Source organism: Enterobacter cloacae complex sp. IR5418 (assembly GCF_049238105.1).
Taxonomy (GTDB): Bacteria; Pseudomonadota; Gammaproteobacteria; order Enterobacterales; family Enterobacteriaceae; genus Enterobacter; species Enterobacter hormaechei.
Genome location: NZ_JBMKHS010000002.1, coordinates 230185 through 286715, shown reverse-complemented (window position 1 = coordinate 286715; position 56531 = coordinate 230185). Strand labels below are relative to the sequence as shown.

Annotated in this window: 54 protein-coding genes (2 of these 54 only partly in view); 22 read left to right on the top strand and 32 right to left on the bottom strand. The window is 58.6% G+C overall.

Annotated features, from left to right (window positions below; all coding sequences use genetic code 11):
• On the bottom strand, window positions 1–6 hold the beginning of the coding sequence (tatE, locus tag ACOTX7_RS03025) for a twin-arginine translocase subunit TatE (RefSeq protein WP_003858723.1). It extends 198 nt beyond the left edge of the window; the window shows 6 of its 204 coding nt (coding positions 1–6); the start codon lies at window positions 4–6; its stop codon lies beyond the left edge, outside the window.
• A gap of 125 nt (window positions 7–131) precedes the next feature.
• Entirely contained in the window at window positions 132–920 is a 789-nt protein-coding gene (locus ACOTX7_RS03020; protein ID WP_221257071.1) for a deaminated glutathione amidase, read from the bottom strand.
• Window positions 921–986: 66 nt separating this feature from the next.
• On the opposite strand from ACOTX7_RS03020, the gene crcB reads away from it, so the two are divergent.
• Window positions 987–1370, top strand: a complete 384-nt coding sequence (gene crcB / locus ACOTX7_RS03015) for a fluoride efflux transporter CrcB (RefSeq protein WP_205921255.1) — start codon at window positions 987–989, stop codon at window positions 1368–1370.
• A gap of 219 nt (window positions 1371–1589) precedes the next feature.
• On the opposite strand, the gene cspE is transcribed toward crcB, so the two are convergent.
• The 7 genes from cspE to ACOTX7_RS02980 all read right to left on the bottom strand — a co-directional run bounded on the left by cspE (window position 1590) and on the right by ACOTX7_RS02980 (window position 9057).
• On the bottom strand, window positions 1590–1799 hold the full coding sequence (gene cspE, locus ACOTX7_RS03010) for a transcription antiterminator/RNA stability regulator CspE (protein ID WP_002439184.1): 210 nt from the start codon (window positions 1797–1799) through the stop codon (window positions 1590–1592).
• Between the two features lie 190 nt (window positions 1800–1989).
• A complete protein-coding gene (gene pagP / locus ACOTX7_RS03005; protein WP_125358290.1) occupies window positions 1990–2607 on the bottom strand; it encodes a lipid IV(A) palmitoyltransferase PagP in 618 nt (205 codons plus the stop codon).
• Window positions 2608–2727: 120 nt separating this feature from the next.
• Entirely contained in the window at window positions 2728–5844 is a 3117-nt protein-coding gene (locus tag ACOTX7_RS03000; protein ID WP_221813064.1) for an efflux RND transporter permease subunit, read from the bottom strand.
• Complete coding sequence (locus ACOTX7_RS02995) at window positions 5841–7046, bottom strand: efflux RND transporter periplasmic adaptor subunit (RefSeq protein WP_221813062.1); 1206 nt, start codon at window positions 7044–7046, stop codon at window positions 5841–5843. The genes ACOTX7_RS03000 and ACOTX7_RS02995 overlap by 4 nt, the downstream gene beginning before the upstream one ends.
• Entirely contained in the window at window positions 7043–8299 is a 1257-nt protein-coding gene (locus ACOTX7_RS02990) for a TolC family protein (RefSeq protein ID WP_221257067.1), read from the bottom strand. The genes ACOTX7_RS02995 and ACOTX7_RS02990 overlap by 4 nt, the downstream gene beginning before the upstream one ends.
• Window positions 8300–8311: 12 nt before the next feature.
• On the bottom strand, window positions 8312–8605 hold the full coding sequence (locus tag ACOTX7_RS02985; RefSeq protein ID WP_221257066.1) for a copper-binding protein: 294 nt from the start codon (window positions 8603–8605) through the stop codon (window positions 8312–8314).
• A 53-nt stretch (window positions 8606–8658) separates the two neighbouring features.
• The gene (locus ACOTX7_RS02980) at window positions 8659–9057 is read right to left on the bottom strand and encodes a hypothetical protein (RefSeq protein WP_221813060.1); all 399 of its coding nucleotides are present in this window, start codon (window positions 9055–9057) and stop codon (window positions 8659–8661) included.
• A gap of 341 nt (window positions 9058–9398) precedes the next feature.
• Here ACOTX7_RS02980 and dcuC point away from each other — a divergent pair, with 341 nt between their 5' ends.
• Together dcuC and rna are read left to right on the top strand one after the other, a co-directional pair.
• On the top strand, window positions 9399–10766 hold the full coding sequence (dcuC, locus tag ACOTX7_RS02975; RefSeq protein ID WP_017382481.1) for an anaerobic C4-dicarboxylate transporter DcuC: 1368 nt from the start codon (window positions 9399–9401) through the stop codon (window positions 10764–10766).
• 94 nt (window positions 10767–10860) lie between these two features.
• A complete protein-coding gene (gene rna, locus ACOTX7_RS02970; RefSeq protein WP_221813058.1) occupies window positions 10861–11670 on the top strand; it encodes a ribonuclease I in 810 nt (269 codons plus the stop codon).
• 29 nt (window positions 11671–11699) lie between these two features.
• On the opposite strand, the gene ACOTX7_RS02965 is transcribed toward rna, so the two are convergent.
• On the bottom strand, window positions 11700–12320 hold the full coding sequence (locus ACOTX7_RS02965; protein WP_205924252.1) for a flavin reductase family protein: 621 nt from the start codon (window positions 12318–12320) through the stop codon (window positions 11700–11702).
• 262 nt (window positions 12321–12582) lie between these two features.
• Here ACOTX7_RS02965 and rnk point away from each other — a divergent pair, with 262 nt between their 5' ends.
• Window positions 12583–12993 carry a nucleoside diphosphate kinase regulator gene (gene rnk, locus ACOTX7_RS02960; protein ID WP_221257063.1) on the top strand — a complete coding sequence of 137 codons (411 nt, stop codon included), beginning with the start codon at window positions 12583–12585 and terminating at the stop codon, window positions 12991–12993.
• An 89-nt stretch (window positions 12994–13082) separates the two neighbouring features.
• On the opposite strand, the gene ACOTX7_RS02955 is transcribed toward rnk, so the two are convergent.
• Window positions 13083–14321 carry a zinc-dependent alcohol dehydrogenase gene (locus tag ACOTX7_RS02955; protein ID WP_221257062.1) on the bottom strand — a complete coding sequence of 413 codons (1239 nt, stop codon included), beginning with the start codon at window positions 14319–14321 and terminating at the stop codon, window positions 13083–13085.
• 180 nt (window positions 14322–14501) lie between these two features.
• On the opposite strand from ACOTX7_RS02955, the gene uspG reads away from it, so the two are divergent.
• A complete protein-coding gene (gene uspG / locus ACOTX7_RS02950) occupies window positions 14502–14930 on the top strand; it encodes a universal stress protein UspG (RefSeq protein ID WP_006809652.1) in 429 nt (142 codons plus the stop codon).
• 59 nt (window positions 14931–14989) lie between these two features.
• On the opposite strand, the gene ahpF is transcribed toward uspG, so the two are convergent.
• Window positions 14990–16555 (bottom strand): alkyl hydroperoxide reductase subunit F, encoded by a 1566-nt coding sequence (gene ahpF / locus ACOTX7_RS02945; RefSeq protein WP_006809653.1) that lies wholly within the window; start codon window positions 16553–16555, stop codon window positions 14990–14992.
• Window positions 16556–16741: 186 nt separating this feature from the next.
• On the bottom strand, window positions 16742–17305 hold the full coding sequence (ahpC, locus tag ACOTX7_RS02940; RefSeq protein WP_421626043.1) for an alkyl hydroperoxide reductase subunit C: 564 nt from the start codon (window positions 17303–17305) through the stop codon (window positions 16742–16744).
• Window positions 17306–17932: 627 nt separating this feature from the next.
• Between ahpC and citR the strand changes: the two genes are divergently transcribed.
• The 3 genes from citR to ACOTX7_RS02925 all read left to right on the top strand — a co-directional run bounded on the left by citR (window position 17933) and on the right by ACOTX7_RS02925 (window position 20841).
• Complete coding sequence (gene citR, locus ACOTX7_RS02935; RefSeq protein WP_221813055.1) at window positions 17933–18838, top strand: DNA-binding transcriptional repressor CitR; 906 nt, start codon at window positions 17933–17935, stop codon at window positions 18836–18838.
• A gap of 168 nt (window positions 18839–19006) precedes the next feature.
• Window positions 19007–20230, top strand: coding sequence for a phosphoadenosine phosphosulfate reductase (locus ACOTX7_RS02930; RefSeq protein WP_221813052.1), 1224 nt, complete (start codon window positions 19007–19009; stop codon window positions 20228–20230).
• Window positions 20215–20841 carry an IbrB-like domain-containing protein gene (locus tag ACOTX7_RS02925; RefSeq protein ID WP_205921265.1) on the top strand — a complete coding sequence of 209 codons (627 nt, stop codon included), beginning with the start codon at window positions 20215–20217 and terminating at the stop codon, window positions 20839–20841. Before ACOTX7_RS02930 ends, ACOTX7_RS02925 begins: the two co-directional genes overlap by 16 nt.
• On the opposite strand, the gene ACOTX7_RS02920 is transcribed toward ACOTX7_RS02925, so the two are convergent.
• Window positions 20842–22002 carry a pyridoxal phosphate-dependent aminotransferase gene (locus tag ACOTX7_RS02920; RefSeq protein ID WP_221257060.1) on the bottom strand — a complete coding sequence of 387 codons (1161 nt, stop codon included), beginning with the start codon at window positions 22000–22002 and terminating at the stop codon, window positions 20842–20844. It abuts the gene before it with no gap.
• 122 nt (window positions 22003–22124) lie between these two features.
• Between ACOTX7_RS02920 and ACOTX7_RS02915 the strand changes: the two genes are divergently transcribed.
• From ACOTX7_RS02915 to ACOTX7_RS02905, 3 genes are read left to right on the top strand one after another with little or no spacing between them, the layout of a single operon-like run.
• Window positions 22125–22739, top strand: a complete 615-nt coding sequence (locus ACOTX7_RS02915; RefSeq protein WP_221257059.1) for a methylthioribulose 1-phosphate dehydratase — start codon at window positions 22125–22127, stop codon at window positions 22737–22739.
• Window positions 22736–23425, top strand: a complete 690-nt coding sequence (mtnC, locus tag ACOTX7_RS02910) for an acireductone synthase (RefSeq protein ID WP_006809660.1) — start codon at window positions 22736–22738, stop codon at window positions 23423–23425. Before ACOTX7_RS02915 ends, mtnC begins: the two co-directional genes overlap by 4 nt.
• Window positions 23422–23964, top strand: a complete 543-nt coding sequence (locus ACOTX7_RS02905) for a 1,2-dihydroxy-3-keto-5-methylthiopentene dioxygenase (protein WP_047355433.1) — start codon at window positions 23422–23424, stop codon at window positions 23962–23964. Before mtnC ends, ACOTX7_RS02905 begins: the two co-directional genes overlap by 4 nt.
• A 270-nt stretch (window positions 23965–24234) precedes the next feature.
• Here the strand turns inward: ACOTX7_RS02905 and mtnA are convergent, their stop codons facing one another.
• Window positions 24235–25251 carry an S-methyl-5-thioribose-1-phosphate isomerase gene (gene mtnA / locus ACOTX7_RS02900; RefSeq protein ID WP_221257058.1) on the bottom strand — a complete coding sequence of 339 codons (1017 nt, stop codon included), beginning with the start codon at window positions 25249–25251 and terminating at the stop codon, window positions 24235–24237.
• 102 nt (window positions 25252–25353) lie between these two features.
• Between mtnA and mtnK the strand changes: the two genes are divergently transcribed.
• Window positions 25354–26553, top strand: coding sequence for an S-methyl-5-thioribose kinase (gene mtnK, locus ACOTX7_RS02895; RefSeq protein WP_221813049.1), 1200 nt, complete (start codon window positions 25354–25356; stop codon window positions 26551–26553).
• A gap of 52 nt (window positions 26554–26605) precedes the next feature.
• On the opposite strand, the gene ACOTX7_RS02890 is transcribed toward mtnK, so the two are convergent.
• The 4 genes from ACOTX7_RS02890 to ACOTX7_RS02875 form a co-directional block, all read right to left on the bottom strand.
• Window positions 26606–27847, bottom strand: coding sequence for an LVIVD repeat-containing protein (locus tag ACOTX7_RS02890; protein WP_221924931.1), 1242 nt, complete (start codon window positions 27845–27847; stop codon window positions 26606–26608).
• 83 nt (window positions 27848–27930) lie between these two features.
• A complete protein-coding gene (locus ACOTX7_RS02885; protein ID WP_221813041.1) occupies window positions 27931–28995 on the bottom strand; it encodes a sugar ABC transporter substrate-binding protein in 1065 nt (354 codons plus the stop codon).
• A gap of 19 nt (window positions 28996–29014) precedes the next feature.
• On the bottom strand, window positions 29015–30010 hold the full coding sequence (locus tag ACOTX7_RS02880) for an ABC transporter permease (RefSeq protein ID WP_221257055.1): 996 nt from the start codon (window positions 30008–30010) through the stop codon (window positions 29015–29017).
• A complete protein-coding gene (locus ACOTX7_RS02875) occupies window positions 30007–31509 on the bottom strand; it encodes a sugar ABC transporter ATP-binding protein (RefSeq protein ID WP_221257054.1) in 1503 nt (500 codons plus the stop codon). The genes ACOTX7_RS02880 and ACOTX7_RS02875 overlap by 4 nt, the downstream gene beginning before the upstream one ends.
• 159 nt (window positions 31510–31668) lie before the next feature.
• On the opposite strand from ACOTX7_RS02875, the gene ACOTX7_RS02870 reads away from it, so the two are divergent.
• From ACOTX7_RS02870 to ACOTX7_RS02855, 4 genes are all read left to right on the top strand, one after another.
• A complete protein-coding gene (locus tag ACOTX7_RS02870) occupies window positions 31669–32757 on the top strand; it encodes an oxidoreductase (RefSeq protein WP_221257053.1) in 1089 nt (362 codons plus the stop codon).
• A gap of 57 nt (window positions 32758–32814) precedes the next feature.
• On the top strand, window positions 32815–33558 hold the full coding sequence (locus ACOTX7_RS02865; protein WP_221257052.1) for an SDR family NAD(P)-dependent oxidoreductase: 744 nt from the start codon (window positions 32815–32817) through the stop codon (window positions 33556–33558).
• 183 nt (window positions 33559–33741) lie between these two features.
• Window positions 33742–34038, top strand: coding sequence for a type II toxin-antitoxin system RelE family toxin (locus ACOTX7_RS02860; protein WP_023303272.1), 297 nt, complete (start codon window positions 33742–33744; stop codon window positions 34036–34038).
• Window positions 34019–34423, top strand: coding sequence for a helix-turn-helix domain-containing protein (locus tag ACOTX7_RS02855; RefSeq protein ID WP_221257051.1), 405 nt, complete (start codon window positions 34019–34021; stop codon window positions 34421–34423). The genes ACOTX7_RS02860 and ACOTX7_RS02855 overlap by 20 nt, the downstream gene beginning before the upstream one ends.
• On the opposite strand, the gene ACOTX7_RS02850 is transcribed toward ACOTX7_RS02855, so the two are convergent.
• The 7 genes from ACOTX7_RS02850 to entC all read right to left on the bottom strand — a co-directional run bounded on the left by ACOTX7_RS02850 (window position 34420) and on the right by entC (window position 41814).
• Window positions 34420–34617: a YbdD/YjiX family protein gene (locus ACOTX7_RS02850; RefSeq protein ID WP_006809671.1), complete on the bottom strand. Its 198-nt coding sequence runs from the start codon at window positions 34615–34617 to the stop codon at window positions 34420–34422. The two genes, ACOTX7_RS02855 and ACOTX7_RS02850, sit on opposite strands and share 4 nt — an antisense overlap.
• Window positions 34618–34730: 113 nt before the next feature.
• Window positions 34731–36836, bottom strand: a complete 2106-nt coding sequence (gene cstA / locus ACOTX7_RS02845) for a pyruvate/proton symporter CstA (RefSeq protein WP_006809672.1) — start codon at window positions 36834–36836, stop codon at window positions 34731–34733.
• 149 nt (window positions 36837–36985) lie between these two features.
• Window positions 36986–37399, bottom strand: a complete 414-nt coding sequence (entH, locus tag ACOTX7_RS02840; RefSeq protein WP_006809673.1) for a proofreading thioesterase EntH — start codon at window positions 37397–37399, stop codon at window positions 36986–36988.
• Complete coding sequence (entA, locus tag ACOTX7_RS02835; RefSeq protein ID WP_221813038.1) at window positions 37399–38154, bottom strand: 2,3-dihydro-2,3-dihydroxybenzoate dehydrogenase; 756 nt, start codon at window positions 38152–38154, stop codon at window positions 37399–37401. Before entA ends, entH begins: the two co-directional genes overlap by 1 nt.
• Window positions 38154–39008, bottom strand: coding sequence for an isochorismatase (locus tag ACOTX7_RS02830; protein WP_221257049.1), 855 nt, complete (start codon window positions 39006–39008; stop codon window positions 38154–38156). The genes entA and ACOTX7_RS02830 overlap by 1 nt, the downstream gene beginning before the upstream one ends.
• Before the next feature lie 10 nt (window positions 39009–39018).
• Window positions 39019–40629, bottom strand: coding sequence for a (2,3-dihydroxybenzoyl)adenylate synthase (gene entE, locus ACOTX7_RS02825; RefSeq protein WP_221257048.1), 1611 nt, complete (start codon window positions 40627–40629; stop codon window positions 39019–39021).
• Window positions 40630–40638: 9 nt separating this feature from the next.
• Window positions 40639–41814, bottom strand: coding sequence for an isochorismate synthase EntC (gene entC / locus ACOTX7_RS02820; protein ID WP_221257047.1), 1176 nt, complete (start codon window positions 41812–41814; stop codon window positions 40639–40641).
• 188 nt (window positions 41815–42002) lie between these two features.
• On the opposite strand from entC, the gene fepB reads away from it, so the two are divergent.
• Complete coding sequence (gene fepB / locus ACOTX7_RS02815; RefSeq protein ID WP_221257046.1) at window positions 42003–42962, top strand: Fe2+-enterobactin ABC transporter substrate-binding protein; 960 nt, start codon at window positions 42003–42005, stop codon at window positions 42960–42962.
• A gap of 77 nt (window positions 42963–43039) precedes the next feature.
• Here fepB and entS read toward each other — a convergent pair whose 3' ends face one another.
• Window positions 43040–44266 (bottom strand): enterobactin transporter EntS, encoded by a 1227-nt coding sequence (gene entS, locus ACOTX7_RS02810; protein ID WP_221257045.1) that lies wholly within the window; start codon window positions 44264–44266, stop codon window positions 43040–43042.
• A gap of 108 nt (window positions 44267–44374) precedes the next feature.
• Between entS and fepD the strand changes: the two genes are divergently transcribed.
• Genes fepD through fepC form a run of 3 tightly spaced genes read left to right on the top strand, consistent with a single transcriptional unit; the run spans window position 44375 to window position 47159 of the window.
• The gene (gene fepD / locus ACOTX7_RS02805; protein ID WP_221257044.1) at window positions 44375–45379 is read left to right on the top strand and encodes a Fe(3+)-siderophore ABC transporter permease; all 1005 of its coding nucleotides are present in this window, start codon (window positions 44375–44377) and stop codon (window positions 45377–45379) included.
• Entirely contained in the window at window positions 45379–46368 is a 990-nt protein-coding gene (gene fepG / locus ACOTX7_RS02800) for an iron-enterobactin ABC transporter permease (RefSeq protein WP_221257217.1), read from the top strand. Before fepD ends, fepG begins: the two co-directional genes overlap by 1 nt.
• Window positions 46365–47159 carry an iron-enterobactin ABC transporter ATP-binding protein gene (fepC, locus tag ACOTX7_RS02795; RefSeq protein ID WP_221257043.1) on the top strand — a complete coding sequence of 265 codons (795 nt, stop codon included), beginning with the start codon at window positions 46365–46367 and terminating at the stop codon, window positions 47157–47159. Before fepG ends, fepC begins: the two co-directional genes overlap by 4 nt.
• A gap of 82 nt (window positions 47160–47241) precedes the next feature.
• Here fepC and entF read toward each other — a convergent pair whose 3' ends face one another.
• Genes entF through fes form a run of 3 tightly spaced genes read right to left on the bottom strand, consistent with a single transcriptional unit; the run spans window position 47242 to window position 52518 of the window.
• Window positions 47242–51099 (bottom strand): enterobactin non-ribosomal peptide synthetase EntF, encoded by a 3858-nt coding sequence (gene entF, locus ACOTX7_RS02790; RefSeq protein WP_221813035.1) that lies wholly within the window; start codon window positions 51097–51099, stop codon window positions 47242–47244.
• Window positions 51096–51308 (bottom strand): MbtH family protein, encoded by a 213-nt coding sequence (locus ACOTX7_RS02785; protein ID WP_047355409.1) that lies wholly within the window; start codon window positions 51306–51308, stop codon window positions 51096–51098. The genes entF and ACOTX7_RS02785 overlap by 4 nt, the downstream gene beginning before the upstream one ends.
• Window positions 51309–51318: 10 nt before the next feature.
• On the bottom strand, window positions 51319–52518 hold the full coding sequence (gene fes, locus ACOTX7_RS02780; protein WP_221257041.1) for an enterochelin esterase: 1200 nt from the start codon (window positions 52516–52518) through the stop codon (window positions 51319–51321).
• Window positions 52519–52663: 145 nt separating this feature from the next.
• On the opposite strand from fes, the gene ACOTX7_RS02775 reads away from it, so the two are divergent.
• Both ACOTX7_RS02775 and entD read left to right on the top strand, forming a co-directional pair.
• Window positions 52664–54904 (top strand): TonB-dependent siderophore receptor, encoded by a 2241-nt coding sequence (locus tag ACOTX7_RS02775; protein ID WP_221813033.1) that lies wholly within the window; start codon window positions 52664–52666, stop codon window positions 54902–54904.
• A 61-nt stretch (window positions 54905–54965) separates the two neighbouring features.
• On the top strand, window positions 54966–55640 hold the full coding sequence (entD, locus tag ACOTX7_RS02770) for an enterobactin synthase subunit EntD (RefSeq protein WP_221813032.1): 675 nt from the start codon (window positions 54966–54968) through the stop codon (window positions 55638–55640).
• Here the strand turns inward: entD and ACOTX7_RS02765 are convergent.
• Both ACOTX7_RS02765 and sitC read right to left on the bottom strand, forming a co-directional pair.
• Window positions 55594–56433 (bottom strand): metal ABC transporter permease, encoded by an 840-nt coding sequence (locus tag ACOTX7_RS02765; RefSeq protein WP_221257039.1) that lies wholly within the window; start codon window positions 56431–56433, stop codon window positions 55594–55596. The genes entD and ACOTX7_RS02765 overlap by 47 nt on opposite strands.
• Window positions 56430–56531, bottom strand: partial view of a metal ABC transporter permease gene (gene sitC / locus ACOTX7_RS02760; RefSeq protein WP_221257038.1) — the 3' end only. 747 nt of this gene lie beyond the right edge of the window; only the last 102 of its 849 coding nucleotides appear in the window; its start codon lies off the right edge, out of view; the stop codon is at window positions 56430–56432. Before sitC ends, ACOTX7_RS02765 begins: the two co-directional genes overlap by 4 nt.

Genomic DNA, 56531 nt, shown 5'->3' with positions numbered 1-56531 from the left:
ACCCATAAATACCTTCTTTACATGAAACAGGCTGCATTCCGCCAAAAAACCTGAATGTATTAACGGTCATTTGGCGCGTGCACACAATAGCAATCTGTAACAAGGTGAATCAAGCATTGTTGAAAAAAACATCAGATTAATTGCGGTGGCGCAAACCTGCGGTTGCGCAGAACGGGTAATTGCTCACGAGCAAGCGCGATTCGCGCTGAAATTATCTCCGTCAGCAGTAACGCAGGTGCCTCTGCTGCTGCCGCAACCGTAACCCCCAGCGGATCGACAACCCTGCTCTGCCCGATATTCCTGTTACCACACTCCCCCGCGGCCACCACATAACAGGTGGTATCCAGCGCGCGTGCTGCCAGCAGCGTCGCCCAGTGATGCTCCTTTAGCGGTCCTTTGACCCACGCGGCGGGCAGAACCAGCACCTTAGCCCCCTGCAATGCCAGGTTGAGCGCCAGCTCCGGAAAACGAATGTCGTAGCAGGTCATCAGGCCCACTTTAAAACCTTCCACCTCAATCAGCGGCGGAATTACGCTCCCCGGATCAACCCGTCGCGACTCCTGAATGCTGAACGCATCATACAGATGAAGTTTGGCGTAGCTTGCGATAATCGCGCCTTCACGTATCGCCACCAGCGTGTTCACCGCGCGCCCCGGCGTGGAGGGAACATGAATAGTCAATATGGTGGTGAGCGTGCTACCGACGCTCTCGGCCAGGAGGCGTTTTAGAAACGCCCCTTCGAGCGTTTGCGCTGATTTTACCGACAGGTCCGGATCAGCGTCATCGCGCGCCAGTAACGCTTCAGGAAGCACCAGCAGCGCCGCCCCCTTTTGCTTCGCCTGGTGCATCAGGGAGACGCATTTTTCCGCGTTTTCACTCCAGTCCGGCGTCACCGCGAACTGCCCTACTGCAACATACATAATTGTCTCCCGGTTAAAAACAGCGTTACACTCGACGCACTCACACAGCTAATGCAGGTATTGACAGTGTTACAACTACTTATAGCCGTTTTTATTGGTGGAGGCACGGGTAGCGTTGCGCGGTGGCTCTTAAGCATGCGGTTTAACCCTCTGCATCAGGCCATTCCGATGGGAACACTGGCGGCAAATCTGATGGGGGCGTTTATTATTGGGATGGGGCTGGCCTGGTTTAATCGCATGACCCACATCGACCCTATGTGGAAGGTTCTGATTACGACCGGTTTCTGTGGCGGCTTAACGACGTTTTCGACCTTCTCTGCGGAGGTGGTGTTTCTGTTTCAGGAAGGCCGGATGGGCTGGGCGCTGACGAACATTGCCGTTAACATGCTTGGCTCGTTTGCGATGACCGCGATCGCATTCTGGTTATTTTCCTCCGCCAGCGGGCATTAAGCGCGACAACCTTAATGTTGGCTTAATTTTTCTCTGTCACTCTTGGTTCAATATTGAACGAGGGTGATAGCATGAAAGAAAATCTGTTGGGCGCGGGAATGGTATTGTTAAGCGTCGCGATCGTCGCCAGCTTTCTGAAGATCTATCTTATTGGTTGATTCAGAACGAAAAAAACCCGCTCAAAGAGCGGGTTTTGAAATTCTTGCTGACGCGTCTGAATTACAGAGCGATTACGTTAGCAGCAGAAGGGCCTTTGGCACCGTTAGTGATTTCGAACTCTACGCGCTGACCTTCAGCCAGAGTTTTGAAACCATTAGACTGGATTGCAGAGAAGTGTACGAACACGTCTTTGCTGCCATCTTCAGGAGTAATGAAACCGAATCCTTTGGACTCATTAAACCACTTAACGTTACCTTTAATCTTAGACATCAAAATTACCTTTACATTAAAAAACGACACAAATGCTGTGTCGGGTATCAGTACAACAATTGTGAGGCGTTTTGTCCAGCGGATCTTTGATAAAAAGTGACAAAAGTCGCGTTAATTTTCACTGTCCGATTTTTATCCTTTACAATTCAATGCCTGTGCATTTTTTGGCCGAATTACCGCCAGGATTCAGTTAAAACTGAAACCGCATCCATGCAAAGTAAACGTTACCGTTGTTGTACGTACCCGGTATGTAGGTCATCTGAAACGTCGCCGGGCCATAACCGACAGAGGCAAGCGGCAACAGCACCGGAACAGGAATGTATTTCCAGTTATCACGCGCCGTAAACCCTGCCGTATAGCCCAGCCCCAGACGGAAGTTATCGTCTGATAACGGACGCCAGGTTTTTTCCCAACCGTAGCCGCCAATAGGCTCCCATTTGTTGTAAGAGTCTTTAAACGCCATCAGGTACAGGCCATGCCAGTTACCTTTTTCATCCCAGCGAGACTGACCGAAACCGGCCCCCCACGGACGCTCGTTATAACGGTCTGTTTTTTCTTTATCGTAGGCAAAACGTGCATGCCACGTAATAGCCGGAATATAGAGATCGTAATGCTCGGGTTCGCTCCAGGTTTGCGCGACGTTATCCGTAAAGGTGGTGAACCAGCCTTTATCTGTTGCGCTGTCTTCTGCATGCGCAACCGAAGCAATCGTTAACTGCCCAAAGATAATCAAAAATAGCAGGATAAATTTATTTCGTAACATCACAATGCAATAACCATTCTTAGTATTCAAAGCAAAGTTTACCATAGGATAGTTGAATGAAGTCTTAACAACATCCGTGTTATTCCTAAACCTCTATTATTAATCTGGGAATATTCTTAAGCGGAATGCCTGCATACGTAAATAAACGTATGCAGGCCCAGAAAATTAACGTTGATGTAACAATTTATACAACGCGGGAATAACCAGCATCGACAACAGCGGCGCGGTAACCATGCCTCCAATCATCGGCGCGGCGATACGCTGCATGACCTCCGATCCGCTTCCCCCACCCCACATGATGGGCAGCAACCCCGCCATAATAGTGGCTACCGTCATCACCTTCGGACGCACGCGCAGCACCGCACCTTCGTGGATCGCCCGCATAAGCAGCGCATTTCCCCCTTCGGGTTCGCGAGCACGATATTTATCAAGGGCATGATTCAAATAAAGAACCATAATTACGCCGAACTCTGCTGCCACCCCGGAAAGGGCAATAAAGCCCACTGCCCCCGCCACTGACAAATTATATTCAAGCAACCACAAAAACCATACGCCACCAATAAGCGCGAAAGGCAATGTCCCCATTATTATCAGGACATCTGATATCCGCTTAAAGGTTAACCATAAAAGAATGAATATAATCATCAGCGTGACAGGTAAGACTATTTTGAGCGAGGCCGTCGCACGCTCCAGATATTCAAACTGCCCGGACCAGGCGAGAGAGACGCCCTGCGGCAATGCCACCTTCTCCGCCACGCGCTTTTGCATCTCATCCACGGCTGACTTCAAATCTCGCCCGCGTAAATCCACATAGACCCAGCTTGAGAGCCGCGCGTTTTCGCTTTTCAACATCGGCGGGCCTTCCGACACGACGATATCGGCCAGCTCCCCGAGCGCCACCTGGCTTCCATTTGCGGTCACTACCGGCAAAACCCGCAGCTTGTCGATATTGTCTCGCAGATCGCGCGGATAACGCAGATTGATGGGATACCGCTCTCGCCCCTGAATCACTTCACCGACGTTCTCCCCGCCCACCAGAGTGGAAACCAGGCTTTGCAGTTCATCCACGGAAACACCGTAGCGCGCAGCCTTTTGCCTGTCGATACGAATATCCACGTAGCGCCCGCCTTTGAGACGCTCCGCCAGCGCAGAGGTGACGCCAGGAACGTGCTTCACCACCTGTTCAATCTGCCGGGCGACACGTTCAATGTCGGCAATATTATTGCCGTTCACCTTAATGCCGACCGGGCTTTTGATCCCGGTTGCCAGCATATCCAGACGGTTGCGGACAGGGGACACCCACACATTGGCAATGCCCGGCAGCGACACGGTCTTATCCAGCTCGTCCACCAGCTTTTGCGGCGTCATTCCCGGGCGCCACTCACTGCGGGGCTTAAAGTGGATGGTCGTTTCCAGCATGGTTAAGGGCGCGGGATCGGTTGCCGATTCTGCCCGGCCCGCTTTACCAAACACGCTCGCCACTTCCGGTACGCTCTTGATTAACCGGTCCGTCTGCTGAAGCAGCCGCGATGCCTCCCGGGCAGAGATCCCCGGCAGCGTGGACGGCATATAGAGCAGATCCCCCTCATCCAGCGGCGGCATAAACTCGCTGCCCAGACGGCTCAGGGGCCAGAGCGTGGCGAACAGCAGCAAACAGGCCAGCGCCAGCGTCGTTTTCGGGAAGGTCAACACCTTGTCCAGCAGCGGCTCATACAGGCGGATCAGCACACGGTTGATCGGGTTTGCTTTCTCATCCGGGATCTTCCCGCGAATGAAATAGCCCATCAACACCGGGACCAGGGTGATCCCCAGCCCTGCCGCGACCGCCATCGACCAGGTTTTCGTGAACGCCAGCGGCGAGAACATCCGCCCTTCCTGTGCTTCCAGCGAAAACACCGGAATAAACGACAGCGTAATGATTAACAGGCTGCAAAACAGCGCGGGCCCCACTTCAACGGCAGCCCGTTCCGCCAGACGCCAGTAATCTCCCGAAGTCGGCTCTTTACCCGGATTATCATGCCGCCACTGTTCCAGCACCTTGTGCATATTCTCAATCATCACAATTGCCGCATCCACCATCGCCCCGATGGCAATCGCGATCCCGCCGAGCGACATAATGTTCGCGTTAATGCCCTGATAGTGCATCACCACAAAAGCACCGAGGATCCCCAGCGGCAGTGAGACTATCGCCACCAGCGCGGAACGCAGATGGAACAGGAACAGCGCACACACCACCACCACCACGGCAAACTCTTCAAGTAGCTTATGCGTCAGCGTTTTGACCGACTCCTCAATCAGCGTGGCGCGATCGTAGACCGGGACAATCTCAACGCCTTTTGGCAGCGTTTTTTGCAGTTCGCTCAGCTTCGCTTTTACCGCACGAATGGTTTCCAGCGCGTTCTTCCCGTAGCGCATGACCACCACGCCACCCGCTACCTCCCCTTCACCGTTAAGCTCCGCTACCCCCCGGCGGATCTCCGGGCCGATGCCCACGGTGGCAACGTCTTTCAACAGAACGGGCACGCCATTCCGGCTGGCGATCACCACCTGGCGAAAATCCTCCAGCGTGTGCAAATAGCCTGTCGTGCGAACCATATATTCCGCTTCGCCCATCTCCAGCAGCGCACCGCCGCTCTCTTTATTCGCGGCCTGCACCGCGCTGAAAAGCTGGCTGTGGGTGATGTTCAACGCGCGCATTTTCGCCGGGTCCGCCACGATCTGATACTGACGCACCATTCCGCCAATGCTTGCCACTTCAGACACATTCGGAACCGTCTTAAGCTCGTACTTTAGCGTCCAGTCTTGCAGGGCACGCAGATCCGCCAGGCTGTGTTTCCCACTGCGGTCGATAAGCGCATATTCATAGATCCAGCCCACGCCCGTCGCATCCGGCCCCAGCGACACCTTCACGCCGGGGGGAAATTGCGTCTGGACCTGACTTAAATACTCCAGCACCCGGGACCGCGCCCAGTAGAGATCGGTCCCGTCCTCAAACAGCACATACACATAAGCATCGCCAAACATTGAAAAGCCGCGCACGGTTTTGGCACCCGGTACGGACAACATGGACGTTGTCAGCGGCCAGGTTACCTGGTCCTCAATGACCTGCGGCGCTTTTCCGGGGTAACTTGCTTTGATAATGACCTGCACATCCGACAGATCGGGCAACGCATCCAGCGGTGCGCGCTGCACCGCCCACCCGCCCCATCCGGCTATCATCAACGCGGCCAGGATCACCAGCAGGCGGTTACGCAGCGAGGCGCGAATCACAGCGGCAATCATGGCGTCACCTCCGGCATTACGCTGCGCAGGCTGGCTTCAGAATCGATCAGGAATTGCCCGGAGGTCACCACGGCATCGCCCTCTTTCACGCCGGACAGGATCGCCGTCCAGCCCTGCGCCGTCAGCCCGGTTTTCACCGTCACGGGGCGGAAATAACCGTCTCCGGTCGCCAGCAGCAGACGCGAAGATTCGCCGCTGTTGATGACCGCCTCCTCCGGCACCGCCAGCACCGGCGGGCGTTGCGTTTCTTCCGCCCGCGTGACGGATAAATACATTCCCGGCTTCAGTTTATGCGCAGGATTCTCCAGCACGATGCGCGCTTTCAGGGTACGCGTGGACGCTTCCATCTGCGGCAGCAGCTCGCTGACCACGCCGTGGAACGACTCTCCCGGCCAGCTCTCTGACGTTGCCACCATTTTGCTACCCACAGCCAGAGACTGCGCCTGCGTTTGCGGGTAATCGACCACCAGCCAGACCGGATCGAGGCTGGCGATTTCAAACAGCGGTGCCGTTGCGCTGATTTGCTCCCCTTCCCGCACGTCCAGTTTCACCACGTAGCCCGCCCGGGCAGCGCGCAGGGTGAGCGTGGTCTGCGGCTTACCGCTGCGTTCCAGCAGGCGAATGACCTCTTCCGGCATAAACTGCAACGCCAGCCGATCCCGCGCCGCGCGGGTTAGCGCGGCATCACCAAGCTGACGAACGGCGAGATACTCCTGCTGGGCGGCCGTCCACTGCGGGATCCAGAGCTGCGCCAGCGCCTCTCCGGCTTTCACCTGCTGCTGCGGCGCATTAACAAATAATTTCGACACCACGCCAGTGGCCGGGGCGGATACCACCGAGACGTTACGTTCATCCGTTGACACCGTGGCAAAAGCCGAGAACGGCGAAACCAGATGGCGCATCTCTACTTTGGCGGTTTTCATTCCCAGATTTTGCTGCTGTTGCATGCTAATAGCCACGCCTGACGCCGCCTGCTCTTCATCGGCATAGCGCGGGACCAGGTCCATATCCATGAAGGGGGATTTACCCGGCTTATCAAAGCGCTGTCCGGGCATCATGGGGTCGTACCAGTAAAGCACCTTACGCTCCGTGGCGTGTGGCGCGCTGACTGGCTGATGCGTCTGTTTCTGTCCGGCCATATAACCGCCAGCGGCAGCCGCCGCGATGGCAATGGCCACCGCCGTTAAGGTTGTTTTTTTCATTGCGCCAGCTCCTGTGGGATCAACCAGTTCACGGCAGCCCAGGTCCGCGCCATATCGCGTTCCGCCTGGTTGACCGCCAGTTCCGTATCCAGCACGTCACGACGCGCCTCCAGCAGCGCACCAGGCGCAGACTGCCCGGAGCGATACTGCGCCGTCAGCACCGCCAGCCGCTGACGCTGTAACGGCAGGACCTCGTCCCGCTGACGCTGCCACAGCGTTTGCGCAGCCTGATACTGCGCCACCAGCGCCTGCACCTGAGCGACGTGTTCGCGTTTGAGCAGCGTCAGTTCGTCCGCCGCCTGCATGGAGCGGGAGACATCGGCGGCATACTCCTTGTCCTGACGTTTTGACTGGAACAGAGGCAGATCGACGCTGAACATCACGCCAGCCATGTCGTCATAGCCTTCGGCGCGATGCGCGTAATAGACCTCCACGTCAACATCGGGTATCGCCGCCACGGCAGATTGCGCTGAACGCGCTTTCGCGGTTTCCGCTTCACGTCTCGCCGCTTCCACTTCCGGGTGCTTTACAATGCCCTCCTGCAACGTCATTTCATCGGCAGGAAGACGCTGATAGCGTGGCAGTGGCCCGCGTACATCCGTTATAGCGTGTCCGGTCAGCTGTAGCAGACGGCTTTGCGCCAGCTGCACGTCCCGCTGTGCCAACGTCTCTTTGTCGCGCATGGCAATCAGGATCGTCCGGAGTGCCAGCACGCTGTCCGGCGTAGCACTTCCCGATCCGACGCTCGCCTTCTGCACCCCGCGCTGGCGTTCCGTTTCCCTGACCAGCGCTCTGGCTATTTTCAGCGCCTGCTGCGCCAGCGCGAGATCCAGCCAGGCCTGGGCGGTATCGCGCTGAAGCGCGGCGCGGACGGCCTCTGATTTTGCCAGCACGCCTCGCGCCTGTGCCTGGAAGGTCTGCGCTTTGCGTTCCCGCTTCTCAGCGCTGACGTAGCTTTGCATGATGCCAATCTTCTGCATGGTCATCCCTTCGCGCGTCAGCCGCCTGTCATTGCTGCCCTGTACCGGCACGTTTTCAATGCCGAATTTCAGTTTCGGGTCGGGTAATTGCGTGGCGGAATCTGCCATCGCATCCAGCGCCTGCGCTTCGTTACGGCTGGCGGAAAGTTCCGCTGAATAGCGCTCGGCTTCGGTCAGGGTGTGTTCGAGCGTCCACGGCTCCGCCTGGGCGGCGGAGCTTAACAGGCCGAACAACACCCCACCGAGCCACTGGCTCAATGTGTGTCGTGTCATGGGGAACCTCGCTTAGCGCGCTGGCGTCAGCGAGACAATCTGAAAACCGTCACCCGCACGCTCCAGCGTGAAGGTCACCTCATCTCCCGGTTTCGCGCCATTCAGAGTGGCGCCCGCAGATAAGGTAAACGGCATGGTCATGGCGGGCCATTTCAGTTCCGGAATCGCGTCGTGCTGAAGCATAACGGTGTTGTCAGCGATCGACTGAACCACCCCATGGCCCTGCCATGTCTGGTTTGCCTGAACGGTGTAAGACGTGAAAGAGACGGCCGCGCCAACCAGCGCGGAAAGGAATAAAGTACGCATGATAAAACTCCTGTTAAACTTTAAATGAAGAAAATCAACTAATTAACAGGTTTTTATTCTCGAAACCGGCAATAGCGGATCGTTGCCGGTGGCCCCACTGCGGGAGGGGTAACGGACCACGCAGAATGGTCCGCAGAGGTGGATTCTGGCGTGGTTAAGGTCAGCGTCATGACGGCAGGCAGAGCCACCAGATGCGGCTGCGCAGGGTCTTTTTGCACCTGATCCGGCACACAATGCTTTTCACACAACGGTGAGGCGCCGGTCGCATGCTGCGGCCCCGGCGCCATCATATCCATATGCTGAATAGTGGCCACCTCGCCGCGTACATCCATTGAACAGGCATGGGACGCGACGGCGACCTGACTCTGGATCAACAGCCAGCCAAACGCCACCAAAAACATCAGCAGATGTTTTTTGAAAAAGCGCAGGCGATAGGTCCAGCTGGCATGCATAGTCGGATTGTCGGCGGTGAAAACGTGGCCCGAGTATAAGCAGGCAAAAGAATGAAAGAGAAATGGTTTTAAAGAGATTTACGTTTTAAATCCGTTTCCGGCAAGTAACACCCAAAACCTTAACACTTCAACATCAATTTAATGACATACAATATCTATTCATCAGGTCAATAACGACTTAATATAAATGACGCAGGTTTAGCAAAAATATTGTCATCATTGCCTTTAGTCGTCTCTTTCTTGATTTTAATCAGCAAGAACAGGCCATTTATTCGGCACATTTCAGGCCTCTTTTTTATTGATTATTTGTGCTCTCGGGTAGCAAGGATACAGGGGAAATCATGCTTACTTTTCTCGAACTCCTCATTGGAGTCGTGGTTATTGTCGGTGTAGCACGCTACATCATTAAAGGTTATTCAGCCACCGGCGTGCTGTTTGTCGGCGGCCTTACGCTGCTGATTATTAGCGCGCTAATGGGCCATCAGGTTTTACCCGCCAGCGAAGCCAGCACCGGATATACCGCTACCGATATTGTGGAATATATCAAAATTCTGCTGATGAGCCGCGGCGGCGACCTGGGCATGATGATCATGATGCTCTGCGGTTTTGCTGCCTATATGACCCATATCGGCGCGAATGATATGGTGGTGAAGCTGGCCTCTAAGCCGCTGCAATATATTAACTCTCCCTATCTGCTGATGGTCGCAGCCTATTTCCTGGCCTGCCTCATGTCATTAGCCGTTTCCTCCGCGACGGGCCTGGGCGTACTGTTAATGGCCACGCTGTTCCCGGTGATGGTTAACGTCGGGATCAGCCGTGGCGCAGCGGCGGCTATTTGTGCCTCTCCGGCGGCGATTATCCTTTCCCCTACCTCCGGTGACGTGGTCCTGGCCGCGAAAGCCGCGGAAATGTCCCTGATTGACTTCGCCTTCAAAACCACACTGCCGATCTCCATCACCGCTATTCTCGGCATGGGCGTGGCGCATTTCTTCTGGCAGCGCTATCTCGATAAGAAAGAGAACGTCAGCCATGAAATGATGGACGTCAGTGAAATCACCACTACCGCCCCGGCGTTTTATTCCATCCTGCCCTTCACGCCGATTATTGGTGTGCTTATTTTTGACGGCAAATGGGGTCCGCAGCTGCACATCATTACCATCCTGGTGATCTGTATGCTGCTGGCGGCCATCCTGGAATTTGTTCGTGGCTTTAATACCCAGAAAGTATTCACTGGTCTGGAAGTTGCCTTCCGCGGTATGGCGGATGCCTTCGCGGGCGTGGTAATGCTGTTGGTTGCCGCTGGCGTGTTTGCTCAGGGCTTAAGCACAATCGGCTTTATCCAGAGCCTGATCTCCATCGCCACCTCGTTCGGCTCGGCCAGCATTATCCTGATGCTGGTGCTGGTGGTGCTGACCATGCTGGCGGCGATGACCACCGGCTCCGGTAACGCGCCGTTCTACGCCTTTGTTGAGATGATCCCGAAGCTGGCACACTCCTCCGGCATCAACCCGGCTTACCTGTCCATTCCGATGCTTCAGGCCTCCAACCTGGGTCGTACCATCTCTCCGGTATCGGGCGTGGTGGTTGCGGTTGCGGGGATGGCAAAAATCTCTCCGTTTGAAGTGGTAAAACGCACGTCAGTGCCGGTGCTGGTTGGCCTGATTATCGTGATTATCGCCACCGAAGTGCTGGTTCCCGGCGCTGCCTAAGCCAAATTTCTGATTTCCAGAAAGCGCCTGCGGGCGCTTTTTGTGCTTTAATAACCCCCAGAAATTAATCGCGCCCAACCAATCAGGAAAGCAAATGTTCAGGAAGGATATCGTTATCCCGTCTGGCGCAGTAGCGCTTGCACTCTGTGTCTTCTCAATACAGGCAGATCCGCTTAAGGCAACCCAGTACGGTGATTTCGATCGCTACGTTCTGGCTCTTTCATGGCAAACCGGATTTTGCCAGAGCATGGTCGAACGTAACCGCAACGAACCGGAAGAGTGTCGACTGCAAAAAGAGAGCAACAACAAAACCGATTTTCTGACCGTCCACGGCTTATGGCCAGGTCTGCCGAAATCCATTGCCGCTCGCGGTGTGGATGAACGCCGCTGGATGCGCTTCGGCTGTGCCACTCGTCCGGTTCCGAACATGCCGGAAGCAAAAACCAGCCGCAAATGCGACGCCGCCGAGACCGGGCTATCGCTCTCGGGCGCCGCGAAGCTGAACAGCGTGATGCCCGGCGCGGGCGGCAACTCCTGCCTTGAACGTTATGAGTACGCCAAACACGGCGTGTGCTTTGGTTTTGATCCCGACGCTTACTTCGGCACCATGGTGCGCATGAATCAGGAAGTGAAGAGGAGCGCGGTAGGGCAATTTCTGGCGGAGAACTACGGCAAAACCGTCCACCGTAGCGACTTCGATGCAGCCGTGGCTAAAAGCTGGGGGAAACAGAGCGTGAAAGCGTTCAAACTCACCTGCCATGGCAATCCGGCTTATCTGACAGAGATGCAGATCTCGCTGAAATCCAGCACCATCAACACCCCCCTCTCTGCCAACGCCTTTGCGCCACAGCCGCATCCGGGCAACTGCGGCAAACAGTTCGTCATTCATAAAGCCGGTTACTGACGGCCTTCCGGCCGGATGTGCGCAGCAACTTAGCCCCTGCGCGCATCCGGGCGTACCAGATCGAACCGATGGCTGTCGCTAATGGCGTAGTAGGCCGTCGGTCCACCCGCACGCAGAATGGGCTGCGCTTTTGCGGTCTGGTAAATCCCCTCTTCCAGCAGTATTTCGGCGATATGGACACCCACGACTTCACCGAGCACCAGCCAGGTGTCAATCGGCGTCCCATCCGCGCCGGTAAGCTGAATGCACTGTGACAAGCGACACTCGAAATTCACCGGACTTTCCGCCACGCGCGGCGCGCTCACAAGCTGGCTGGCTACGGGCGTCAGGCCGGCAAAGGTAAATTCATCCTCGTCATGCGGGAGCGTGGCGGAGGTTTCATTCATCGCCTCGGCCAAATCGCGCGTGGCGAGGTTCCAGACAAACTCACCCGTTTCGGAAATATTCCGCACGCTATCCTTCCAGCCGTTGCTGGAAAAACCGATGATCGGCGGGCGATAGTTAAAGCAGTTAAAGAAGCTGTACGGGGCCAGGTTCAGTTGACCGGCCTTATCACAGGATGAGATCCAGCCAATCGGACGCGGACCAATAATGGCGTTCAGCGGGTCGTGCGGCAGGCCGTGCCCCTGAGAAGGTTGGTAAAAGTACATATCGCTCTCTCTACGGTGGGGCTGCAACGCGCATTGCCCGAATTCAGTTTTCCCAGCGTAACGAAATTTCCGTTCAGCGTGAATCGGGATGCCGGGTTTATTGCCAAAAATTCATATGGCCTATGATTGTGACCTTCATCACTTCAAACTTAGGGATTCAGACAGTATCATCAGATACGTTAAACCCTCGCTGCCAGACGGCGAGGGTTTTCTTTTGGATTGGTTTCTGCGTTACACGCAGCATTAACGACATGGAGTAAAAATGTCCAGACCTACGATTATCATCAATGAACTCGACGCAGAACGTATTGACCGCCTGTTGGAAAAACCAGAATTTGCCTCACTGCCGGTAGCCGATGCGCTGAACGAGGAGCTAGACCGGGCGCAGATGTGCACGCCTGAGACCATGCCGCATGATGTGGTCACCATGAACAGCCAGGTGAAGTTCCGCAATCTGACTACCGGGGAGGAGCTAACCCGTACGCTGGTCTATCCGGCACAGATGACCGACAGCAGCGCTCAGCTGTCAGTGCTGGCACCCGTGGGGGCGGCGCTGCTTGGACTGCGCACGGGGGATACCATCCACTGGGAACTCCCTGGCGGTGCCTCAGCCCATCTGGAAGTGCTTGAGCTGCTCTACCAGCCCGAAGCCGCTGGCGATTACCTGCGTTAATCCCTTCTGAACAAGCGCCCCCGCTTTGCACAGAGGATGCATCTGCATCCTCTTTCCGCACCTTCACCCGAGGGTGTGAATGGACGACCTCACACAACGCCGCCCGGGAAGGCATTGACCAATCCCTTCACTTTCTGCTGCGCTGCTTCCGGAGTGTCTGCCCCAGGCACCAGGATCACCTTGCGGCACTCCTCCTCCCGTTTTTCGAAAATCTTATAGGCGCGCTCCGCATCGGCCAGCGGAAGATAATGGGTCACAATATCTTCCGGGGTAAGCAGCCCCTTTTCGATGAGCGGCAGCAGCTCTCCCAGCCAGGCATGGACGTGCGTCTGGCCCATCTTAAAGCTCAGCCCCTTATCAAACGCATCGCCAAACAGGAAGCCGTGAATAAAACCGGCATACACGCCCGGTACGCTGACCACGCCACCGCGTCGCACCGCTGCGATACACTGGCGCAGCGCCTTACCGCTGCTGCCCTCAATTTTCAGGTTACTGAGGATGGTTTCCGTCGTGCTGCCTTTGGCCTCAAACCCGACGGCATCAATCACCGCATCCACCCCGCGCTGCCCGGCCGTTTGCTCAATGATTTTCTCCGCCGCGTCGTTATCGTCATCAAAGTTAATCGGGATCGCGCCGTAGCGCTCCTGGGCGTACCGCAGTCGATAGGGATGATGGTCAATCACGAAAATCTGCTCGGCGCCGAGAAGCCGCGCGCAGGCAATGGTCAGTAACCCCACCGGCCCGGCCCCGAATACGGCGACGCTGGAGCCTTTCTGGATCTGCGCATTTTTCGCCGCCTGCCAGGCGGTAGGCAGAATATCTGACAGGAAAAGCGCTTTGTCGTCAGACAGCAGCTGCGGCACTTTAAACGGCCCCACGTTGCCTTTTGGCACGCGCACATACTCCGCCTGTCCGCCCGGCACGCCACCGTAAAGATGGCTATAGCCAAACAGCGCGGCAGGGGCGGGAATTTGCTTTTTGTTCAGCGCCGCGCCCTGCCCGCGGTTCGTGTTTTCGCAGGCCGCGTACTGTTGCATCTGGCAAAAGAAGCAGTCACCGCAGGCAATCACAAACGGGATCACCACCCGGTCGCCCTTCTGCACATTTTTCACCTCGCTCCCGCACTCCACCACCTCGCCCATAAATTCATGACCAAAGATATCGCCGTGCTGGACCTTGGGGATTTTTCCGCGATAAAGATGCAAATCAGAGCCACAGATCGCCGTGGCGGTTACGCGCAGGATAATATCGTCAGGCTGTTCGATACCCGGATCAGGCACATTATCGACACGAACATGGTGTGGACCGTGATAGGTGAGAGCTTTCATGCAACCTCCGAAAGGGTGTGGGTAAGCTTATAAAAGGGTAGCTACCTCTCGGGATCTGCCCCGGAATCCGGCTGTTTTGAGATTTATCCTGGCGATATAAAAAGTGCTGTCGGGATTACAGAAACCACTTATATTTTGTGGTTAAATGATTTCAGCGTTTATAAACAAGGAGAAACGGTTATGTATCAAACAATCATTATGCCGGTTGATGTTTTCGAAATGGAACTGAGTGATAAGGCAGTACGTCACGCGGAATTTCTCGCGCAGCAGGACGGAGTTATTCATCTTCTGCATGTTTTACCAGGCTCGGCCAGCCTGAGCCTGCATCGCTTTGCCGCCGACGTGCGTCGTTTTGAAGAGCATTTACAGCATGAAGCCGAGACGCGGCTGCAAACCATGGTCGGGCATTTCAGCATCGATCCTTCCCGCATCAAAACCCACGTCCGCTTCGGTAGCGTACGCGATGCCGTTAACGAGCTTGCCGGGGAGCTGAACGCAGACGTCGTGGTCATCGGTTCGCGCAACCCGTCTATCACCACTCACCTGCTGGGGTCGAACGCCTCCAGCGTGATCCGCCACACCCACATTCCGGTGATGGTTGTCAGATAAAAAAAGAGGCCACCGTCTGGTGGCCTCTTACATTGCAGATGTCGTCTTACTTTCTTTTATTATGCGGTTTTGGTGCGAATCAGGTAATCAAACGAACTCAGTGACGCTTTCGCACCTTCGCCAGTCGCGATGATGATCTGCTTGTACGGCACGGTGGTGCAGTCGCCCGCGGCAAACACGCCCTTCACGCTGGTTTCGCATTTCGCATCGATGATGATCTCGCCCATGCGGTTGCGCTCAATCGCGCCTTCCAGCCAGGTGGTGTTAGGCAACAGGCCAATCTGCACAAAGATCCCCGCCAGCGCTACGCTGTGGATATCGCCACTCACGCGGTCACGGTATTCCAGACCGGTCACTTTGCTGCCGTCGCCTTTCACTTCTGTCGTCTGGGCATTGAGCACAATGTCGACGTTAGTCAGGCTACGCACTTTATCCTGCAACACCTGGTCCGCTTTCATCTCCGGGGCGAACTCCAGCAGGGTAACGTGTTCAACAATTCCCGCCAGATCGATAGCCGCTTCCACGCCGGAGTTACCGCCGCCGATCACCGCTACGCGTTTACCTTTGAACAGCGGGCCGTCACAGTGCGGGCAATAGGTCACGCCTTTGGTGCGATACTGATCTTCGCCCGGAACGTTCATGTTGCGCCATTTTGCACCGGTGGCAATGATCACGCTGCGCGCTTTCAGCACCGCGCCAGAAGCGGTTTCAATCTGGTGTAAGCCACCTTCCACCGCCGCCGGAACCAGTTTGCTGGCGCTCTGGCTGTCAATCACATCCACGTCGTAATCGCTGACGTGCGCTTTCAACGCCCCGGCCAGTTTCTGACCTTCAGTCTTCGGCACGGAAATGTAGTTCTCGATGTCCACGGTATCCAGTACCTGACCACCAAAACGTTCGCCCATCAGACCGGTACGGATCCCTTTACGTGCGGAGTAGACCGCCGCTGCCGCGCCCGCCGGGCCGGAGCCGACAATCAGCACATCGTACGCATCGCGTTGGTTAAGCTCTTCTGCCGCGCGTTTTTCTGCGCCGGTATCCACTTTGGCGACGATTTCAGTCAGCGTCATACGGCCCTGACCGAACTCCTGACCATTCAGGTAAACCGCCGGAACGCCCATCACGTTGCGCTCGGTGATTTCGTTCTGGAACGTACCGCCGTCAATCGCCGTATGCTTAATGCGCGGGTTGAGGACTGACATCAGGTTCAGCGCCTGCACCACGTCCGGGCAGTTGTGGCAGGAGAGTGAGTAATAGGTTTCAAACTCAAAATCACCGTCGATATCGCGGATCTGCTCCAGCAACGCCTGCGCTTCTTTTGAAGGATGACCACCGGTCCACAGCAGCGCCAGCACCAGGGAGGTAAATTCGTGACCCAGCGGAGAACCCGCGAAACGCGGCCCCTGGTCAGACCCCGGGTTGGCAATCAGGAAAGAAGGCTTACGGACTGCCAGAGTATTGTCTTCTTTGAAGGTCACTTTCGGCGACAGCTCAGCAATCTCTGTCAGCAGTGCTTTGATTTCTGCCGATTTCGCGCTGTCGTCCAGCGTGGCAATCAGCTCAACAGGTTTGGTCAGTTTCTCAAGGTAGGCCTTGAGCTGGGTTTTCATATTCGTGTCGAGCATTATTCTTCCCTCTCTTAAAACGTCATCATGCAAGCCGCCTTATACGGGCTGCCTGAATGCAACTTGCATCATGGTGCTGGAATGAAATGGGCGCGGGTGCGCCCATTGATTGCCGGAGGCACTTCGTTTACCCTGCCTACGATACCGTAGGCCTGTGCAAGCGCAGCGCCGCCAGGCTTTACAGACTTAGATCTTGCCGACCAGGTCCAGAGATGGCGCCAGCGTCGCTTCGCCTTCTTTCCATTTCGCCGGGCACACTTCGCCTGGGTGAGAAGCAACGTACTGAGCCGCTTTCACTTTGCGCAGCAGGTCAGATGCATCACGGCCGATACCTTCAGCGGTAACTTCGATAGCCTGGATAATGCCCTGCGGGTCAACAACGAAGGTCGCACGGTCAGCCAGGCCTTCATCTTCACGCATGTTGTCAAAGTTACGGGTCAGGGCGCCAGTCGGGTCGCCGATCATCGCGTATTTGATTTTCGCGATAGTTTCAGAGTTGCTGTGCCACGCTTTGTGGGTGAAGTGGGTATCGGTAGAAACAGAGTAAACATCTACGCCCAGCTTTTGCAGTTCTTCGTAGTGGTCTGCCACGTCGCCCAGTTCGGTCGGGCAAACGAAGGTGAAGTCAGCCGGATAGAAGAAGAACACGCTCCAGCGGCCTTCGGTATCTTTCTCGGTCACTTCAATGAACTCACCGTTTTTGAACGCCTGGTTTTTGAAAGGTTTAATTTTGGTGTTAATCAAAGACATCTGTACTTCCTCCGTGTTTTCGTTGAGATGTAAGGTAACCAACTTTGTTCATCGGGGCTAATGCGTATGCTTTATCAAATCAATCAGCCAAACCTTACAACTTCAACAAGACAGCAAGGTGAACCTTTTACAGGAAAGCCTGAAAGTAAAAAGGCCGCCTCGACGGGCGGCCCTGATACCTGAATTCCCCGCAGGTACATTCAGTGCCAGCCGGAACTGGCGTTGCGTTGCGCTCTACTTACCTTGTATCAAGGCTGTAACAGCGCTTTGATTACAACACCAGTGAAGAGGAAGGGCAATGCACCGTGGCGGCATTCCTGCCTATAGTTGTGATAGGTTTTATCGAACGATGTACAAATATTAATGCGAAGAAATGTACCCGGTTTATATATCTCTAATGAAATATAAATGTCAATTGTGTATTCCCTTCTCTACCGCACTGCTAAAGATAAAATTATCTTAACTTCCTTTGAAGAACTATTTCATTAATCCGACGCCGTGATATATTAAGGTGACTTAAAAAACTAATTAAGTAAGTTAGTCACACGGATTGTAAATGGCTGGCTTCAATCTATAGTTATCAGTGATGTGATAACTTCAGCATACACGGCATCATCAGGATGAATCATGGCAAATCTCTACGACCTTAAAAAATTTGACCTTAATCTTTTAGTCATATTTGAATGCATTTATCAGCATCTCAGCATCAGTAAAGCGGCTGAAACGCTTTATATTACGCCATCCGCCGTAAGCCAGTCGCTGCAACGCCTGCGCGGGCAGCTTAACGATCCCTTGTTCATTCGCTCCGGTAAAGGCATTACGCCTACCACCGTGGGCGTCAATCTGCATCATCATCTGGAACAGAATCTCAACCATCTGGAACAGACCATTAACATGATGCATTCCAGCGGGCTTAAGAAAAGTTTTGTGATCTACTGTCCGCAATTTATGACGCCCAAAATTATGCTTGAACCCATGCGACTGCTCATGGACAAGTACAATTATCACATTGAACTGCATGATGTTTTTCTCGCGCCGGATTCCGCTGAAGACCTGTTAGCCTACCGCAAGGCCGATCTTGTTTTCGCCTTCTCTCCGCTGAATAGCCGTTCTACCGCGTGCAGCCTGTATTATGAGATGCAGTTTACGCTGGTCTGCCGGAAGGACCATCCGCGTATCGGGTTGAACGCTACGCCTGATGAACTCCTGCGTGAAAATTTCACCGCCTTTTTAAGCGATGAGACAAGTGTCAAAACGTATCAGGAAAATGCGGAAATACTGCTTCCCGAAAGAAATATTGTCTTTCGCAGTGACTCCTATATTTCACTGCTGTCGATGATCAGCTTCACCGATATTATTGGCCTGGTGCCCGTTCCGGCATTCGAACAATACGGCGAGGCATTAAACCTGCGCAGAATTGAGACTAACCTTGCATTCCCGTCCATCAATATATACATGATGTACAACCGCTCGGCGCTGAACAGCCCGGCATTTTCTAATTTTATTGATGAACTTGTTCCACCCCGTAGCTAAAGATGACTGGCTGCTTGATGGGTAGCCAGAAATTCTCCCAGTAACATTCATTAAAATGATATTTAAAAAAAATCATACAATTTACCTCCCTTAATTAATCTCCGCTGTTGTATCCTTTCTGGTATTGACGCCACCGTCAGGCAATTATTACTCAGGAAGAGAATGATCATGTCAATCTATAAAATACCCTTACCCCAAAATGTCCTCAGCGCGACCGAGGCGCGAATAGCGTGGACGCTTGAGAATATCCCCCGGGTTTGCGTCTCCTTTTCAGGCGGTAAAGATTCTACCGTCATGCTGCATCTTACGGCGCTGCGGGCCAGGCAGATGAAAAGAAAAATTGACGTGCTGTTTATAGACTGGGAAGCGCAGTTCACCTATACCATCGCCCACATCGAGCACATGCGTACACTCTACAGCGATGTGATAGACCACTTCTGGTGGGTAGCCCTTCCCCTTACCACTCAAAATTCGCTGTCACAGTTTCAACCAGAGTGGCAATGCTGGGAACCCGACACGCAATGGGTGCGACAGCCCCCCAACGATGCCATCACCGACCCTGCCTTTTTTCCGTTTTACCAGCCAGGAATGACCTTCGAAACCTTCGTACGCAGCTTCTCCGACTGGTTTTCCCTCAATCGTCCCGCGGCCATGATGATAGGCATTCGTGCCGATGAATCCTACAACCGCTTTCTGGCGATTGCGTCTGCACGTAAGCAGCGCTTCTCTGACGATAAACCCTGGACGACCGTCGCACCGGGCGGACACACCTGGTATATCTACCCTCTCTACGACTGGAAAACCGCCGATATCTGGACGTGGTTCGCGAAAACAAAATGCTGCTATAACCCGCTCTACGATCTGATGTACAAGGCCGGCGTACCGCCACGTTATATGCGCATTTGTGAGCCCTTTGGGCCGGAGCAGCGCCAGGGGCTGTGGCTCTATCATGTCATTGAACCTGAACGCTGGGCGGCCATGTGTGAACGCGCCAGCGGCGTACGCAGCGGGGGTATTTATGCCGGGCACGATAACCATTTTTATGGACACAGGAAGATCCTGAAACCCGATCACCTCAGCTGGCGCGAATACGCGATGCTATTGCTCGACAGCATGCCGCAAAATACAGCCGAACATTACCGCAATAAAATCGCGATTTATCTTCACTGGTATCAAAAGCGAGGCATGGACGATATTCCCGATACGCAGGAGGGTGACATTGGTGCAAAAGATATCCCTTCCTGGCGACGTATTTGTAAGGTTTTACTTAACAATGACTATTGGTGCCGGGCACTCTCGTTTAGCCCAAATAAGCCTAAACACTATCAGCGCTACAACGAAAGGGTGAAAGCGAAGCGTAAGGAATGGGGAATTTTATGCAACAACGAATAATCAACGAAATGGAAGCTTATCTTCAGACGCTTTCTGAAGACGAGCGAATTAACGCCATAAATGCTTTTCGTCTGGCATTACATCACATCAGCCCTTTCCGCGATCAGCCCATAGACTGCGTATTATGGGTAAAACAGGACGACATCACGGCCAATGATTACAACCCTAATAACGTTGCGCCACCGGAAAAACGGTTGCTCACCACGTCACTGGAGCTGGATGGATTCACGCAGCCTATCGTTGTGACGGAAAATGCGCCGCAGCACTACGAAATTGTGGATGGTTTTCACCGGCATGATATTGGCCGTCATCGGGCTATTCTGAAGCGCCAGCTTAAAGGTTATCTTCCCGTCACCTGCCTGCGCAAAGAGCGTCAGGCAAAGTTCGACCGCATGGCCGCGACCATTCGCCACAACCGCGCGCGTGGCCGCCACCAGATCAACGCCATGGCGGAGATTGTGCGTGAACTGGCGCTGATGGGCTGGAGCGAGGAGAAAATCGGTAAAGAGTTAGGCATGGACAGCGATGAAGTGCTGCGGCTGAAGCAGATCAACGGCCTGCTGGAACTCTTCGCAGACCGTCGTTTCTCAGAAGCCTGGACGGTGAAATAGTCAGAGTTTATTTAAACGCTCTGCCGCGGCCAGCAGCGTCGATTCCTGTTTCGCAAAGCAAAGTCGGATAAGCTTATGCGGGAAGGGATCGGCGCAGAACACCGACAGCGGAATAGCCGCCACGCCCACCTCTTTCGTCAGCCACTGGCAGAAACTCACATCATCCAGATCGGAAATCGCGCTGTAGTCAGCCAGCAGGAAATAGGTTCCTTCACAGGGTAAAATCTCCAGACGGCTTTTGCTTAACGCATTCACAAACCGATCCCGACGCGCACGGTAAAAATCAGGCAGTTCACGGTAGTGCCCGGGTTCGCTGCGCAGCATATCCGCCAGCGCCAGCTGAGCAGGTGTGTTCACCGCAAACGTCAGGTACTGGTGCACTTTACGCAGTTCAGCACTGATGGCGGCAGGCGCCACGCAGTACCCCACCTTCCAGCCGGTCATATGGTAGGTTTTGCCAAATGATGATACCGCAACTGCACGCTCGCGAAGCTGCGGATGCGCCAGCACGCTGGCATGCCCCTCTTTCGCGAAGCAGATGTGCTCATACACCTCGTCGCTCAGAACATAGATTTCACGTTCGGCAATGGCCTGCCACAGGGCGGCAAAATCACGCTTCTGCCACACCGTCGCCGACGGATTGTGCGGCGTATTCAGGATCACCAGCCGGGTTTTATCGCTCAGCAGTGCGGCAAACGCCTGCCAGTCCGGGCGAAAATGCGGCGGCTGAAGCGCCACGCGTTTCACCACGCCGCCAGCCAGTTCAATCGCCGGGGCGTAGCTATCGTAGCTGGGATCAAAACAGATAACTTCATCGCCCGTACGCACCAGGGCGGTGATCGCCGCATACAGCGCTTCGGTCGCCCCTGCGGTTATCGTGATATCGCTGTTCGCATCGGGCTTATGGCCGTACAACGCCGCCGTTTTATCCGCAATGGCTTCACGCAACGCCTGTACGCCGGTCATCGGCGCATACTGGTTGGCTCCCTGAGCAACGTGGTACGCCAGACGCTGCTGCAAATATTTCGGCCCGTCAAAATCCGGGAATCCTTGTGAGAGATTAATGGCGTTGTGCTGCTGCGCCAGGGCGCTCATCTGGGTAAAAATCGTCGTGCCGAGATTAGGAATTTTACTCTGCGGAATCAATGCGTTATGGCTCATTGTGCGTTACCTGCCTGTAATACTTATGTTGCTGACACTATAACACGATGTTAGTCTTTGGCAATCAAGACGCTTAGACGTCTAAACGATATAACTATTCCTGACCGAGAGGGTAAAAGGCAATGACAGACAACCTGCAACTCGCGCACCTGGTCGAGGCCTGCCGCTGGATTGGCGCTAAAGGCTGGGCGCCCGCTACCGGCGGCAATATGTCCGTGCGTCAGGATGAACACCTGTGCTGGCTCAGCGAATCGGGAAAAGACAAAGGCAGCCTGACCCCCGCCGATTTTCTACAGGTTGAGATCGCCACCAACCGCGCGCCGTCCGGGCGTAAACCGTCGGCAGAGACCGGGCTGCATACCCTTATCTATCGCCTGTTCCCGGAGGCTAACGCCGTCCTGCACGTTCACACCGTCAATGCGACGGTGCTGTCACGTCTGGTCAACGAGGCCGAGCTGAAGATCACCGGTTTCGAGATGCAAAAATCCCTTACCGGGCAGACCACGCACCGAGACACGGTGTCCATCCCAGTGTTTCATAACGACCAGGACATTGACGCCCTCGCCTCGCGCATCGCCCATTACGCGCAGGAACGCCCGCTTAATTATGGTTTTCTTCTGCGCGGTCATGGCTTAACCTGCTGGGGACGCGACGTGGCCGAAGCCCGCCGTCACCTGGAAGGGTTAGAATTCTTATTTGAATGCGAAATGCGTCTACGACAATGGGAGAGAGTATGATTCGCGCAATTGTGACGGATATTGAAGGAACCACCAGCGATATCCGTTTTGTCCATGATGTTTTGTTCCCCTACGCGCGTGAGCGGCTGGCGGCCTTCGTGACCGCGCAGCAGTACGCCGAGCCGGTCAAATCGATTCTGGACAACCTGCGCGATGAAATCAGCGCTCCGCATGCCAGCGTCAGCGATCTCATCAACGTGCTGTTTACCTTTATGGATGAAGACCGCAAATCGACGGCACTCAAAGCCCTGCAAGGCATCATCTGGCAGGACGGTTACGTCAACGGCGACTTTACCGGCCACCTCTACCCTGACGTACTGCCCGCGCTGGAAAAATGGAAGGCGCAAGGGATTGATCTCTATGTTTATTCCTCTGGCTCCGTCGCCGCGCAGAAACTGTTATTTGGCTACAGCGACGAAGGTGATATTACTCATCTGTTCAGCGGCTATTTTGATACCCACATTGGCGCCAAGCGCGAGGTGCAGTCTTATCAAAACATTGCGGCGCAAACGGGCATCGCCCCGTCGCAAATCCTGTTCCTGTCGGATATTCATCAGGAGCTGGACGCGGCTGAACAGGCGGGTTTTCGCACCCTGCAACTGATTCGCGGTGAAGATGACGGCGCGAGCCATCACCATCAGATCCACCAGTTTGACGAGATTAATCCGGAGCAGATCCCTTCATGAGCGCATTGACCATTTATTCCGATAAAGACGCCCGTCAGCACCTGTGGCACAGCACCGACGCCGCCGAGATCGCCCAGCAGCTGAACGCCAAAGGCGTGCGGTTTGAACGCTGGGCGGCGGATCGCGATTTAGGAGACGATCCCGCGCCTGAAGACGTGATCGCGGCGTATCAACATGCGATCGACAAGCTGGTGGCAGAGAAAGGCTATCAGAGCTGGGATGTCATCAGCCTGCGCGCCGACAATCCGCAGAAAGCGGCGCTGCGCGCGAAGTTTCTCAACGAACACACCCACGGCGAAGACGAAGTGCGCTTCTTCGTGGAAGGCGCCGGGTTGTTCTGCCTGCACATTGGCGATGAGGTGTATCAGGTGCTGTGCGAGAAAAACGACCTGATTTCCGTTCCCGCAGGCACGCCGCACTGGTTTGATATGGGCTCAGAGCCGAACTTTACGGCGATTCGTATTTTCGATAATCCGGAAGGCTGGGTGGCGCAGTTTACCGGAGATGCCATTGCGGATGCGTATCCACGCCTCGCTTGATGAGCCAGCACCGAACAGTCCCCTCGCCCCTTTGGGGAGAGGGTTAGGGTGAGGGGGAACATCCCTGTAAAGCCCGCCCTCTCGGCGCATCCCTGCGCCTCGCCCCGGCCTACAGGAAACGCCTCAGCGATTTACAGCCGGACCGAGGCATCGCTGAAAGCCTTCAGTTATTCTGAAGGCAACGTTATTGCTTCTGCTTTGAAATTACTGGGGAACCCTCAGCCCCTTCACCTACCTCACCAGTTGAGCGCCCCTTCAGGCTAGCTATTCTCAGGCAAATTTCCCTGCCGCCACCTCGTCCGGCGTGACCACGCCCGTATCCAGCACCCAGCCGCTAATCAGCGAGGCAGGCGTGACGTCAAACGCCGGGTTATAGACCTGCGCGTCCTCCGGCGCCCACCGCACCGCGCCAAAACTTCCGTCCACGCCCGTCACTTCGCTGGCGGCGCGCTGCTCAATTGGGATCGCGTCTCCGTTCGGGCAGTCCGGGTCGAGGGTCGTTTGCGGGGCGGCGACGTAAAACGGAATGCCGTGGAACTTCGCCAGCACCGCCAGGGAGTAGGTGCCAATTTTGTTCGCCACGTCGCCGTTGGCGGCAATACGGTCTGCCCCCACCCACACGGCGTCCACCTGCCCTTTTGCCATCAGGCTGGCGGCCATGGAGTCGGTAATCAGCTGATACGGCACGCCCAGCTCGCCAAGTTCCCATGCGGTCAGCCTGCCGCCCTGCAACAGCGGACGGGTTTCATCCACCCAGACGTTGCACACCTTGCCTTCCTGATGCGCGCGGGCAATCACGCCCAGCGCGGTACCGACGCCCGCCGTCGCCAGCCCGCCGGTGTTGCAGTGGGTCAGCAGACGGCTGCCGGGCTTCACCAGCGTACTGCCCGCTTGCGCAATCGCGTCGCAAAGCCGTTTGTCTTCGTCAATCAGGCGCAGCGCTTCAGCCACCAGCGCCGGAACGAACGCCTCCTGCCACAGCGCAATCTTCATGCGGTCGAGGTTGTTCATCAGGTTCACCGCCGTCGGACGGGAGGCGCGCAGGGTTTCCAGCGCCACCGCCAGTTCGTCGCGGCTTTTGCCGTTTTCCGCCAGCAGCGCCAGCAGCAGGCTTGCAGAGAGACCAATCAGCGGCGCGCCGCGCACCCGCAGGGCGTGGATGTGCCCGACCAGCGCCTCCACCGTCGAGGCATCCAGCCAGCGTTTCTCCTGCGGAAGCGCCTGCTGGTCGAGAATAAAAAGCTGATTATCCGCCACCCGCAGGCTGGTCGTCTGTAATGTCTGCATGTCGTTAATTCCCTGTTGCGTTGTTGTAGCACATTGTGTCAGGATGAAATCCAGATGTATAGACGTCTACATGTCTTAATTAGCAAAACTGAGGAGCAGGCCATGTCGCAATACCGTACCTTTACCGCTCAGGACGCCGTGGAGTATGCCAGGCAGTTTGGCGGACTTGACGATCCTTCATCGCTGGTAGAGGCGCAGGAAATTGGCGACGGCAACCTCAATCTGGTCTTTAAAATTTTCGACAGCGCGGGCGTGAGCCGCATCATCGTTAAGCAGGCGCTGCCCTACGTGCGCTGCGTGGGCGAGTCCTGGCCGCTGACGCTGGACCGCGCCCGTCTTGAAGCGCAAACGCTGGTGGAACACTACCAGCACAGCCCGCAGCACACGGTGAAAATCCACCACTTCGACCCAGAGCTGGCGGTGATGGTGATGGAAGATCTCTCCAGCCATCGCATCTGGCGCGGCGAGCTGATTAACAACATTTACTACCCCCAGGCGGCGCGTCAGCTGGGTGAATACCTTGCTCACACCCTGTTCCACACCAGCGATTTTTATCTGCATCCGCACGCGAAAAAAGCGCAGGTGGCAAAATTCATTAACCCGGAGATGTGCGAGATCACCGAAGATCTGTTCTTCAACGATCCGTACCAGATCCATGAGCGCAATAACTACCCTGCCGAGCTGGAAAATGACGTCGCCGCCCTGCGCGACGACGCTCAGCTAAAAATTGCCGTGGCCTCCCTCAAGCACCGCTTCTTTTCGCACGCCGAAGCCCTGCTGCACGGGGACATCCACAGCGGGTCAATTTTTGTGGCCGACGGTAGCCTGAAGGCCATCGACGCCGAGTTCGGCTATTTCGGGCCGATTGGCTTTGACATCGGCACCGCCATCGGCAACTTGCTACTCAACTTCTGCGGCCTGCCGGGGCATCTGGGCATTCGCGATGCCGCCGCCGCGCGCGAGCAGCGCCTGACCGATATTCAGGAGCTGTGGAACACCTTCGCGGAGCGCTTCCAGGCGCTGGCGAACGAGAAATCCCTCGACGCTGCGCTCAGCGCGCCGGGCTATGCCTCCGCGTTTCTGAAGAAGATCTGGCATGACGCCATTGGCTTCTGCGGCACCGAATTAATTCGCCGGAGCGTCGGGCTTTCGCACGTTGCGGATATCGACACCATCCAGGATGAAGCCATGCGTCACGAATGCCTGCGCCATGCGATAACGCTCGGTAAAGCGCTGATTGTGATTGCCGAGCGCATCGACAGCGCGGAAGAGCTGGTGGCAAGGGTGCGGCAGTACAGCTGATTTTCTCCCTCTCCCTGTGGGAGAGGGCCGGGGTGAGGGCATCAAACCGCACTCACCCCAAATACTCAATCACCGACATCCCGCCGTTATAATCCGTGCTGTAAATGATCCCCTGCGCATCCACAAACACGTCGCACGACTGGATCACCTGCGGGCGATTTGGCCGCGTATCCATCATCCTATCCGGCGCGGCGGGCACCAGCGCCCCCGTTTCCACCGGCCGATACGGATTAGATATGTCATACGCGCGCACGCCCGCGTTCTGGTACGTTGCGAAGATCAGCGTCGAGCTGACGAAACTGCCCGGCCGGTTCTCGTGCAGGTTATGCGGGCCGAAGTGCGCCCCTTTCGCCACGTAGTCGGTTTCATCCGGCTGCGGGAAGGTGGCGATGCTCACCGGGTTCGACGGCTCGCGGATATCAAACAGCCAGATCAGCTTCTCGCCATCCTCCTGGTTGTCGAGCACCGCTTCATCCAGCACCACCAGTAGATCGCGGTCCGGCAGCGGCAGCGCGGTGTGCGTTCCGCCACCAAACGGCGGACTCCAGTTGCGGTGGCTAATCAGCGTTGGCTGACTGCGATCCTTCACGTCCAGCAGCGTCAGGCCGCCGTCGCGCCAGCTGCCGTAGGCGGTATCGCCCGCGATAATCGCGTGATGCAGGGCGTAGCGTTTGCCCTCCGGCCACGTGGGCTTTTCCCCTGCGGCCTGGTTCATCCCCGACAGCCACCAGCGCCCTGCCACTTCGGGCTTACGCGGGTCCGCCAGATCGATGGTCAGGAAAATATAATCCGTAAAACCGTCGATCAGCGCCGACACGTACGCCCAGCGACCACCCACGTACCAGATGCGGTGAATACCGATGCCGCTCAGCGACAGAAAACCAATCTCGCGCGGTCTGTCCGGCGTGGAGATATCAAACACGCGAAGCCCGGCGCTCCAGCCGTTGTCCTGCACGTCGCTGACGGTCTCCCCAACCTGACGGGTGTAGTAGACCTTCTCGTCAGCAAAACGCGCATCGGCAAACAGATCCCGGGCGTTGATCACCAGCAGCAGGTCGTCGTGCGCCTGTAGGTGAACGTTCCAGGTGCCGGGTGGCGCGGGCACGTAGCCCACGGCTTTCGGTTTTTTCGGGTCGCGTACGTCCACAATGGAAAAGCCCTGCGACACCATATGGCCGATATAGGCGAAACCGCGGTGCACCATCAGCTGTACGCCGTCCGGGCGACCGCCCTGATCGCTGTGGCCAATCAGCCGCATATTGCGGCTATATTCGGGTTGAGGTAATGCAGACATGTATAAGTCCTTTCGCCGGATGGCGGCTGCGCCTTATCCGGCCTACAACACCGTAGGCCCGGTAAGCGAAGCGCCACCGGGCATTATTTTGACCTGGCTTCCAGCGTCGCAAACCACGGCGCAACAAAATCTTCCGTCTGGCCCCAGCCCGGAATGATTTTCCCCAGCGACGCCACGTTCACCGCGCCCGGCTGGGCGGTCAGCAGCGCCTGCGGAATGGCCGCCGCTTTGAAATCGTAGGTAGCAGGCGTCGCTTCCCCGGCAATCTTGTTAGCGATCAGGCGCACGTTGGTCGCGCCAATCAGCTTCGGATCCACCGCCACGCTCACTGCCCACGGGCTACCCGGCTCGCGCATCAGCTGCAAATCCTGGTTGGAGATGTCGATGCTGTAGAGTTTGATCTCGGTGCGGCCGTTCTCTTTCAGCGCCTTATACGCCCCCAGGCTGAAGGCATCCCAGGTGCCCCAGATGGCGTCGATTTTGCCTTTCGGGTACTTCGCGAGGATCGCGCCCACCTTGTTGGCGGTATCGCCCTGCACGTCAGAGGAGACCGCGCCGATGGACTCCAGCTCTTTAATTTCCGGATACTGTTTTTGCAATTCTTTGTACGCCGCCTGACGACGCTCCATCGGCGGGAAACCCGCCACCCACAGCTTGACGATGTTGGCCTTGCCGTTGAAATCTTTCGCCAGCTGACCAAAAGAGAGGTTGGTCAGGGAAGCATCATCCTGCTGGGTGACGGTCACGCCCGGGATCTCGCCGTTCACGGCGGTATCAAACACGGCGACTTTAATCCCGGCATCCACCGCTTTCTTCACCAGCGCGGTGGAGTACGGATCGCGCCCCTGAGAGAGAATAATCCCGTCGTATTTCTGGCTGATGGCCTGGTTAACGAAGTCCTGGAATCTGGCGTCGTCGCCGTTGCTCAAAAAGGTGCTGACCTTAAAGCCAAGCTTCTTCCCTTCCTGAATCGCCCCGGCAACAAACTGCGTGGTATTGTCGTCCGAGCCGAGGTTGCGGATCACCGCGATGCGGATCGGGCCGTCGTGGTTGGCAATGGCAGCAGGAACCGGCGCGGGCGTGGCCGCCAGGCCCGGCAGAGCCGTGAGTAACCCCAGTGCCACCAAAGAGAGCGCAATCTTTTTCATTTATTATCCCGTTGTGTTGTCAGCGTTTTTGTATGTAAGTAATCGCCAGTGCCACCGCGAGCACCAGCCCTTTTATAATGTCCATGGCGTAATACGGCACCGAGAGCATCACCAGCCCGTTCGACAGCACGCCAAGAATAACAGCCCCCACCAGCGTGCCCAGCGCGTTCGGCTTGCCGGACCCGGCCAGCGAGAAGCCAATCCACGCCGCCGCCACCGCATCCATCAGATACCCGCCGCCCGCATTCACCTGCGACGACCCGATGCGCGAGGCCAGCAAAATCCCGCCCAGCCCCGCCAGCAGCGAGGCGATCACGTAGGCCGCCACCTTGTAGCGCGTGGTGCGAATGCCCGAGAGGCGCGCCGCTTCGGGGTTGCCGCCGATGGCGTACATGCGTCGTCCATGGGTGGTCAGCGACAGCCCAAGCTGCGCCAGAAGGGTCACCACCAGCATGATGATGACGATGGTCGGCACCTGCCCCAGCAGGCTGAACGCCGCCGGAATGGTCCCTTCCGCCATGTCGCCGCTCGGCAGCACCATGTTCTCGGTAATCGACCCGCCGTAGCTGTAGGTCATCGCCACGCCCTGGATCACAAACAGGCTGGCGAGCGTGGCGAGCATATCCGGAATGCGCAGGATGACGATCAGAAAGGCGTTAAACAGGCCGACCAGCGTGCAGAGCGCGAGGGTGATCAGAATCGACTCCGTGGTGCCGAAGCCGTGCCAGACGACAAGGGAAATCACCAGCGCGTTTGCCAGCGACGCGGTGGATCCCACCGAGAGATCGAACCCGCCGACGGTGAGCGAAATCGACACGCCCACGGCAATCACCGTCACGATGGCGATCGCGCGCAGAATGTTGATGATGTTATTCGGATCGAGGAAGCTGTCGGATGCCAGGCCAAACACGGCCACCAGCGCGACGACGGTCAGCAGCATCCCCCACCTGTAGAGAAAATCAAAAAGTTGCTGACGGCCAGACGCCGCCGCCGTTACTGAAAGGGCCTTGCTCACGACGCCGTTCCTCCGGTTGAATAATAAAGTAGTGTCTCTTCGCGGGCCTCCGCCCCGGGGATTTCCGCCACGATGCGTCCGTCCCACAGCACGCAGATGCGGTCGCACAATCCCACCAGTTCAGCAAATTCGCCCGAGGCGTAAATCACCCCCTTGCCCTCGCGCGCCAGGCCGTCGATCAGCTGAAACAGATCGGTTTTGGCCTTCACGTCCACGCCTTTGGTCGGCTCGTCGAATATCAGCACGCTGGCATCGTTGCGCAGCCATTTACCAATGGCGATCTTCTGCTGGTTGCCGCCGGAAAGCCGACGCAGCACCTGCCCCGGCCCGCGCGTTCGCACGCCGACCCGTGCAATGACCTCTTCCGCCCAGCGCCACGCCTGACGATGACCGAACAGGCTCCAGCGCGAAAAGCTGTTATCGGCGGACACGGCAAGGTTCATGCTGACCGTCTCGTCGATAAATATCCCCTCTTTGCGCCGCTCCTCCGGCACCAGCGCCAGACCGCGCAGCACCGAGTCTGCCGGGTCGCGCGGGGTCCAGGCCTGCTGGTTCAGCTCACCGCGTTCGACGCGGCTTTTGCTGGCGCCAAACAATGCCTTACAGAGTTCCGTTTTCCCCGCCCCCGCCAGCCCGGCAATGCCGAGGATTTCGCCCTTGCGCAGGTGCAGGGAGATATCTTTCAGCAGCGCATCGTCGTGCAGCCCTTCCACCCGCAGCAAGGTTTCGTCGCCGTGCGGCGGTCGCGCGGGCGGATAGATATCGCTCAGCTCGTGGCCGAGCATCTTCTCGACGATCGCTTCACCGCTCAGATCCGCCATCGGGCCGGACTCAATCATCTTGCCGTCGCGCAGCACCGTCAGGGTGTCGCAGATGGCCTTCAGCTCGTGAATACGGTGGGAGATAAACACCACGCCGATACCCTGATCTTTTAAACGTCTCACCACCGCAAAAAGACGCTCGCTCTCGTGCGCGTCCAGCGGCGCGGTGGGTTCATCAAGAATCAAAAAACGGCAGTGGTGGGACAAGGCGCGCGCCAGCAAAATCTGCTGCTTTTCGGCCAGCGTGCAGCTGTCGATGGCGCGGCGAACGTCGAGCGAAACATCCAGCTGCGCCAGCGCCTGCCGCGCCTGCTGGCGAACGGTGCGCCAGCGGTAGCGGTGCCCCGGCTGCGCCAGCTGGTCGAGCATGATGTTCTCTGCGATGCTCAGCCCGGGGATCAGCGCCACGTCCACCTCCTGCTGCACGAGGTGGATGCCCAGCCGTTTGGCGTCCAGCGGTTCGCGGAGACTTACCGGCTGGTTGTTAATGCAAATTTCGCCTTCATAACGATCGTGCGTCCCGCACAGCACCGCCATCAGCGTCGATTTCCCCGCGCCGTTAGCACCGGTCAGCGCATGCACCGACCCGCCGTTCAGCGTAAAGTCCACGCGCGACAGCGCCTGAAAGCCGGAAAAGGCCAGGCTGATACCGCGCATTTCAAGGCGACTGGAAACCATCCGCGTAAATCCTTCATTACTCTTCTGATTTAGCGAATTTTTCACAGCTCCGGTTGACTGACAACGACGGAAAAGGCATAAGATAAAGCGAAATATTATTAGCCATCCGGATGTCCAGACATAACATCGGGTTAGCGCTTGCTAAAAAAGGACAACACCATGAGCAACACCGATATCCGCGTCGTGCCCGGCCCGGCGAACTACTTCTCTCATTGCGGAAGCCTTGCGCACCTGGATGATTTCTTTACGCCGGAACAGCTTTCCCGCGCGGTGTGGATCTACGGCGAGCGGGCAATCGAGGGCGCACGCCCTTATCTGCCGGAGAGCTTTAACGCACCGGGGGCAAAACATCTGCTGTTTAAAGGTCATTGCAGCGAGCGTGACGTCACTCATCTGGTGCACGAATCGGGCCGTGAAGCGAGCGTGGTGATTGGCGTGGGCGGCGGCGCGGTGATGGATACGGTCAAGGCCGTGGCGCGTCGTCTGGGTGTGCCGTTCGTGGGCATTCCCACCATCGCCGCCACCTGCGCGGCATGGACGCCCCTCTCCGTGTGGTACAACGATGCCGGTCAGGCGCTACAGTTTGAGATTTTTGACGACGCCAACTTTCTGGTGCTGGTAGAGCCGCAGATCATTCTTAATGCCCCGGCAGAATATTTGCTGGCGGGCATCGGCGATACGCTGGCGAAGTGGTACGAAGCGGTGGTCCTCGCCCCTGAACCGGAAAACCTGCCGCTGACCGTGCGTCTCGGCCTGAATGGTGCGCTGGCGATCCGCGACGTGCTGCTGGCGCGCAGTGAAGAGGCGCTTGCGGATCAGCAGCGCGGGGAACAAACGCAGGCGTTCCGGGACGTGGTGGATGCGATTATTGCCGGAGGCGGTATGGTTGGTGGTCTGGGTGAGCGTTATGCCCGCGTGGCGGCGGCGCATGCGGTGCACAACGGCTTAACCGTGCTGCCACAGACGGAAAAATTCCTGCACGGCGCCAAGGTGGCCTACGGCATTCTGGTGCAGAGCGCCCTGCTCGGTCAGGACGACGTGCTGGGGCAGCTGGTGGCGGCGTACCGGCGCTTTAACCTGCCGACCACGTTGCGCGCGCTTGACGTCGACATCAATAACCGCGACGAACTGGATCAGGTGATTGCCCACACCCTGCGTCCGGTAGAGTCGATTCACCTTCTGCCGGTGACGTTAACGCCTGACGTTCTGCGCGCCGCGTTTGAGAAGGTGGAATCCTTCCGCCGTTAATCACGCCGACGGACTATACCTAATGATGGTTCTCACCACTCTCGTAACGAGGTCATCATGCAGATCGATTTAACAGGTAAAAAGGCGCTGGTTACCGGCGCCAGTCGTGGGCTGGGTCGGGCGATTGCGCTGTCGCTGGCACGCGCCGGTGCCGATGTGGTTATCACCTACGAAAAGTCCGTCGATAAAGCGCAGCAGGTCGTCGATGAGATCAACGCGCGGGGGCGACACGGCGAGGCGATTCAGGCCGACAGCGCCAGCGCGCAGGCGATTCAGGATGCGGTCACGCAGGCGGCGCGCTCCCTTGGCGGGCTGGACATACTGGTCAATAACGCCGGGATTGCGCGCGGCGGCCCGCTGGAATCCATGACCCTGGCAGACATTGACGCTCTGATTAACGTCAACATTCGCGGCGTGGTGATCGCCATTCAGGAAGCGCTGGTGCATATGTCTGACGGCGGACGCATCATCAACATCGGCAGCTGTCTGGCAAACCGCGTGGCGCAGCCGGGCATTGCCGTCTACTCAATGACCAAATCCGCCCTTAACTCTCTTACCCGCGGGCTGGCCCGCGATCTGGGGCCGCGCGGCATTACCGTTAACCTGGTGCACCCCGGCCCGACCAACAGCGATATGAACCCGGAAGACGGGGAACAGGCTGACTCTCAGCGTCAGCTTATTGCCCTGGGTCATTACGGCCAGCCGGAAGACATCGCGGCGGCGGTCACGTTTCTTGCCAGCCCGGCTGCGGGGCAAATTTCCGGCACCGGTCTGGACGTGGACGGCGGGTTGAACGCCTGATCGCATATTTCCTGCAAGCCTCTGTCGCCCGGCAGAGGCCTGTTCGAGCCGCCTCGACGATTCGCGTTTTGCCGCTTTCACCCGTTTTTTCTCCGCTCTACAGTATCCCATTAGAAATTCGGAATTTATCTAATAGTCTTATTATTCCCTTATATTTTGTGTGGGCGTACAGTGGAGGTACGGATGAAGATTGTCTGGTCAAAGAATGCAAAGAAAGAGTTTTCCAAAATCGATGGCCGATATCAGCGAAGAATCAAAGCAAAACTTGCTGAGCTGGACGATCGCTCAGCTCCCCGGCCCGATATCAAAAAAATATCGGCAACAGAAAATCATTTCCGGCTACGCGTTGGCGATTACCGCATTCTGATTACACTTCGGGACGATCCCGATAACCATTGTTATGTTTTGGCCGTCAAGCGCAGAACTTCAACGACCTACCTTCACGAGGAGAAAGCCCCCTATGGCTGTTCAGCTAATTAAGGACGATGACGGGAAAGCGCAGTACGCCGTTATTCCCTATGATGAATACTTTCGTATGTGCTTACAGATGGCAGAAATTGACGACGAAACCGATGATGATCTAGAGGATATTGAAGTCGAACACGATTGTTATGATGACGTAGGTTTACCGGGTGAAGTGTGCGACATCATGCATAACGAGAACGTCAGCCTACAGGCCGCCTGGCGCATTTTACGCGGTATGTCTCAGCAGGAGGTGGCGGAGAAGCTTGGCATCACCCAGTCCGCCGTGTCACAGCTGGAAGCGCTGGACTCCCGACCGCAAAAGCGCACCCGCGAAAAGCTGGCGGCGATCTACGGCTGTAAACAGGAGCAGATCAGCCTCTATTTACCAAAAGAGGGTTAACAGCACTTCGCCCCGCCTTTCCCGCCGTATCGGGCGTCCTGGCGGTCGCGGAAAAATTCTTCGTAGGTCATGGGCGTCTGGTCCGGGTGGTTGACGCGCATATGCTCGACGTAGTTGTCGTAATCCGGCACGCCAATCATCATTTTGGCGGCCTGGCCCAGGTACTTACCAGCTTTGGAAAGGGTGTCGAACATAAGTCGTTTCTCACATGTTCCCCTCACCCTAACCCTCTCCCCAAAGGGGAGAGGGAATTTGAACACCCTCTCCCCTTTGGGGAGAGGGCCGGGGTGAGGGGTTGTTGTTTAAATTAATGCGCCCCTTTCGCCTGGGTCACAATCTCGTCCAGATTCTCAGGCATTGGCTCATACGGTGTCTCTTTCGCCGTTGGCTTGTCGACTTTCAACGCCGCCAGCGCGGTTTTGAGAGAATACAACGCCAGCACCACAACCACCACCATAAAGAAGATGGTCAGCCCGGCATCCAGACGGTTGTTAAACACCAGCTGCGACAGCTGGGATTCGGTGTACTGCGACGGGATCTTGCCGCTGTCGATCATCGCCTGGAACTTGTTAGCAATAGCCAGGAAGCCCACTTTGTTGTCCGGGCTGAAGGCTTTCTGCCAGCCCGCCGTCAGGGTACAGATCAGCAGCCACGCCGTCGGCACCAGTGCCACCCAGGCGTAACGCTGGCGCTTCATCTTGAACAGGACTACGGCACAAAGCATCAGCGCCATGCCCGCCAGCATCTGGTTGGCGATACCGAACAGCGGCCAGAGGGTGTTAATCCCGCCCAGCGGATCGACCACGCCCTGATGCAGGAAGTAGCCCCACGCCAGCACGCACAGTGCCGTCGCCAGCAGGTTAGCCGGGAGTGAATCGGTACGTTTCAGGTTCGGGGAGATCACCCCCAGCAGATCCTGCAACATAAAGCGCGCCGCACGCGTACCGGCATCCACCGCCGTCAGGATAAACAGCGCCTCGAACAGAATGGCGAAGTGATACCAGAACGAGACATCCATCAGCCCGCCCAGCGCGCCATGCAGGATGTAGGCCATGCCAACCGCCAGCGTCGGTGCCCCGCCCGCACGGGAAATTATCGACTGCTCGCCGACCTCGTTGGCGATATGGGTCAACGTTTCCGGGGTGATCGCAAAGCCCCAGCCACTCACCACCTGCGCGGCAGAAGCGACCACGTCAACGGTGCCAGCCGGAGCCAGTACCGCCATCGGGCTGTTCATCGCAAAGTAGACGCCCGGATCGATGATGCAGGCAGAGACCAGCGCCATAATGGCAACGAAGGACTCCATCAGCATGCCGCCGTAGCCAATCAGGCAGGCCTGATTTTCATTCGCCAGCATCTTCGGCGTGGTTCCGGAGGCGATCAGCGCGTGGAAGCCCGACACCGCGCCACAGGCGATGGTGATAAACAGGAACGGGAACAGGTTGCCGGTCCAGACCGGGCCGGTGCCGTCAATGAATTTGGTCAGCGCAGGCATGGTCAGGGTCGGACGCATAATCAGGATGCCGATTGCCAGCCCGACGATGGTGCCGATTTTCAGGAACGTAGAGAGATAGTCACGCGGGGCCAGCAGCAGCCATACCGGCAGCACCGCCGCCACGAAGCCGTAGCCCACCAGCATCCAGGTCAGCTGTACGCCGGTAAAGTCGAAGAACGGTGCCCAGGTCGGGCTTTCCGCTACCCAGCCGCCGGAAATAATGGCAAACACCAGGAACACCAGGCCAATCACCGACACTTCGCCAATGCGTCCCGGGCGCAGGTAGCGAATGTAGATCCCCATAAACAGCGCCAGCGGAATGGTAAAGGCGACGGTATACGTCCCCCACGGGCTGTGGGTCAAGGCTTTCACCACGATCATCGCCAGTACCGCGAGGATGATCACCATGATCATAAAGGTCGCCACCAGCGCAATCACCCCGGCGGTCGCCCCCATCTCCTCTTTCACCAGTTCACCCAGCGAGCGCCCGTCGCGGCGGGTGGAGACGAACAGCACCATGAAGTCCTGCACCGCGCCCGCCAGCACCACCCCCGCGAGGATCCAGATCATCCCCGGCAGGTAGCCCATCTGCGCGGCCAGCACCGGCCCCACCAGCGGGCCTGCCCCGGCAATCGCCGCAAAATGGTGACCGAACAGCACTTTTTTGTCGGTCGGCACGTAGTCCAGACCGTCATTGTGACGCACGGCAGGCGTCATGCGCGTGCCGTCTACGCCCAGTACCGTCTTCGCGATATAGCGGCCATAAAAACGGTACGCGATCAGATAAATACAGACGGAAGCGACGACGATCCAGAGCGCATTGATCTGCTCCCCCCGGTTGAGGGCGATGTAGCCCAGGGCAAAGGCTCCCACCACGGAGAGCACCGCCCACGTAAGGTATTTCCCTGAGTTGTTCATAGTTGTTGTCCGTTGTTGTGAAACAGTGAGATGTTACATTTTGTTTCTAGAACAACGGATAAAATTTAACAACTTTGAAACGCAATAATGCGTGGTCAAACCAGAGATTTACACCACAGTGTTAAGCCGATCACTTTCAGCGGAATGCCTTACCCCAACACCATCGTACTCAACCGACAGGTACAGCATCGCCGTCCCTGCTCGTCGAATACCACGATCTCCCAGCTCTGGCTGGAACGCCCCAGATGCAGCGGCTGACACACGCCGCGTACCTTACCGTGAGAGACCGCGCGGTGGTGCGTGGCGTTCAGTTCCGTGCCCACCACGTTCTGCCCGTCACGGGTCATCAGAAAACCGGCCATTGAGCCGAGCGTTTCCGCCAGCGCCGCCGAGGCACCGCCGTGCAGCAGGCCAAACGGCTGATGGGTACGCGCATCCACCGGCATTTCGGCTTCCAGCGTATCGTCCCCGAGGCGGGTATAGACGATGCCAAGGTGCCCCACCATCGTGTTCTGGCTGGTGGCGTTCAGCTCATCGAGGGATAAATGACGTTTCCAGATCATTACGCCCCCAGCGTGGAGCCGCCGTCCACCACGATATCCTGCAAGGTGATATGGCTGGCGGCATCGGATGCCAGGAACAGCACCGTGCTGGCAATCTCCTGCGGACGCGCAATCTTGCCGAGCGGAATGCCGAGCTTGAACTGCTCGCCAAAGCCGCGAATGCGCTGCTGTTCGGCATCGTTGCTGGTCCACAGGGTGCGCTGCATGTCCGTATCCGTTGAGCCTGGCGACACCAGGTTACAGCGCACGCCGCTGCCCGCCAGCTCCAGTCCGACGGTCAGCGCCAGGCTTTTCAGCGCCGCTTTTGACGCGCCATAGGCGCTCATGCCGATGCGCGGCGTGTGCGCCGCGTCGGAGGCCACGGTGACAATCGCCCCACCCTGCTGACGGCGGAACTGGCCCATCGTCTGCTGGAACAGGTTGAACGCACCGCCGACGTTGACCGCAAAAGTCTGCTGCCAGTCCTCCTGCGAGAGCTGATCCGTCACCCCCATGCGCAGAATGCCCGCTGCGTTAACCAGCACGTCGAGCCGCTCAAGGATGCTGAGTAAACGCCCGCAGACGTCACTCACCTGCGCCGCGTCCGCCACGTCCAGCGTTTCGGTGGCAAACGGATAATCGCCCTGCGGGAAGGCCAGATCAAACCCGGTCACCTGCGCGCCCGCCTCCACAAACGCCAGCGCGGTCGCATAGCCAATGCCCTTACCCGCGCCCGTCACCCAGACCGTTTTGCCGGTAAAATCGAACCCCGCCATTACTTCACCTCGCGGGAGAGCAGCGCCCACCAGGCGTCGAGGGTCGGATTTTTTGCCAGCATCACAAAATCAATGTCGCCGTGCACTTTGCGCCAGCGGGCGGCCAGCGCCATCATGCGCACTGAATCCAGACCGAAGTCGATCAGGTTTTCGTCATCCATCGGCTCGTCGGACTCGTCCAGCAGCGGCAGGATCAGCTCACGCAGCGCGGCTTTCGTTGCCGGAACGGACGGCAGCAGCTCGTCGGTCATCACCACGCGGCCAGAGCGACCGGCCACGTATTTCAGCGACATCAGGTGCTCGTCGCGGGTGAAATCCGCCAGCGCGTCGGCGATAAAGAACGGCTTGATGTCGCGCATAAAGGCGTCGGTAGCGGTGGTCATGCAGCCGATGTGGGCGTACACGCCGGTGATCAAAAGCTGATTGCGGCCAGTCTCTTTCAGCATCTGTTCCAGCGGCGAGCGGTGAAACGCGCTGTAGCGCCACTTCACCAGCACGGTGTCCGCTTCGTCCGGGGTCAGCTCTGCGACGATGCGCTGCTGCTCCGGCGAGCGGGTCAGGCCCGGCCCCCACATGTCGTTGAGCAAGGCGCGGTCTTCGTCGCTCTGATCTTTCGGCTGCGCGGTGTAGTAGACTGGAATATTGTGCTCTTTGCAGTACGCGCGCAGTTTAGCGATGTTCGCCACTACCTGCTGCATCATGTCGCTGTTTTCGCCCCAGAAGTTCAGGAAGTACTCCTGCATATCGTGGATCAACAGTGCGGCGCGCTCCGGCTCAAACGCCCAGTTCACTTTACTGGTCGGCAGTTCGGCGGCGGTTGGCAGCGCGTATGCGGTTAATTTTGGAATGGCCATTCTCTGTTCCTCAGCCCCGGGCGCGTTCAGCAAGCCACAGGCGCAACTGTTTCTTATCAACTTTGCCGACCGGCGTGAGCGGAAGCGCATCCACGCTCTCCACGCGGTCCGGCAGCTTAAATTCGGCGACGCCCTGCTCGCGCAGGAAGCGGCGCACCTCCACCGCGCGCAGGGGCTGTTTCACCACCAGGTACGCGCAGCTTTTTTCGCCCAGCAGGCTGTCCTCCATGCTCACCAGCGCGGCGTGGATCACCGCGTCGTGGCGCAGCAGCAGGTTTTCGATCTCTTCGGCGGCGATCTTCTCGCCGCCGCGGTTGATCTGATCTTTCTCGCGCCCCTGCACGGTGATGTAACCTTGCTCATCGATGGCGATCAGATCGCCCGAGCAGTAGAAACCGTTGGCATCAAAGGCGCTGGCGTTGTGTTCCGGGCTGTTGAAATAGCCGCGGAAGGTGTACGGGCCGCGCGTCATCAGACGTCCGACTTCCCCGCGCGGCAGCGGGTTGCCGTCCTCATCCGCCACCCACACTTCATCGTCCGGGCACATCGGGCGGCCCTGGGTATTGATGATGCGCTCCGGCGCATCGTCGAGGGCGGTGTAGTTCACCAGCCCTTCCGCCATGCCAAACACCTGTTGCAGCTGGCAGCCAATTTCCGCCGGAATGCGCGCCGCCAGCGTGGCGGAGAGGCGTGCGCCGCCCACCTGGAGCAGCTCCAGGGATTTAAGCTGCGCGTTCCCCGCGCCGTCGGCAATCGCCTGCAACCACAGGCTGACCGCGGGCGGCACCAGCGAGGTGACGTTTATCTGATGCTGCTCAATCAGCGGGAAGCAGAGCGTGGCGCTCGGATCGTTCGCCAGCACCACGCAGCCGCCCGCCGTGAAAACGCCTAACGATCCCGGCGAGCTCATGGCGTAGTTATGCGCCGCGGGAAGCGCGTTCAGATACCGGGTGCGCGCAGTGATACCGCAGATTTCGTTGCTGCGGCGAATGCTGTAGTCGTAATCGTTATGCGTACGCGGGATCAGCTTCGGCGTGCCGGTGCTGCCGCCGGAGAGCTGGAAGAACGCCACTTCGTCGGCGGGCGTCGGGTTTGGGATGAAATTGTCCGCCGGGCGCGCAATCGCCGCTTCCAGCGCGTGTTCGCCCTTATCGCCGCGCAGCAGCACGACGCGTACCGAGCGATGCGCATCCACAAAAGTGTTGAGAAAATCATCGCCCGCGAACAGCGCGTGGTTGCGATCGGCAATCAGCACGGCGGGTTTGATCTGCAAGGCGTAAGCATTCAGTTCGCTACGCTGATGGCTAAAGAGCGCGTTAACCGGCGCGACGCCAATTTGCAGCAGTGCGAAGAAGGTGATGTAGAACTCGGCAACGTTGCCGAGCTGCACCAGCGCGGTCTCGCCGCGATGCAGCCCCTGCGCCTGAAGGGCGGACGCCAGGTTATTCACCGACTGATGAAACGCGCGGTAGGTGATGCGGCGATCGCCGTCAATAATCGCGACCGCATCGCTGTCCGCATGATCCGTCAGGATGTGGGTCAGGGGTCGATCCTGCCAGTAGCCTTTTTCACGGTAGCGACGGGCGAATTCCTCAGGCCAGCGGGTAAAGGGAATGGTCATGAGTCTTCCTTAGTGCAGGCCAAACACGTTGAGCATGGTGGAGAGCTTCACGCCCGTCTCGCGCCACTCGCCCACCGGGGAGGAAGCAGGCACAATGCCCGCACCGGCAAACAGGCGAACGGTATTGTGATGCAGCCGCGCGCAGCGGATAGTCACCACCCACTCGCCGTTGCCTTCGCTGTCGCACCAGCCAACGATGCCGCCGAACAGTTCACGGTCGAAGGGTTCCAGCTCGGCAATCAGCTCTTTTGCCGCCTGATGCGGGAAGCCGCTCAGGGCCGGGGTCGGGTGCAGCAGGCAGGCCAGCGTCAGGGCATTCTCGTTTTCACGCGCGTCACCTTCTACCGGCGTGGCCAGATGCCACAGCGTCGGCGTGGTGATGAGCTGCGGGGAAGACGGCATGCTCAGGTGATGGCTGCGCGGTTGCAGAAGGGTTTTCATCGCCTGGGTCACCAGGTCGTGTTCGTGACGATCTTTTTCGGAGGCCAGCAGCTTAGTGCCCGCTTCGCGATCCAGCACATCGTCCGGCTGACGGCGCGCGGAGCCTGCCAGCGGCAGCGAGCTAAAATGCGCGCCCTCTTTACGCAACAGCAGTTCCGGGCTGGCACCCAGCAGTACGCCGCCGTCTTCCAGCGGCACGTGAAAGTTAAAGCTCGCCGGGTTCTGGGCGATCAGGCGCTCCATCAGCGCGCTGCTATCAATCTGTTTGTCGGTGGCGATATCAATCAGGCGCGACAGCACCACCTTATTCACCCGCGGCGTGGCGGTGAGCGACGCGGCGCGAGCGACCATCTCTTCGAAAACCGGCTGCGGCGGGATCTCGGTGCGCTGCTGCACATTCAGCGTCTGCGCGCCGGAGGCGTAGCGTGCGGACTGCTGACGCGCCGGGCGGGAGAAGGTTTGCCAGCGTTGCGGAATATACAGCGACGACGGTTTGCGGGTATCGAAGGGGATCGCCCCGACCATCACCGGATGGGCAATGCCGCTGGCTTTCGCATTCCGGAAAGCCTGGGCTAGTTTCTGCTGAAAGGGACCTGCCGGATCGTCACCGCCGACGGCGGGTTCAGAAAAACGGGCAAAACAGCCGGACGTGGTAAAACTGCGGTAAGGCGACATAAAGAAAAAGCTGTCTGATTGCAGCGTAGTCGCGGTGTGCTGAACTTCCTCAGCCAGGGACGTGTCCATATCATCCTCCTTAAAATGATAAAAGAAGCAATAATGATTATCATTTATATTTTCGTCGGCTAACCTAATCCCACAGCGCCCCGCTGTCAACCATCGGGCAACTAACTTGTGTGACAAACGCTTGCATCCCTTCCCCGCAACCATGAAAATGAGAAGCATTATCTTAAATAAAAACAGGATGCCGCTCTGTGAAACTCCCTGCCGTTTGCCGCAATGCCCTTCTTCTGACAGGACTTTTTGTTTTAGGACTAACCTCAGCGGTCGCCGCCGACTGGCCGCGCCAGGTCACCGACAGCCGCGGTGTGTATACGCTTGAAAGCAAACCGACGCGCATTGTCTCCACCAGCGTGACCTTAACCGGCTCTCTGCTGGCGATTGACGCGCCGGTCATTGCCAGCGGTGCGACCACGCCGAACAACCGCGTGGCGGATGCGCAGGGCTTCCTGCGCCAATGGGGGGATATTGCAAAACAGCGTAATGTTGCCCGGCTGTACATCGGCGAGCCGAGCGCCGAAGCGGTCGCGGCCCAGATGCCGGACCTGATTTTGATCAGCGCCACCGGCGGGGATTCCGCGCTGGCGCTGTACGATCAGCTTTCCGCCATCGCCCCGACGCTTATCATTAACTACGACGACAAAAGCTGGCAGGAACTGCTCACCCAGTTGGGGACGATCACCGGGCACGAAAAACAGGCCGCTGAACGCATCGCTGCCTTTGATAAACAGCTCGCCCAGGTGAAACAGCAGATGAAACTGCCGCCGCAGCCGGTGAACGCCATCGTCTACACCGCCGCCGCGCACACGGCGAACCTGTGGACCGCGGAATCGGCGCAGGGCAAGCTGCTGCACCAGTTGGGCTTTGCGCTGGCGGCATTACCTGAGGGATTGCACACCTCGAAAAGCCAGGGCAAGCGCCACGACATCATTCAGCTGGGCGGGGAAAATCTGGCGACGGGGCTGAACGGCGAAGGGTTGTTCGTGTTTGCGGGCGACCAGAAAGATGTGGATGCGATTTACGCTAATCCGCTGCTGGCGCATCTGCCGTCGGTGAAGAACAAACGCGTCTGGGCATTGGGAACCGAGACGTTCCGCCTGGATTATTACAGTGCGATGTTGGTGTTGCAGCGTTTGAATTCAATTTTTAAATAAGTGGCACATTCCCCGTAGGCCCGGTAAGCGCAGCGCCACCGGGCGTTTTGTCGGGTGGCGGCTACGCCTTACCCGACCTACAGGGGCTGCCTGAACCGACGCAACTCCACCAATACCGCCAATAAAATCACGCCAATAACAGTTAACACAAACCCGCTGCTGCTCGCCGAGGCCACCGGGGTCATGATCGCCCCCAGCCCGCCGAGGATCGCCGCGCCGATCGCATCGCCCGTCACGTTCTGCGCGGTCCACAGGCCGTTAATGCGCCCGAGCATCCCTTCCGGCGTCTGGGTCTGGATCAGGGTGTACTGCAAAAGCGAACTGACGGCGCTCAGCCAGCCGAAAATCACCAGACACATTACCCCCAGTGCCCACACCGGCATCAGGCTGAAAAAGCCAATGGCGATAAACGAGGCCAGCGTGGCAAGCAGCATAATCAATCCCGGTCTCGCGCTCTGCGCCAGGTTGCCGCTGGTGAGTGCCCCGAAGGCCGCACCGAGCGGAATGGCGGCGTACAGCACGCCAATCTCCGAGGCGCTCATCTGCCACTCCCCCGCCAGCGCCGGGTAGAGCACGCGCACCGCGCTTGCCATCGTCAGCAATCCACCGAGCAGCGCAATGCCACCTATCAGCGGGTTGCTGAACAGAAAACGAATCGCAGCCATCAGCGATTTCAGCGGATGCTCGCGCGGCTGCGGCGGAGGCGGCAGGAGCGGCAGACGCAGCAGGGTCAGGGTGGTGATAAATGTTCCCGCCGCCGCCAGCCCGTAGTTCCACGCCACGTTGCCGGTCGCCAGCAACAGCCCGCCGACCATCGGCGAAATCACCGACCCGAGGCGCACGGTGAGCATGGTAATCGCCCCCGCCTGCATCAGGTTTTCGCGCCCGACCAGCGCGGGCGTGGCCGCCAGCAGCGCCGTCACGCCCAGCGAGGCAAAAAAGCCGTCCCACAGGCCCAGCGCGTAAATGGCAATCAGCGACGGCTCCGGCAGCATGGCGTTCAGGCACAGCCCGATAAAGCCCACGCCGCAGGTGCCGCGCGCCAGCAGGATCAGCTTCTTACGCTCGTAGCGGTCCGCCAGCACGCCGCCGACCATCAGGCCGATAAACATCGCCCCGCCGGTTAAGGTGACGGATAACCCCACCAGCCAGCTGGAGTGGGTCATGGCTTGGATCTGTACCGGCACGGTGACGCCGAGCAGGCCGAGGGACAAAATGGAAATAAAGCGAGCGATAAAAACGGCGCGATACGCCGGGTGCGTTTTCAGCAGGCTGAGGTTGAGCAGCCAGGATTTTTGATTCATGACAAAGCCTTGAGTCTAATTCTACCCATTCCATGGGCGCACATGCTAACATAGCCAAATAAGATAGATAACGATAATCACTATCATTATCAAATCATGGATGTTGCTATGTCGTTTTCCTCTTCTGCGGTGCGCGCCGTTGCCGTGCCCGCGTTATTGCTACTGCTAATCCTTGCGATTGCACTCAGCCTGCTGGTCGGCGCGAAGCCGCTGCCCGCGTCCGTTATCGTTGATGCGCTCTCCGGTTCCTGCCAGAGCGCCGACTGCACCATCGTGCTCGACGCGCGCCTGCCCCGCACCCTTGCCGGACTGCTGGCCGGTGGCGCGCTCGGCCTTGCCGGTGCCCTGATGCAAACCCTCACCCGCAACCCGCTGGCGGACCCCGGCATTCTCGGCGTGAACAGCGGTGCCAGCTTTGCCATTGTGCTCGGCGCGGCGCTGTTCGGGTTGACGTCGCCCTCTGAACAGCTGGTGATGGCCTTTTGCGGCGCGCTGGCCGCCTCGCTGGTGGTCGCGTTTACCGGCAGTCAGGGCGGCGGTCAGCTCAGCCCGGTACGTCTGACGCTGGCGGGCGTGGCGCTCGCGGCGGTGCTGGAAGGCTTGTCCAACGGCATCGCCCTGCTCAACCCGGACGTGTATGACCAGCTGCGCTTCTGGCAGGCTGGTTCGCTGGATATTCGTACCCTTGAAACCTTAAACGTGGTGGTGATCCCGGTGATTGTCGCCGCCGCCGTGGCGCTCTTTTTAAGCCGATCGCTGAACAGCCTGAGCCTCGGCAGCGACACCGCGACCGCCCTCGGCAACCGCGTGGCGCGCACGCAGCTGACGGGTCTGCTCGCCATCACGGTGCTGTGCGGCAGCGCGACCGCCGTGGTCGGTCCCATTGCCTTTATCGGCCTGATGATGCCGCACATGGCGCGCTGGCTGGTGGGGGCGGATCACCGCTGGTCGCTGCCGGTCACGCTGCTGGCGACCCCTGCCCTGCTGCTGTTTGCCGACGTACTGGGCCGCCTGCTGGTGCCGGGTGAACTGCGCGTCTCGGTGGTCAGCGCCTTTATCGGCGCGCCGGTGCTGATCTTCCTGGTACGACGCAGACCGGGAGGTAGCGCATGATGGCTCCATCCCGTCGTTTACTCACCAGCGTCTCCCTGCTGGTCGTCGCCAGTCTGCTGCTGGCGGTCTGGAGCCTGCAAAGCGGCGCGGTGACGCTCGATTTTGCGCAGGTATTTAACGCCCTCATTGGCAGCGCGCCGCGCAACATCACCATGGTGGTGACGGAGTGGCGACTGCCGCGCGTGGCGATGGCGATCCTGGTCGGCGCGGCGCTCGGGGTCAGCGGCGCGATATTCCAGTCGCTGATGCGTAACCCGCTGGGCAGCCCGGACGTGATGGGCCTGAATACCGGCGCGTGGAGCGGCGTGCTGGTGGCGATGGTGCTGTTCGGGCAGCATCTGACGGCGATCACCTTTACGGCGATGGCGGGCGGCATTCTCACCTCCCTGCTTATCTGGGCGCTGGCCTGGCGCAACGGCATCGACACCTTCCGCCTGATCATCATCGGCATCGGCATCCGCGCCATGCTGATGGCCTTTAACACCTGGCTTCTGTTGCAGGCGTCGCTGGAAACCGCGCTCTCCGCCGGGCTGTGGTACGCCGGTTCCCTCAACGGCCTGACGTGGGGCAAAACCTGGCCCGCCGCACCGCTGATAGTGCTGATGTTTATCGGCGCGCTGCTGCTGGTGCGGCGCATGCGCCTGCTGGAGATGGGCGACGACAGCGCCTGCGCGCTGGGCGTGAGTGTCGAGCGTTCGCGCCTGCTGCTGATGCTGGTCGCCGTACTGCTGACCGCCGCCTCTACCGCCATCGCCGGGCCGATCTCGTTTATCGCCCTTGTCGCGCCGCATATCGCGCGGCGTCTTAGCGGTACGGCGCGCTGGGGATTAACCCAGGCGGCGCTGTGCGGCGCGCTGCTGCTGCTGGCTGCCGATCTCTGCGCCCAGCGGCTGTTTATGCCTTATCAACTGCCGGTGGGCGTGGTAACCGTCAGCCTCGGCGGGATTTACCTCATCGTCTTGCTCGTTCAGGAGTCACGCAAGAAATGACAGATTCAACCACCCGCTTGCGCGGCGAAAACTTGACCCTCGGCTACGGCAAAAAAATCATTGCCCGTGACTTATCCGTCGCCATTCCGGACGGCCACTTCACCGCCATTATTGGCCCGAACGGCTGCGGCAAATCGACACTGCTGCGCACGCTGAGCCGCCTGATGTCGCCGGTTGAGGGCAGCGTGTATCTCGACGGGGAGCAGATCCAGCGCTTCGCCAGCAAAGAGGTGGCGCGCCGAATTGGTCTGCTGGCGCAAAACGCCACCACGCCGGGAGACATTACGGTGCAGGAGCTGGTCTCGCGCGGACGCTACCCGCACCAGCCGCTGTTTACCCGCTGGCGCAAAGAGGACGACGAGGCGGTGAAGCGCGCGATGCAGGCGACGGGGATCACCGATCTCGCGCAGCAAAGCGTGGACACCCTCTCCGGCGGACAGCGCCAGCGGGCGTGGATCGCCATGGTGCTGGCGCAGGAAACCGCCATTATGCTGCTGGACGAGCCAACGACCTGGCTCGATATCAGCCATCAGATTGACCTGCTGGAGTTGCTGAGCGAGCTGAACCGCACGCAGGGGTATACCCTGGCGGCGGTGCTGCATGATTTAAACCAGGCATGCCGCTACGCGACGCATCTGATTGCCTTGCGAGACGGCGAAATTGTGGCGCAGGGCGCGCCGAAGGAGATTGTGACGCCGGATCTGATCGCGCAGATCTACGGCATGCGCTGCATGATTATCGACGATCCGGTGGCGGGTACGCCGCTGGTGGTGCCGTTAGGTCGGCGGTAATTGCCGGGTGGCGGCTACGCCTTACCCGGCCTACATTTTGCTCCCGTAGGCCCGGTAAGCGCAGCGCCACCGGGCATTTGCACTATCCTAAAATTTCCTTCAGTACCGGCCCTATCTTCTCAAACGCCTGCGGTGAAATGATATCCACGTGGGCGCAGTCCTGACTGTACACCTCCAGCTCACTCACCCACGGCGACCACGCAACATGCGGATCCATCGTTCGCGTGCGCTCGGCAACAAACAGCGTCGCTTTGCCGTCAAATCGCGTGCTGTGCGCCGTAGTGAGCAGCCGCACCGCGTCCGCGTAGTTGCCTTCAATGGCGTTAAACAACTCGCCGGAGCCCTGCCCCTGCTGGGCGGCGATAAACGCCTGACGCTCGCGCTCGATCTCCGCCAGCACCTCCGGGTCGAGGCCGTTGGCCTCTTTCTCCGACCAGTTCTGGGTTTCCGGCGGCCAGGTATCCAGCAGGCCGAGGAACGCCACCGCTTCACCCTGCTCGCGCAGACGCGCCGCAATGCCCTGCGCCAGCGTGCCGCCGAGGGAATAGCCGAACAGATAATACGGCCCCTGCGGCTGCTGCTTACGCAACGTAGCCAGGTGGTGCTCAATGACCCCATCCAGATCCGCACATTGCTGCATCGGCCCGTCAGGTCGGGGAGACTGAATGCCGATGATTGACCAGCGCGGGCTGAGGTAGCGCGCCAGCACGCTAAACTGCCAGGCAAAGCCGGACGCCGGATGGAAGCAGAACAGCGTGGGGCCGCTGCTTTCACGCAGCGGGAGAAGGGCTTCATACCCCAGACGCTGCGCCTGCTCGTCGCTCATCTGCGAGTCCAGCAGCGCGCTGAGCTTGCTCACCGTCGAGGCGACCATAACCTGCCCCGGCGTGACCTTGCGGTTAAACGCGCGGCTGAGCTGCGCCGCGAGGCGCATCGCCAGCAACGAGTGACCGCCGAGGGCAAAGAAGTCGGCTTCGATATCGTTCACCGCGCAGCCCAGCAGGAGAGAAAACGCCTTTGCGACGGCGACTTCGGTTTCCGTCTCCGGCGCGCGGCCGGAGGTTTTACTGGTCAGCTCCGGCAGCGGCAGCGCCTTGCGATCCAGCTTGCCGTTGGCGCTGAGCGGCAGCGCGCTGATTTGCAGCACCACCACCGGCACCATATGCGGCGGCAGCCGGGCTTTAAGTGATTCCAGCAGCGCATCGCGATCCAGCGGTAAGCCGGATTCGGAAACCACATAGCCCACCAGCTGGCGGGCATCCCCGCCCGTGGCTGCGGCCTGGTTGAACACGCAGGCGTGGGCCACGGCCTGCGCCACATCCGGCAGCGCGAGCATCGCCCGGTCAATTTCGCCCAGCTCAATGCGCTGACCGCGAATTTTGAGCTGATCGTCGCTGCGGCCCAGATATTCCACCGCGCCGTTGTCCAGCCAGCGGGCAACGTCGCCGGTGCGGTACATGCGCTCGCCGGGGGCGAACGGATCGGCGATAAAACGGCTGGCGGTGAGGTCCGGACGGCCCAGATACCCCTGCGCCAGCTGAATGCCGGTGAGATACAGATCCCCCGCCACGCCAAACGGCACCGGGCGCATCATCGCGTCCAGAATGCGCAGCCCCGTATTCCACACCGGGAAGCCGATCGGCACGCTGTTGCCCTCCACCGCCGCCAGTTCAGGGCCAAATGCCGGATACCAGCTGACGTCCACCGCCGCTTCGGTTGGGCCATAGAGGTTGTGCAACGGTACATGAGTGAGCTGCTCCCACTCGCGGCACAGCGCCGTTGGCAGCGCCTCGCCGCTACAGAACACCTGCTTCAGCGTCCTGCAACAGTCGACGTTTTCCGGCGTCAGCGAGGCGACGAACGCCGCCAGCATCGACGGCACGAAGTGGGTGGTGGTTACGCCATATTCTGCGAAGAAGCTCTGCATCGCCTGCGGATCGCGGTGCGCGTCCGGCTCGGCCATCACCAGCTTCGCCCCGACGATAAACGGCCACCAGAACTCCCACACCGACACGTCAAAGCTGCACGGCGTTTTCTGCGCCACCACATCCGTCGCATCCAGCGGGTAATGATCCTGCATCCATTTCAGGCGGTTAACGATGGCGGTATGCCCGACCATCACGCCTTTCGGGCGTCCCGTCGAACCGGAGGTGAAGATGATGTACGCGGTCTGCTCCGGCGTCGCCAGCCGCAGAGGTTCAGCATCGGTGGTCGGCAATAGTATATTGTAACTAAAAGCAGGAATAGGCAGATCGCTAAAGCGCGAGAGCTGCTCGTCGGTGGTAATGAGCAACGAAGGTTTGGCATCCTCCAGCATCATCCGCAGACGGTCGTCCGGGTAGCCGGTATCCAGCGGCAGCCACGCGGCCCCTGCTTCAACAATGCCGTGCAGCGCCAGGGTCAGAAACACCGAGCGCGGGAGGGCCACCGCCACGCTGTCGCCCGGCTTCACGCCGCGCGCGCGCAGCAGGTTTGCCAGCGCGACCACCTGCTCGCGCATCTGACGATAGCTGAGTTCAATATGGGCGTCCGCCAGCGCGGGGGCGTCCGGCGTTTTGCCTGCCTGCTCCGCCACCAGATCCGCCAGCGTGGTGGACGGTAGCGCCAGCCCGGTATCGTTGATGCGCGCCAGCTGCTGATATTCCTGCTCCGATACGGTTTCCACATCGCCACAGCGCAGGTTCGGGCTGGCGGCAAACTGCGTCAGCATCGCGTTCAGGCGCGCCGCGTGACGCTTCAGCGTCGCCTCGTCGTAACGCTGCTTATTGGCGAGGATCTCAATGCTTAATCCGCCCTGCTCGTCCGGGAACAGCGCCAGTTCGAGATCGTTTACCGGGCCGGTCGCCAGCGTGTGGGTGATGGCCTCCACGCCGTCGAGATCCAACTGATAATCAAACACTTTGACGTTCAGCACCGGACCGAACAGGGCTTCGTCGCCCGCGGCCTTCCCGCTGTCGCGCACGATCTGCTCGGCGTCGTAACGCTGATGGCGGCGCATTTTTTTCAGCTGGTTCGCCAGGCGCAGCGCCAGTTCCGGCAGGCTCTCCTGCGGATGAATGTTCACCGCCAGCGGCAGGACGTTGAGCACCGGGCCGGTCGCGGTCAGCGCGGCAGACCCCATGCGGCGCATAAAGATAAACCCGGCGGCGTAATCCAGCCGTCCGGTCAGGCGGCCCAGCCACAGCGCCACCAGCGCAAGGGCCAGATCGGTGCGCTGCACCTGCCCTGCCGCCTGTGCAATCTGGCTAAAGGCGCGAGCGTCCATTGCAATTTTCAGGCGCAGGATGTCGGTGGTGGCGGCGCGTCCCGGCAGCGGCGCGGAAGAGAGCGAGACCGGAGAAGGCAACTGCCTGCGCTGTTCGGCCCAGAAGGCACCGTCACGCGCGTATGCCTCGCTGTCGCGATAGCGCTGATACTCCTCCACCACCTCGGCAAACGGCGTAAACGGGGAGGCAGGCGTCGGTTCACCTTTCTGCCACGCGGCGTAAATGGCGGCGATCTGACGGGTAATAGCCGGGAAACTGAAGCCATCTATCACCAGATGGTGATAACGCTGATACCAGTACCAGTGACTTTCGCCCACCTGAATCAACTGGTGAAACGCCAGCGTCTGACCGCTGTCGACGCGCAGATTCTGGTTGAGATCGGCCTCCATCAGCGCCACGGCGGCGTCGTGGGAGTCAACGTGAACGATGGACGGCTCCGGCAGGATCATGGCCTCATCAACCCACTGCCACGCCTCGCCGTTATCCTCGGTGAAACGCATCCGCAGGGTGTCGGCCTGCATCATGCCTTCAGCAATCGCTTTTGCCAGCAATGGTGCGTCGATAGCGCCTTTCAGTTCGGTATAGTGCGCCACGCTCCAGGCGTTTGGCAGGGAGGAAAGCTGCTCTGCCATCCAGATCCCCGGCTGGGCGGCGACGAGAGGAAGACGGTTCATGCGCGCTCCCCCGCAAAATAAGACGGCTCAAGCGTCTGCCAGTATTCTGCCAGCCACTGCTGGCACGCCTCCTGAGATTGCGGTTCGCAGACCACGCGCCAGCCCGCGGGCAGCTCGCACTGCTGCGGCCACAGGCTGTATTGCCCGTGGTCATTTTGCAAAATGGCGAACTGTCCCTGCGGATTATCGAAAGGATTGCTGAATTCCATACAGACTCCGTTAATGAATAAGCGGCTGCCAGAGGGTCATCAGCCCCTGCGTCAGCCCACCGCGCCAGCAAAGCGCATCGTGTCCGCCGTCAACCTGACGCCAGAAAACCGACTGCTGCGTGTGTAGTTCGGCGAGGATCGCCTGGTTTGCGCGTAAGATAAGCGGCTCGTTGCGCCCGGCCTCAAGGACGATGCGCAGCCCGCGAGCGGTTTTTTCACCCGCTTTGAGTTGTTCGATGAGCAGCCCGTCCTGCGGTGCGCCGCGGTGCGGCCACCAGTAGGATCCGGACTGGCTAAGGATGCAGCCAAAACGCTGCGGCCAGTTGAGGCCCGCGTAGAGGGAAGAAAGCCCGCCGAAGCTCTGGCCTGCCACCACGGTACGGTCGGGGCGGTCGCTGAACGGGGCAATGTTGTTTACCTGCGGGAGAAGTTCTTCCTGCACCGCCAGCCAGAAATCGGGGTTACACGGCAACTCGCGGCTGCGGTGCGCGGTGTCAATCACGTCGATTAAGACATAGACCGCAGGCGGCAGCTTGCCGTCGCGCGTGAGTGACGCCAGCGCAGGCCAGACGGGCATGCTTTCGGCCCAGAACTGCCCGTCGAGCAGCACCGCCAGCGGGCGATCGGGGCGGTCATCCCCGGTGGTAAAAATCCACACGCGGCGACGGTTCTTCAGACGCGCACTGTTCCACTCAATGCAGACAGGCTTTTTGTAAGGGGCATCGGGATGGTTCCAGCCCGGCTGTACGGGTGCCTCCGGCATCTCCAGCGCCGAGACGGCGTGCCCGCGCCCGCCGCGCCAGCTCTGGGCATTCAGCGGGTCGGACACCGCGTGCGGCAGCAGCTTACGCCAGCCTTCGCGCAGCGCCATGCGGTCCGGCTGCGCGCCGTCAAACACGGCATCGGCAAAATCATTTTCATTATCGGAGGGGATAAAACAGTAGCTGCCGCGCCATTCGGGGCTGAACTCCCCCTGCCACTGCCAGACGTCGGTATCCGGGATGCGTTCAAGGGACTGCGGACGGGCATTCTGATGGTGATCGGTCACGCCGGTGACGTAGAGCCAGACGCGTTTCACCGTGGATGTTTTCTGCGTGCCTGCCGGGTCCCGCCACCAGAAAGTGACGCGATAGTTTTCCTGATGACGTTCCCATTCCGGCCCGTTTTTCGCCTGCCACCACGCTTCACTTCCGGTTGTTAACGCCGTCACCCTTATAACCCCATGTTTCACAGTCTTTTTTGTTTCAGAGCAAATTTTATTGATAATATTATTGATAACTATTTGCATTTGCAATAGCGTATTGCCCGCGCTGTGGGAAGCGCGTTCATAAATAACCATAAAAGCGGGACGTACAATGAATAAGAAGATTCACTCTCTGGCCTTGCTGGTCAATTTAGGGATTTATGGCGTCGCGCTGCCCGCCATGGCAGACGACAACACCGCCTCCGCGCAGCACGAAGACACCATGGTGATCACCGCCGCCGAGCAGAATTTGCAGGCGCCGGGCGTGTCGACCATCACCGCCGATGAAATCCGCAAAAACCCGCCCGCGCGGGACGTGGCGGAAATCATCCGCACCATGCCGGGCGTTAACCTGACCGGCAACTCCACCAGCGGCCAGCGCGGGAACAACCGTCAGATTGACATTCGCGGCATGGGCCCGGAAAACACCCTGATCCTGATCGACGGCAAGCCGGTCACCAGCCGCAACTCCATCCGTCTGGGCTGGCGTGGCGAGCGCGATACGCGCGGTGATACCGGCTGGGTGCCGCCGGAGATGATCGAACGCATCGAAGTGATCCGCGGCCCGGCTGCGGCCCGCTACGGTAACGGCGCGGCAGGCGGCGTGGTAAACATCATCACCAAAAAATTCGACGACCAGTGGCACGGCTCCTGGAACACCTACCTGAACGCGCCTGAACATAAAGACGAAGGTTCCACCAAACGCACCAACTTCAGCCTGAGCGGTCCGCTGGGCGGCGACTTCAGCTTCCGTATGTTCGGTAACCTGGACAAAACCCAGGCCGACGCGTGGGACATCAACCAGGGTCACCAGTCCGAACGCACGGGCGCTTACGCCAACACCCTGCCCGCAGGCCGTGAAGGTGTAGAGAACAAAGACATCAACGGCGTGGTGCGCTGGGACTTCGCGCCTATGCAGTCGCTGGAGTTTGAGGCAGGCTACAGCCGCCAGAACAACCTGTATGCGGGCGATACGCAGAACACCAACAACGACAACGCGCTGGTGAAGAAAAACTACGGTAAAGAGACTAACCGTATCTATCGTCAGAACTTCGCGGTGACCTGGAATGGCGGCTGGGATAACGGCATCACCACCAGCAACTGGGCGCAGTACGAGCACACCCGCAACTCCCGCCTGGGCGAAGGGCTGGCGGGCGGGACGGAAGGCCTGTTCAACAGCAATAAATTCACCGACACCGATCTGGCAGACGTGATGCTGCACAGTGAAATCAACCTGCCGATTGATTTCATCGTTAACCAGAACCTGACGCTGGGTACCGAGTGGAACCAGCAGCGGATGAAGGACTCCATCTCGTTCTCGCAAACCCAGCAGGGCGGCACCATCCCGGGCATGAGCGAAGACCGTAGCCCGTACACCTCAGCGGAGATCTTCTCCCTGTTCGCTGAAAACAACATGGAGCTGACCGACAGCACCATGCTGACCCCTGCCCTGCGCTTCGATCACCACACTATTGTCGGCAATAACTGGAGCCCGTCGCTCAACCTGTCGCAAGGTCTGGGCGATGACTTCACCCTGAAGATGGGCATTGCGCGCGCCTATAAAGCACCAAGCCTGTACCAGACCAACCCGAACTACCTGCTCTACAGTAAAGGCCAGGGCTGCTACGCCAGTTCCGACGGCGTGGGCTGCTACATGATGGGTAACGACGATCTGAAAGCCGAAACCAGCATCAACAAAGAGATCGGCCTGGAGTGGAAACGCGACGGCTGGCTGGCGGGCGTGACCTGGTTCCGCAACGACTACCGCAACAAGATTGAAGCGGGTTACGCGCCGATTGGCCAGACGTCCACCAGCAAAGTCACCACCGATATCTACCAGTGGGAAAACGTGCCGAAGGCGGTGGTGGAAGGTCTGGAAGGCTCCCTGAACGTGCCGGTCAGCGACACGATTAACTGGACCAACAACATCACTTACATGCTGCAAAGCAAGAACAAGGAGACCGGCGACCGTCTGTCGATCATCCCGGAGTACACGCTGAACTCAACCCTGAGCTGGCAGGTACGCCAGGATGTGTCATTGCAGTCGACCTTCACCTGGTACGGCAAGCAGCAGCCGAAGAAATACAACTACAAGGGCCAGCCGGTGACCGGGTCTGAGAAAGACGAAGTCAGCCCGTACAGCATCGTTGGCCTGAGCGCGACCTGGGACGTGACCAAAAACGTCAGCCTGACCGGCGGCGTGGACAACGTCTTCGACAAGCGCCAGTGGCGCGCGGGTAATGCCCAGACGACCGGAAATGCCACCACCGGTGCGTATATGTACGGTGCGGGTGCGTATACGTATAATGAACCGGGTCGCACCTGGTACATGAGCGTCAATACGCGTTTTTAAGGCACTGAAGTCAATCCTTCCCTCTCCCCTCCGGGGAGAGGGTCAAGGTGAGGGAAAAACCATGCACACCACCCACAGCACATTTTCTCTCGCCGGCCACACCCTCCACCGCATCACCTTCGACTCCGCCACCTTTACCGACGCCGATCTCCTCTGGCTCCCCCATCACGCACTGCTCGCTGACGCCGGACGCAAACGCAAGGCCGACCACCTGGCAGGCCGCATCGCCGCCGCACATGCATTGAACGATCGCCCCGTTCCCGGCATCGGCCCCAGCGGGGAACCGCTCTGGCCGGACGGCGTTTCCGGCAGCATCACCCACAGCGGCACGCAGGCCATGGCAGTGGTGGTCCGCGATCGACAGGCGCTTATCGGCATTGATTGCGAAACGATCCTGCCCGAATACGAAGCCAGAGAAATAAAGGATGGGATCGTCGATGTGCAGGAAGAACGTGTACTTACCCGTACGGGATACCCGTTTGCCCTCGCCCTGACGCTGGCGTTCAGCGCCAAAGAGAGCCTGTTCAAGGCCCTCTTTCCGCGGGTGAAATCATATATGGGTTTTGACTGCGCCCGCGTAACGGCGCTCGACGCACAGACGATTACGCTGGTATTGACCCGTCAACTTGCAGTCTTTAACGAAGGCGCCACCTTCACCCTGCACTGGCAGCTGCACGGCGAACAGGTCATCACCCTGCTGTCACACGCTCCTGGCGACGAGCCTTCACGCTGGTAACGGCAAACGTCACGATAAACACCATCGCGAACAGGACCACAATGGTCGGCGCAGGCGCGCTGTCGAGATAAAACGACGCATACACGCCGCTGACCGACACCAGTGCTGAAACGGCGACCGCCACCAGCAGCGCCATGTGGAAGCGTCGGGTGATCAGCACCGCCACCGCGCCGGGGGCGATCAGCAGTGAAATTGAGAGAATGATCCCCACCGCCTTCAGCGTCGCGACGATGGTCAGCGAGACCATGCACAGTAAGCCGTAGTGCAGCCAGCGGGTGCGCAGCCCGCTCGCCTGCGCCTGCTGATAGTCAAAGCAGAACAGCAGAAAGTCCCGCCACTTCAGGCCAATCACCAGCGCAATCAGCCCCGCCACCAGACCGCTTTGCAGAATGTCCATGCCGTTTATGCCCAGCATATCGCCGAACAGGATGTGGTCGAGATGCACCTCGGGTTTGATGGCGATGTAGAGGATCAGCCCGGCACCGAACATGCCGGAAAAGACGATCCCCATGACCGTATCCTGCTTAATGCGGCTGTTGTCCTTCAGGTATCCGGTGGCGACCGCGCAGAACAAACCAGCCACAAACGCGCCCAGCGCCAGCGGCAGGCCCATCATCCACGCCAGCACGACGCCGGGAAACACCGCATGACTCATGGCGTCGCCCATCAGCGCCCAGCCTTTGAGCACCAGAAAAACCGAGAGCAGCGCACAGGGCACGGCCACCAGGAGTGAAACCAGCAGGGCGTTGTTCATAAACGCAAACTGGAAGGGCTCAAGAAGCAGCGTCATCATGGCTGCGCCTCCCGCGCGCGACGGCGGCTGGCAAGCAGCCCGTGCTTCGGCGCAAACACAAATGCCAATAAGAACAGCAGCGTCTGGGCAACGACGAT

Excerpts from the sequence above, each read along its gene's own strand:
- ACOTX7_RS03020 (WP_221257071.1), bottom strand. The coding sequence starts at position 920 with ATGTATGTTGCAGTAGGGCAGTTCGCGGTGACGCCGGACTGGAGTGAA.
- cspE (WP_002439184.1), bottom strand. The coding sequence starts at position 1,799 with ATGTCTAAGATTAAAGGTAACGTTAAGTGGTTTAATGAGTCCAAAGGA.
- pagP (WP_125358290.1), bottom strand. The coding sequence starts at position 2,607 with ATGGTAAACTTTGCTTTGAATACTAAGAATGGTTATTGCATTGTGATG.
- ACOTX7_RS03000 (WP_221813064.1), bottom strand. The coding sequence starts at position 5,844 with ATGATTGCCGCTGTGATTCGCGCCTCGCTGCGTAACCGCCTGCTGGTG.
- ACOTX7_RS02995 (WP_221813062.1), bottom strand. The coding sequence starts at position 7,046 with ATGAAAAAAACAACCTTAACGGCGGTGGCCATTGCCATCGCGGCGGCT.
- ACOTX7_RS02990 (WP_221257067.1), bottom strand. The coding sequence starts at position 8,299 with ATGACACGACACACATTGAGCCAGTGGCTCGGTGGGGTGTTGTTCGGC.
- ACOTX7_RS02985 (WP_221257066.1), bottom strand. The coding sequence starts at position 8,605 with ATGCGTACTTTATTCCTTTCCGCGCTGGTTGGCGCGGCCGTCTCTTTC.
- ACOTX7_RS02980 (WP_221813060.1), bottom strand. The coding sequence starts at position 9,057 with ATGCATGCCAGCTGGACCTATCGCCTGCGCTTTTTCAAAAAACATCTG.
- dcuC (WP_017382481.1), top strand. The coding sequence starts at position 9,399 with ATGCTTACTTTTCTCGAACTCCTCATTGGAGTCGTGGTTATTGTCGGT.
- rna (WP_221813058.1), top strand. The coding sequence starts at position 10,861 with ATGTTCAGGAAGGATATCGTTATCCCGTCTGGCGCAGTAGCGCTTGCA.
- ACOTX7_RS02965 (WP_205924252.1), bottom strand. The coding sequence starts at position 12,320 with ATGTACTTTTACCAACCTTCTCAGGGGCACGGCCTGCCGCACGACCCG.
- rnk (WP_221257063.1), top strand. The coding sequence starts at position 12,583 with ATGTCCAGACCTACGATTATCATCAATGAACTCGACGCAGAACGTATT.
- ACOTX7_RS02955 (WP_221257062.1), bottom strand. The coding sequence starts at position 14,321 with ATGAAAGCTCTCACCTATCACGGTCCACACCATGTTCGTGTCGATAAT.
- uspG (WP_006809652.1), top strand. The coding sequence starts at position 14,502 with ATGTATCAAACAATCATTATGCCGGTTGATGTTTTCGAAATGGAACTG.
- ahpF (WP_006809653.1), bottom strand. The coding sequence starts at position 16,555 with ATGCTCGACACGAATATGAAAACCCAGCTCAAGGCCTACCTTGAGAAA.
- ahpC (WP_421626043.1), bottom strand. The coding sequence starts at position 17,305 with ATGTCTTTGATTAACACCAAAATTAAACCTTTCAAAAACCAGGCGTTC.
- citR (WP_221813055.1), top strand. The coding sequence starts at position 17,933 with ATGGCAAATCTCTACGACCTTAAAAAATTTGACCTTAATCTTTTAGTC.
- ACOTX7_RS02930 (WP_221813052.1), top strand. The coding sequence starts at position 19,007 with ATGTCAATCTATAAAATACCCTTACCCCAAAATGTCCTCAGCGCGACC.
- ACOTX7_RS02925 (WP_205921265.1), top strand. The coding sequence starts at position 20,215 with ATGCAACAACGAATAATCAACGAAATGGAAGCTTATCTTCAGACGCTT.
- ACOTX7_RS02920 (WP_221257060.1), bottom strand. The coding sequence starts at position 22,002 with ATGAGCCATAACGCATTGATTCCGCAGAGTAAAATTCCTAATCTCGGC.
- ACOTX7_RS02915 (WP_221257059.1), top strand. The coding sequence starts at position 22,125 with ATGACAGACAACCTGCAACTCGCGCACCTGGTCGAGGCCTGCCGCTGG.
- mtnC (WP_006809660.1), top strand. The coding sequence starts at position 22,736 with ATGATTCGCGCAATTGTGACGGATATTGAAGGAACCACCAGCGATATC.
- ACOTX7_RS02905 (WP_047355433.1), top strand. The coding sequence starts at position 23,422 with ATGAGCGCATTGACCATTTATTCCGATAAAGACGCCCGTCAGCACCTG.
- mtnA (WP_221257058.1), bottom strand. The coding sequence starts at position 25,251 with ATGCAGACATTACAGACGACCAGCCTGCGGGTGGCGGATAATCAGCTT.
- mtnK (WP_221813049.1), top strand. The coding sequence starts at position 25,354 with ATGTCGCAATACCGTACCTTTACCGCTCAGGACGCCGTGGAGTATGCC.
- ACOTX7_RS02890 (WP_221924931.1), bottom strand. The coding sequence starts at position 27,847 with ATGTCTGCATTACCTCAACCCGAATATAGCCGCAATATGCGGCTGATT.
- ACOTX7_RS02885 (WP_221813041.1), bottom strand. The coding sequence starts at position 28,995 with ATGAAAAAGATTGCGCTCTCTTTGGTGGCACTGGGGTTACTCACGGCT.
- ACOTX7_RS02875 (WP_221257054.1), bottom strand. The coding sequence starts at position 31,509 with ATGGTTTCCAGTCGCCTTGAAATGCGCGGTATCAGCCTGGCCTTTTCC.
- ACOTX7_RS02870 (WP_221257053.1), top strand. The coding sequence starts at position 31,669 with ATGAGCAACACCGATATCCGCGTCGTGCCCGGCCCGGCGAACTACTTC.
- ACOTX7_RS02865 (WP_221257052.1), top strand. The coding sequence starts at position 32,815 with ATGCAGATCGATTTAACAGGTAAAAAGGCGCTGGTTACCGGCGCCAGT.
- ACOTX7_RS02860 (WP_023303272.1), top strand. The coding sequence starts at position 33,742 with ATGAAGATTGTCTGGTCAAAGAATGCAAAGAAAGAGTTTTCCAAAATC.
- ACOTX7_RS02855 (WP_221257051.1), top strand. The coding sequence starts at position 34,019 with ATGGCTGTTCAGCTAATTAAGGACGATGACGGGAAAGCGCAGTACGCC.
- ACOTX7_RS02850 (WP_006809671.1), bottom strand. The coding sequence starts at position 34,617 with ATGTTCGACACCCTTTCCAAAGCTGGTAAGTACCTGGGCCAGGCCGCC.
- cstA (WP_006809672.1), bottom strand. The coding sequence starts at position 36,836 with ATGAACAACTCAGGGAAATACCTTACGTGGGCGGTGCTCTCCGTGGTG.
- entH (WP_006809673.1), bottom strand. The coding sequence starts at position 37,399 with ATGATCTGGAAACGTCATTTATCCCTCGATGAGCTGAACGCCACCAGC.
- entA (WP_221813038.1), bottom strand. The coding sequence starts at position 38,154 with ATGGCGGGGTTCGATTTTACCGGCAAAACGGTCTGGGTGACGGGCGCG.
- ACOTX7_RS02830 (WP_221257049.1), bottom strand. The coding sequence starts at position 39,008 with ATGGCCATTCCAAAATTAACCGCATACGCGCTGCCAACCGCCGCCGAA.
- entE (WP_221257048.1), bottom strand. The coding sequence starts at position 40,629 with ATGACCATTCCCTTTACCCGCTGGCCTGAGGAATTCGCCCGTCGCTAC.
- entC (WP_221257047.1), bottom strand. The coding sequence starts at position 41,814 with ATGGACACGTCCCTGGCTGAGGAAGTTCAGCACACCGCGACTACGCTG.
- entS (WP_221257045.1), bottom strand. The coding sequence starts at position 44,266 with ATGAATCAAAAATCCTGGCTGCTCAACCTCAGCCTGCTGAAAACGCAC.
- fepD (WP_221257044.1), top strand. The coding sequence starts at position 44,375 with ATGTCGTTTTCCTCTTCTGCGGTGCGCGCCGTTGCCGTGCCCGCGTTA.
- fepG (WP_221257217.1), top strand. The coding sequence starts at position 45,379 with ATGGCTCCATCCCGTCGTTTACTCACCAGCGTCTCCCTGCTGGTCGTC.
- fepC (WP_221257043.1), top strand. The coding sequence starts at position 46,365 with ATGACAGATTCAACCACCCGCTTGCGCGGCGAAAACTTGACCCTCGGC.
- entF (WP_221813035.1), bottom strand. The coding sequence starts at position 51,099 with ATGAACCGTCTTCCTCTCGTCGCCGCCCAGCCGGGGATCTGGATGGCA.
- ACOTX7_RS02785 (WP_047355409.1), bottom strand. The coding sequence starts at position 51,308 with ATGGAATTCAGCAATCCTTTCGATAATCCGCAGGGACAGTTCGCCATT.
- ACOTX7_RS02775 (WP_221813033.1), top strand. The coding sequence starts at position 52,664 with ATGAATAAGAAGATTCACTCTCTGGCCTTGCTGGTCAATTTAGGGATT.
- entD (WP_221813032.1), top strand. The coding sequence starts at position 54,966 with ATGCACACCACCCACAGCACATTTTCTCTCGCCGGCCACACCCTCCAC.
- ACOTX7_RS02765 (WP_221257039.1), bottom strand. The coding sequence starts at position 56,433 with ATGATGACGCTGCTTCTTGAGCCCTTCCAGTTTGCGTTTATGAACAAC.